The sequence below is a fragment of the Stenotrophomonas maltophilia genome, from assembly GCF_013464915.1.
Classification (GTDB): Bacteria; Pseudomonadota; Gammaproteobacteria; order Xanthomonadales; family Xanthomonadaceae; genus Stenotrophomonas; species Stenotrophomonas maltophilia_AT.
Genome location: NZ_RAVT01000021.1, coordinates 1 through 57,671 on the forward strand (window position 1 = coordinate 1; position 57,671 = coordinate 57,671).

Annotated in this window: 43 protein-coding genes and 1 riboswitch (1 of these 44 running past the window's edge); of the genes, 26 read left to right on the plus strand and 17 right to left on the minus strand. The window is 67.6% G+C overall.

What is annotated here, in order from left to right; all coding sequences use genetic code 11:
• Positions 1-507: 507 nt before the first annotated feature.
• The 3 genes from D7T59_RS06965 to hemH form a co-directional block, all read right to left on the minus strand.
• Positions 508-2,613, minus strand: coding sequence for a methyl-accepting chemotaxis protein (locus D7T59_RS06965; RefSeq protein ID WP_180851708.1), 2,106 nt, complete (start codon positions 2,611-2,613; stop codon positions 508-510).
• Positions 2,614-2,903: 290 nt separating this feature from the next.
• On the minus strand, positions 2,904-3,758 hold the full coding sequence (locus tag D7T59_RS06970) for an alpha/beta fold hydrolase (RefSeq protein WP_180851707.1): 855 nt from the start codon (positions 3,756-3,758) through the stop codon (positions 2,904-2,906).
• The gene (hemH, locus tag D7T59_RS06975; RefSeq protein WP_164137879.1) at positions 3,755-4,717 is read right to left on the minus strand and encodes a ferrochelatase; all 963 of its coding nucleotides are present in this window, start codon (positions 4,715-4,717) and stop codon (positions 3,755-3,757) included. Before hemH ends, D7T59_RS06970 begins: the two co-directional genes overlap by 4 nt.
• Before the next feature lie 165 nt (positions 4,718-4,882).
• On the opposite strand from hemH, the gene D7T59_RS06980 reads away from it, so the two are divergent.
• The 4 genes from D7T59_RS06980 to tatC all read left to right on the plus strand — a co-directional run bounded on the left by D7T59_RS06980 (position 4,883) and on the right by tatC (position 7,299).
• Positions 4,883-5,776 carry a lipid-binding SYLF domain-containing protein gene (locus D7T59_RS06980; protein WP_180851706.1) on the plus strand — a complete coding sequence of 298 codons (894 nt, stop codon included), beginning with the start codon at positions 4,883-4,885 and terminating at the stop codon, positions 5,774-5,776.
• 75 nt (positions 5,777-5,851) lie between these two features.
• Positions 5,852-6,079, plus strand: a complete 228-nt coding sequence (tatA, locus tag D7T59_RS06985; RefSeq protein WP_005420453.1) for a Sec-independent protein translocase subunit TatA — start codon at positions 5,852-5,854, stop codon at positions 6,077-6,079.
• Between the two features lie 15 nt (positions 6,080-6,094).
• On the plus strand, positions 6,095-6,553 hold the full coding sequence (gene tatB, locus D7T59_RS06990) for a Sec-independent protein translocase protein TatB (RefSeq protein WP_180851705.1): 459 nt from the start codon (positions 6,095-6,097) through the stop codon (positions 6,551-6,553).
• Entirely contained in the window at positions 6,550-7,299 is a 750-nt protein-coding gene (tatC, locus tag D7T59_RS06995; RefSeq protein ID WP_010482410.1) for a twin-arginine translocase subunit TatC, read from the plus strand. Before tatB ends, tatC begins: the two co-directional genes overlap by 4 nt.
• An 86-nt stretch (positions 7,300-7,385) precedes the next feature.
• Here the strand turns inward: tatC and D7T59_RS07000 are convergent, their stop codons facing one another.
• The 3 genes from D7T59_RS07000 to D7T59_RS07010 are packed head-to-tail and all read right to left on the minus strand — an operon-like array spanning position 7,386 to position 10,901.
• Positions 7,386-8,297 carry a BPSS1780 family membrane protein gene (locus D7T59_RS07000; RefSeq protein ID WP_164137876.1) on the minus strand — a complete coding sequence of 304 codons (912 nt, stop codon included), beginning with the start codon at positions 8,295-8,297 and terminating at the stop codon, positions 7,386-7,388.
• A 50-nt stretch (positions 8,298-8,347) separates the two neighbouring features.
• Positions 8,348-9,094: a glutamine amidotransferase gene (locus tag D7T59_RS07005; RefSeq protein ID WP_033835362.1), complete on the minus strand. Its 747-nt coding sequence runs from the start codon at positions 9,092-9,094 to the stop codon at positions 8,348-8,350.
• Positions 9,066-10,901 carry a GspE/PulE family protein gene (locus D7T59_RS07010; protein WP_164137875.1) on the minus strand — a complete coding sequence of 612 codons (1,836 nt, stop codon included), beginning with the start codon at positions 10,899-10,901 and terminating at the stop codon, positions 9,066-9,068. Before D7T59_RS07010 ends, D7T59_RS07005 begins: the two co-directional genes overlap by 29 nt.
• 83 nt (positions 10,902-10,984) lie before the next feature.
• On the opposite strand from D7T59_RS07010, the gene glyQ reads away from it, so the two are divergent.
• From glyQ to D7T59_RS07030, 4 genes are all read left to right on the plus strand, one after another.
• Positions 10,985-11,896, plus strand: a complete 912-nt coding sequence (glyQ, locus tag D7T59_RS07015; protein ID WP_049430272.1) for a glycine--tRNA ligase subunit alpha — start codon at positions 10,985-10,987, stop codon at positions 11,894-11,896.
• A 77-nt stretch (positions 11,897-11,973) separates the two neighbouring features.
• The gene (gene glyS / locus D7T59_RS07020; RefSeq protein WP_180851703.1) at positions 11,974-14,148 is read left to right on the plus strand and encodes a glycine--tRNA ligase subunit beta; all 2,175 of its coding nucleotides are present in this window, start codon (positions 11,974-11,976) and stop codon (positions 14,146-14,148) included.
• A gap of 256 nt (positions 14,149-14,404) precedes the next feature.
• Positions 14,405-16,201 carry an autotransporter assembly complex protein TamA gene (locus D7T59_RS07025; protein ID WP_180851712.1) on the plus strand — a complete coding sequence of 599 codons (1,797 nt, stop codon included), beginning with the start codon at positions 14,405-14,407 and terminating at the stop codon, positions 16,199-16,201.
• Complete coding sequence (locus tag D7T59_RS07030) at positions 16,198-20,055, plus strand: translocation/assembly module TamB domain-containing protein (protein WP_180851701.1); 3,858 nt, start codon at positions 16,198-16,200, stop codon at positions 20,053-20,055. The genes D7T59_RS07025 and D7T59_RS07030 overlap by 4 nt, the downstream gene beginning before the upstream one ends.
• Before the next feature lie 11 nt (positions 20,056-20,066).
• Here D7T59_RS07030 and D7T59_RS07035 read toward each other — a convergent pair whose 3' ends face one another.
• From D7T59_RS07035 to D7T59_RS07045, 3 genes are all read right to left on the minus strand, one after another.
• Positions 20,067-21,047, minus strand: coding sequence for a heat-shock protein (locus tag D7T59_RS07035; protein ID WP_258013015.1), 981 nt, complete (start codon positions 21,045-21,047; stop codon positions 20,067-20,069).
• A 263-nt stretch (positions 21,048-21,310) separates the two neighbouring features.
• Positions 21,311-22,780 carry a J domain-containing protein gene (locus D7T59_RS07040; protein ID WP_180851698.1) on the minus strand — a complete coding sequence of 490 codons (1,470 nt, stop codon included), beginning with the start codon at positions 22,778-22,780 and terminating at the stop codon, positions 21,311-21,313.
• A complete protein-coding gene (locus D7T59_RS07045) occupies positions 22,777-24,465 on the minus strand; it encodes a molecular chaperone HscC (protein WP_180851696.1) in 1,689 nt (562 codons plus the stop codon). The genes D7T59_RS07040 and D7T59_RS07045 overlap by 4 nt, the downstream gene beginning before the upstream one ends.
• A gap of 126 nt (positions 24,466-24,591) precedes the next feature.
• On the opposite strand from D7T59_RS07045, the gene D7T59_RS07050 reads away from it, so the two are divergent.
• From D7T59_RS07050 to D7T59_RS07065, 4 genes are all read left to right on the plus strand, one after another.
• Positions 24,592-26,739, plus strand: a complete 2,148-nt coding sequence (locus D7T59_RS07050) for a S46 family peptidase (protein WP_180851694.1) — start codon at positions 24,592-24,594, stop codon at positions 26,737-26,739.
• A 135-nt stretch (positions 26,740-26,874) separates the two neighbouring features.
• The gene (locus D7T59_RS07055) at positions 26,875-30,333 is read left to right on the plus strand and encodes a NahK/ErcS family hybrid sensor histidine kinase/response regulator (protein ID WP_180851692.1); all 3,459 of its coding nucleotides are present in this window, start codon (positions 26,875-26,877) and stop codon (positions 30,331-30,333) included.
• 361 nt (positions 30,334-30,694) lie between these two features.
• Positions 30,695-30,858, plus strand: a riboswitch (yybP-ykoY riboswitch).
• 14 nt (positions 30,859-30,872) lie between these two features.
• Positions 30,873-31,448, plus strand: coding sequence for a manganese efflux pump MntP (locus D7T59_RS07060; RefSeq protein ID WP_164137866.1), 576 nt, complete (start codon positions 30,873-30,875; stop codon positions 31,446-31,448).
• Positions 31,449-31,594: 146 nt separating this feature from the next.
• Positions 31,595-32,050 carry an REP-associated tyrosine transposase gene (locus tag D7T59_RS07065; RefSeq protein ID WP_180851690.1) on the plus strand — a complete coding sequence of 152 codons (456 nt, stop codon included), beginning with the start codon at positions 31,595-31,597 and terminating at the stop codon, positions 32,048-32,050.
• A gap of 103 nt (positions 32,051-32,153) precedes the next feature.
• Here the strand turns inward: D7T59_RS07065 and D7T59_RS07070 are convergent, their stop codons facing one another.
• Both D7T59_RS07070 and acs read right to left on the minus strand, forming a co-directional pair.
• Complete coding sequence (locus D7T59_RS07070) at positions 32,154-32,819, minus strand: response regulator transcription factor (RefSeq protein WP_006477308.1); 666 nt, start codon at positions 32,817-32,819, stop codon at positions 32,154-32,156.
• An 81-nt stretch (positions 32,820-32,900) separates the two neighbouring features.
• Entirely contained in the window at positions 32,901-34,844 is a 1,944-nt protein-coding gene (acs, locus tag D7T59_RS07075) for an acetate--CoA ligase (protein ID WP_180851688.1), read from the minus strand.
• A 245-nt stretch (positions 34,845-35,089) separates the two neighbouring features.
• Here acs and D7T59_RS07080 point away from each other — a divergent pair, with 245 nt between their 5' ends.
• The 4 genes from D7T59_RS07080 to xth all read left to right on the plus strand — a co-directional run bounded on the left by D7T59_RS07080 (position 35,090) and on the right by xth (position 40,783).
• Complete coding sequence (locus D7T59_RS07080; RefSeq protein WP_180851686.1) at positions 35,090-36,517, plus strand: DcaP family trimeric outer membrane transporter; 1,428 nt, start codon at positions 35,090-35,092, stop codon at positions 36,515-36,517.
• Between the two features lie 78 nt (positions 36,518-36,595).
• Entirely contained in the window at positions 36,596-38,257 is a 1,662-nt protein-coding gene (locus D7T59_RS07085) for an MFS transporter (RefSeq protein ID WP_180851684.1), read from the plus strand.
• A 185-nt stretch (positions 38,258-38,442) separates the two neighbouring features.
• Positions 38,443-39,852: a coniferyl aldehyde dehydrogenase gene (locus D7T59_RS07090; RefSeq protein WP_180851682.1), complete on the plus strand. Its 1,410-nt coding sequence runs from the start codon at positions 38,443-38,445 to the stop codon at positions 39,850-39,852.
• Positions 39,853-40,015: 163 nt separating this feature from the next.
• The gene (gene xth / locus D7T59_RS07095) at positions 40,016-40,783 is read left to right on the plus strand and encodes an exodeoxyribonuclease III (RefSeq protein WP_180851680.1); all 768 of its coding nucleotides are present in this window, start codon (positions 40,016-40,018) and stop codon (positions 40,781-40,783) included.
• 72 nt (positions 40,784-40,855) lie between these two features.
• Here xth and D7T59_RS07100 read toward each other — a convergent pair whose 3' ends face one another.
• Positions 40,856-41,107: a GlsB/YeaQ/YmgE family stress response membrane protein gene (locus tag D7T59_RS07100; RefSeq protein ID WP_005411656.1), complete on the minus strand. Its 252-nt coding sequence runs from the start codon at positions 41,105-41,107 to the stop codon at positions 40,856-40,858.
• 84 nt (positions 41,108-41,191) lie between these two features.
• On the opposite strand from D7T59_RS07100, the gene D7T59_RS07105 reads away from it, so the two are divergent.
• The 9 genes from D7T59_RS07105 to D7T59_RS07145 all read left to right on the plus strand — a co-directional run bounded on the left by D7T59_RS07105 (position 41,192) and on the right by D7T59_RS07145 (position 50,507).
• A complete protein-coding gene (locus tag D7T59_RS07105; RefSeq protein WP_164139456.1) occupies positions 41,192-41,791 on the plus strand; it encodes a 4'-phosphopantetheinyl transferase family protein in 600 nt (199 codons plus the stop codon).
• Positions 41,792-41,830: 39 nt separating this feature from the next.
• Positions 41,831-42,469, plus strand: a complete 639-nt coding sequence (gene rsmG / locus D7T59_RS07110) for a 16S rRNA (guanine(527)-N(7))-methyltransferase RsmG (protein WP_180851678.1) — start codon at positions 41,831-41,833, stop codon at positions 42,467-42,469.
• Positions 42,470-42,582: 113 nt separating this feature from the next.
• Positions 42,583-43,380 carry a ParA family protein gene (locus D7T59_RS07115; RefSeq protein ID WP_005411653.1) on the plus strand — a complete coding sequence of 266 codons (798 nt, stop codon included), beginning with the start codon at positions 42,583-42,585 and terminating at the stop codon, positions 43,378-43,380.
• Positions 43,380-44,303 carry a ParB/RepB/Spo0J family partition protein gene (locus D7T59_RS07120; RefSeq protein WP_008267278.1) on the plus strand — a complete coding sequence of 308 codons (924 nt, stop codon included), beginning with the start codon at positions 43,380-43,382 and terminating at the stop codon, positions 44,301-44,303. Before D7T59_RS07115 ends, D7T59_RS07120 begins: the two co-directional genes overlap by 1 nt.
• Positions 44,304-44,429: 126 nt before the next feature.
• A complete protein-coding gene (locus D7T59_RS07125; RefSeq protein ID WP_180851676.1) occupies positions 44,430-45,164 on the plus strand; it encodes a suppressor of fused domain protein in 735 nt (244 codons plus the stop codon).
• Between the two features lie 46 nt (positions 45,165-45,210).
• Positions 45,211-46,176, plus strand: coding sequence for an NAD-dependent epimerase/dehydratase family protein (locus D7T59_RS07130; RefSeq protein ID WP_180851674.1), 966 nt, complete (start codon positions 45,211-45,213; stop codon positions 46,174-46,176).
• Between the two features lie 89 nt (positions 46,177-46,265).
• Positions 46,266-46,988: a glycosyltransferase family 2 protein gene (locus D7T59_RS07135; RefSeq protein WP_049443806.1), complete on the plus strand. Its 723-nt coding sequence runs from the start codon at positions 46,266-46,268 to the stop codon at positions 46,986-46,988.
• Positions 46,988-47,335, plus strand: a complete 348-nt coding sequence (locus tag D7T59_RS07140) for a lipid-A-disaccharide synthase N-terminal domain-containing protein (RefSeq protein WP_049415940.1) — start codon at positions 46,988-46,990, stop codon at positions 47,333-47,335. Before D7T59_RS07135 ends, D7T59_RS07140 begins: the two co-directional genes overlap by 1 nt.
• Before the next feature lie 1,399 nt (positions 47,336-48,734).
• Positions 48,735-50,507 (plus strand): DUF885 family protein, encoded by a 1,773-nt coding sequence (locus D7T59_RS07145; protein ID WP_180851672.1) that lies wholly within the window; start codon positions 48,735-48,737, stop codon positions 50,505-50,507.
• Between the two features lie 100 nt (positions 50,508-50,607).
• Here D7T59_RS07145 and D7T59_RS07150 read toward each other — a convergent pair whose 3' ends face one another.
• The 5 genes from D7T59_RS07150 to D7T59_RS07170 form a co-directional block, all read right to left on the minus strand.
• Entirely contained in the window at positions 50,608-53,817 is a 3,210-nt protein-coding gene (locus D7T59_RS07150; protein ID WP_180851670.1) for an efflux RND transporter permease subunit, read from the minus strand.
• A 10-nt stretch (positions 53,818-53,827) separates the two neighbouring features.
• Positions 53,828-55,033 carry an efflux RND transporter periplasmic adaptor subunit gene (locus D7T59_RS07155; protein WP_180851668.1) on the minus strand — a complete coding sequence of 402 codons (1,206 nt, stop codon included), beginning with the start codon at positions 55,031-55,033 and terminating at the stop codon, positions 53,828-53,830.
• Entirely contained in the window at positions 55,030-56,283 is a 1,254-nt protein-coding gene (locus tag D7T59_RS07160; RefSeq protein WP_180851666.1) for a TolC family protein, read from the minus strand. The genes D7T59_RS07155 and D7T59_RS07160 overlap by 4 nt, the downstream gene beginning before the upstream one ends.
• Before the next feature lie 56 nt (positions 56,284-56,339).
• Positions 56,340-56,672: a hypothetical protein gene (locus D7T59_RS07165; protein WP_164136922.1), complete on the minus strand. Its 333-nt coding sequence runs from the start codon at positions 56,670-56,672 to the stop codon at positions 56,340-56,342.
• Positions 56,673-56,833: 161 nt separating this feature from the next.
• A complete protein-coding gene (locus D7T59_RS07170) occupies positions 56,834-57,232 on the minus strand; it encodes a RidA family protein (protein WP_164136921.1) in 399 nt (132 codons plus the stop codon).
• 108 nt (positions 57,233-57,340) lie between these two features.
• On the opposite strand from D7T59_RS07170, the gene D7T59_RS07175 reads away from it, so the two are divergent.
• Positions 57,341-57,671, plus strand: the 5' portion of a protein-coding gene (locus D7T59_RS07175) for a LysR family transcriptional regulator (RefSeq protein WP_180851664.1). Its footprint extends 563 nt past the window's final position; only the first 331 of its 894 coding nucleotides appear in the window; it begins with the start codon at positions 57,341-57,343; its stop codon lies beyond the right edge, outside the window.

Here is a 57,671-nt window from a genome sequence, read left to right on the forward strand (position 1 = left end):
AACTCGGAAGTGAAACGCAGCTGCGCCGATGGTAGTGTGGCTCAAGCCATGCGAGAGTAGGTCATCGCCAGGGTTTATACCCAAAACCCCGCTGTTTACGCAGCGGGGTTTTTTCTTTGTGCGCAGAAAATGCCGGGAAGTGCCGGCCGCTGGCCGGCAGGCGCGTTGATGGAACCGCGGCGAGCGGCGGCGCCAACCGAGGTTGGCGACTACCGATGGCAGGCAGACCAGCAGTAGATCCACGCCATGCGTGGATGCTCTCAGCGCGGAACCACGATGCCAACCAAGGTTGGCCGCTCCCCACAGCAGGCCCACGGAATGATCGTTTGCCGGCCAGTGGCCGGCACTACCAGTAATCCACGCCGTGCGTGGATGCTCTCTGCGAGGCGCTACAGCGCCAACCAGGAGGTCGGCAGCTGTATCGACGTGACCCATCACGCAGAGCACGCAAAAAAAGACGGCGCCCTGCGGGCGCCGTCTTCACGTGGATCGTATTGAAGGCCGAGATCAGGCGACCAGCGCCACGTCCTGTGACTCCTGCCGACGGAACACCGAAACTGCATCGTCCAGCGTTCCCGCCTGCGACTGCAGCTCGCGTGCTGCGGCGGTCGCTTCCTCCACCAGCGCAGCATTCTGCTGCGTGGCCTGGTCCATCTGCACCACGGTCTGGTTGATCTGCTCGATACCGATCGACTGTTCCTGCGACGCTGCTGATATCTCGCGCATCAGGTGGCTGACGCTTTCGACGCCACCGACGATGCCCTGCATGCGTTGGCCGGCATCCGCCACCAGCTGCGCACCGTCGCCCACCTGGCGGCCGGCTTCGTCGATCAGCTTCTTGATCTCCTGGGCCGCCGCCGCCGAACGCTGTGCCAGTACTCGCACTTCACTGGCCACCACGGCGAAGCCACGGCCCTGCTCGCCGGCGCGCGCCGCTTCCACCGCTGCGTTGAGCGCAAGGATGTTGGTCTGGAAGGCGATGCCGTCGATGACGCCGGTGATGTCGCCGATCCGCTTCGACGCACCTTCGATGGCCTGCATGGTGTCGACCACCCGCTGCATGGCCGTGTTGCCATCACTGGCGGCATTCTGCGTGGAGGCCGCCAGCTCGCTGGCCTCACGCGCATGGGCGGCGTTCTGGCGCACGGTGGCGGTCAGCTCCTCCATTGATGCCGCGGTTTCCTGGAGGTGCGCGGCCTGGCGTTCGCTGCGCTCGGACAGGGCGCCGTTGCCAGCAGCAATTTCGTTGGCCGCCGTACTGATCGAAGATGCGCACTGCTGGATGCGGCCCACCATGCGCGCCAACTGGCCCGCCGTGGCGTTCGCATCGCGCTGGATGGCCGCGAAGGCGCCCTGATACTCGCCGCGCATGCGCCGGTCCAGATCGCCGTTGGCCAGCGCCGAGAGCATCTGCCGCACTTCATCGACAGTGCTGCCCAGCGTATCGAGCAGCTGGTTGATGCCTCCCGTGAGGCCGTCGAGGAAGCTGGCACCTTCGGTCGCCTGCAGGCGCTGCTCGAGATCACCGGCGGCGGCCGCAGCGACGATGTCGGCCACAGCGTTCTCCAGAGTGAGTTCATGGGTCCGGTCATGCCACTCCACGGCAAAGCCCAGGCGCACGCCCTGGTCGTCGAACACAGGTGTGACCACCTGCGCGAAGTGCACCGGGCCGATCTGTACCTTGCCGTTGTGCGTGACCTGCAGCCCATTGAGGATGGCGCGGATGCGGTCCGGGTTGGCATGGAAGCGATGGATGCTGCTGCCCACCAGGCGCTCGGCGTCGAAATCGGGGAAAGCCTGTCGCAACGTTGCCTGCTGGTTGCGCAGCAGTGCCACCACCGAGCGGTTCACATAGCGGATCACATGGTCGTTGTCGGCGATCATCATCGCGGTGCGCGAGGCATCCAGCGCCTGGCGGATCTGCGCGTTCTCGGCATGCGCAGCTGCCTCGCGTCCACGCTGGGCCTGCACGTGGCGCGCAGTGTCGGCCAGGGCGTGGGCCAGTGATCCCGGTGCATAGGCGCTGGTGTCGGCATGCGCACCAAGATCGGCACCGGTGGCGATATCGCGTGCCAGCGCGGCAAGGCGACGCGGGCCATGGCCAAGCGTCTCGGTCTGCTGGCGAAGCCGCAGTGCGACCTGGCCGAGGAACAGGGTCAGGCCCGCGAACATGCCGGCCTGCAGCAGCGTCGGCCACACTGTGGCACCGCTCAGCAACGGGGCCAGCAGTGCAAGCGTGCCGACCCCACCGGCCAGCCACACCGGCAGGCGATCGCGGTGTCCCAGCAGCACGCCCAGCAGCAGGGCCACCGGCAGTGCCGGTGACAGGCCGACGATCGCGCACACCAGGGCCAGCTGCAGCGACAACAGCAACGCCAGGCCATTGCGGGCGATGCTGCGGCCAGCCTGGGATCCGCCCAGCCACGCGGCAGGCAGCACTGCAGCGGCCGCCAGCACGGCGGCCTGCACCTGTGGACCACGCAAGGCCAGCACCAGGCCAGCCAGGCCCAGTGCTGCGCTGCCGATCAGCAGGCGGCGATCAGCGCGGCGGGCGAGCTGCTGCAGGTGCGGCAGGCGAGCGGTATCGGGGGGACGGGAGAATGCAACGGACATCGGCGACTCCTGGATCAGCAGACGACAACGGCCACGCGGTGACGCACGCAGGAGTGCGTGGCCAGGGCATGGACCGGGAATTCGGGGAATGCGACGCAATCAACGTCGCGCAGACGGGGCGCCGTGACCACATCCTGTGGGTGACGGTGCAATGGAGCGGGCATGCGGACTTCCTTGCAGAACCAGACACACGCCGCAGACCCGACCGGACCTGCGTGCTGCAGGCGCAGTGGCCCACAACTGATGTATCGGCCGCAACTGCGCAGAGTGAAGTGCGCGGACGCCGCGACTCAGCCGGCGTTGTCGTTGCTGAAGAAGCGCAGGATCACCCCGGCGATCTGCGCCGGATCTTCCATGTGCAGGTGATGGTTGCCGGGAAACACCGCCAACCGCCCATCGCGCAGGTGCTGCAGGCGATCGCTGCGCATCGGCTCGGGATAGTAGGACTGCGCCGGCGTGGCATAGATCACCTGCGTCGGGCAGGCGATGGCCTGCAGCAGATTGTCGATCTGCCCTTCACTGAGGCGGATTGCGGTGGGCAGCATCAGGCGCGGATCGCTGCACCAGCGGTAGCCACCCTCGACCGGTTCCACGCCGCGCTCGACCAGCAGCCGTGCACAGCGCTCGCTGAGCTGGTTGGTCATCATCCGCGCGCGGATCGGCGCGGCAAGGTCGGGGAACACGCGCAGTTGCTTGCGCGCCAGCCCACGCGTGGCATTCACATGCTCCCGCAGGCGATTGGCGGTGTCTTCCTCGGGACCGCGCAGGCCGCCGAGCGCTTCGATCGCCACCAGCCGTTCGACACGGTCGCTGACCGAGGCGGTGAGGCTGGCGATGCCGGCGCCCATCGAATGGCCGAGCAGGCTGAAACGGTCCCAGCCCAGCGCGTCGGCGACATCGAGTACGTGGCAGATCGCAGCGGCCGTGGTGTAGCTGGCACCGGCCGGCAGATGCGCGCTGTGGCCATGACCGGGCAGGTCGATGGCCACCAGCTGCAACGACGACAGGTGCGGCGCCAGCGGCACGAAGCTGGCCGCGTTGTCGAGCCAGCCATGCAGGGCCAGCACGCGCGGGCCGTCGCCGTGGTTGCGCAGGCCGGCAACGCGCGCGCCACCGACCTCGAGTTCAAAGGGGTGCAGAGTCATGCCAGCGAGGCCACGGCCAGCCGTGCCAGTGCGCGCGCATGTTCCGGCTCGGCGTTGAGGCACGGGATGTAGCGCATCGTCGCCCCGCGTTCGGCCAGCGTTTCGGTGAAGCCCAGCGCCACTTCTTCCAGCGTCTCCAGGCAATCGGTGGCAAAGCCCGGGCAGACCACGTCGATCTGCTTCACGCCGGACTCGGCCAGCGCCCACAGGCTTGGCTCGGCGTACGGCTGCAGCCAGCGCTCGCGGCCAAACCGTGACTGGTAGCCCATCTGCCACTCGTCCCTGCCCAGGCCCAGCGCGTTGGCGATGGCCTGTGCGCTGGCTTCGCAGCGCTGCGGATACGGATCGCCCCCATCAGCCAGGCGCTGCGGGATGCCATGGAAGGAGAACATCAGTGTCTGGCCACGACCGTGCTGCTCCCAGTAGCGCCGGATCGAGCCGGCCACGGCCTCGACCCAGCCCGGATCGACCGAGTAGTCGCGCACCAGGCTGACGGTCACGCCCGGGTTGCGGCGCTGCCAGGCATCGACGCGGTCTTCGACCGAGGCGGTGGTGGTGGTGGAATACTGCGGGTACAGCGGCAGTACCACGATGCGGCGCGCACCGTCGGCCGCCAGCCGGTCGAGCTCGCTGGCCAGCGCCGGTTCGCCGTAACGCATCGCGTGGCGCACCGTCAGGGTCGGCAGCAGGGCCTGCATGGCCTGCGCCAGCTGGCGCGTATGCACCATCAGCGGTGAGCCGTCGGGTAGCCAGACCTGGGCGTACTTGGCCGCCGAACGGCCGCTGCGCAGCGGCAGGATCAACCCGCGCAGCAGCGGCTGCCACAGCAGCGCCGGGATCGAGACCACGCGGGGGTCGGACAGGAATTCAGCCAGGTAACGGCGTACGGCAGGGGCCGTCGGCGTCTCGGGCGTGCCTAGGTTGACCGCCAGCACGGCGGTATCGGGTGCGTCGAGCATGGGCGGTATTGTCGCCGATCCGGTGCCGTGCCGGGATGCAGGGTTCGGATTGCAGGCATAGCACGCATCAATGTGAGCAGGGAACGCTCATTGGGGATTCATGACAACACTACTAATTTCAGTCACTTGCTATATCTTCCTATGGACTGACTTCTGGAGCCTGCCATGCGTCGCCCGATCCAAGCCCTGCTGATCGCCGCCAGTCTGCTGTCCAGCCAGGCCATGGCCGGGCCGCAGGAAGACCAGCGTGCGCGCAATGCTGTGCGTGTGCTGGCTGAAATCCAGGGGATCCCTGAACAGGGCATCCCGGACAAGTTGCTCGACGAAGGCCGCGCGGTCATCGTCATTCCCGACACGATCAAGGCGGGTCTGGTCATTGGCGGTCGCCGCGGCCACGGCCTGATGTCGGTGCGCATGGCCAATGGCGCCTGGTCCAACCCGGTGTTCGTGAAGCTCACCGGCGGCAGCATCGGCTTCCAGGCCGGTGTGCAGTCTTCGGACGTGGTGCTGGTGTTCCGCAACGACCGCAGCCTGGACAATCTGGTCAACGGCAAGTTCACGCTGGGTGCCGACGCTGGCGTCGCCGCCGGTCCGGTGGGCCGCAACGCCGCCGCGGCCACCGACGGCCAGCTGAAGGCCGAGATCTGGTCCTGGTCGCGCGCCCGCGGCCTGTTTGCCGGCGTCGCGCTGGACGGCGCGGTGCTGCAGATCGACGATGCCGCCAACCTTGACGCTTACGGCAGCAACACCACGCCGCGGATGATCTTCGAAGGTCGCGCCGCCGGTTCGCCGTCGATGGATGTGGTCGCCTTCCGCGATCGCCTGGAAGAGGCCACCTACGCGGCGCGCAACAACCGCAGCGGCAACGGCGGCAGCGCGCCGCGCCCGGCAGCGGCCCCGGCAGCTGCTCCGGCGCCTGTTCAGGCAGCACCGGCGGCGCCGGCCGAAGCCACCACCGCACCGCTGCAGAACGTGCCGCAGAACCCGCCGCCGCAGCAGCAGGGCTTCCAGCCGGTGAACGACGGCGAGATCCGCACGGAAACGCTGGGCGGAAACTGACTTTCGTCACGCGCGCCGGCTAACAGCCGGTGCGCTATGCTCGACAGCCTGATCACTAACGTAACGAGCGTCTTTATGGGCAGTTTCAGCATCTGGCATTGGTTGGTCGTGCTGGCCATCGTCCTGCTGGTGTTCGGCACCAAGCGCCTGACCAGCGGCGCCAAGGACCTCGGTTCGGCGGTCAAGGAATTCAAGAAGGGCATGCGCGACGAAGACAAGCCGAACGCGCAGCTGGGCGATGAGTCGCGCAGCCAGGACGCCTCGCGCACCGCGCAGGACGAGCACGACCGCAACGCACGTTGATCCGGAGCGGTTGCGGTGTTCGATATCGGCTTCAGCGAACTGCTGGTGATTGCAGTGGTCGCCCTGGTGGTGCTCGGTCCCGAGCGCCTGCCCAAGGCGGCCCGCTTCGCCGGCCTGTGGGTGCGTCGTGCCCGCAATCAATGGGATTCGGTGAAACAGGAACTGGAACGCGAGCTGCAGGCCGAGGAGATCAAGCGGCAGATGCAGGACGTGCGCCAGGGCATGCAGGACACCGAGAACCAGCTGCGCGCCAGCGGCGAAGCGATCCGTCGCGAAGCCCAGCAGGCGCAGCAGCAGGGCGATGATCTGGTGCAGAACGTCCCTGCACCGGCACCTGCGGATCTACCGCCGCACATGAGTGCCGCGCCGGATGCCGTTGAACCGACACAGCACAGCGTTGCTCCCGAGCCGACCCCGGCGGCACTCCCTGAAGCCGGTGCGCCGCCGCCGCAGAGCACGGAGCGCCAGCCATGAGTGAACAGGATTTCGGCGAGAGCTCGCTGGTCGAACACCTGGTGGAACTGCGCGGCCGTCTGGTGCGCGCACTGCTGGGCCTGGGCGTGGTGTTGCTGGCGCTGCTGCCGTTCACCCAGAAGCTGTACAACGCGCTGGCCGAACCGCTGGTCTCGCAGCTGCCCAACGGGCAGACGATGATCGCCACCAATCCGGCAGGTGCCTTCTTCGCGCCGCTGAAGCTGACCTTCTTCGTCGCGTTGTTCGTGGCGGTACCGTGGCTGCTGTACCAGCTGTGGGCGTTCGTCGCGCCGGGCCTTTACGCGCGTGAGAAGCGCCTGGCGGTGCCGCTGCTGGTGTCATCGGTGCTGCTGTTCTACACCGGTTGTGCCTTCGCCTACTTCCTGGTGCTGCCGGCGGTGTTCCACTTCCTCACCACTTTCAGCCCGGACGTGATCGCGATCACCCCGGACGCGAATGCCTACCTGGACTTCGTGCTGGCAATCTTCTTCGCCTTCGGCGGCAGTTTCGAGCTGCCGGTGGCGATGGTGATCCTGGTGCTGCTGGGCTGGGTGACGCCGCAGCAGTTCAAGGAAGGCCGCGGCTACGCGATCGTCGGCATCTTCGTGGTCGCGGCGGTGCTGACCCCGCCGGACGTGGTGTCGCAGCTGATGCTGGCGATCCCGATGTGCCTGCTGTATGAGCTGGGCATCCACGCCGCACGCTGGCTGGTGCCATCGTCGGTAGTGAAGAAGCCCGCCGCCTGAAAGAAAAAAAGGGGACGGAGGGGATTAAGTCGTTTATGCCCAGTGTGTGCAGCTAACGACTTAATCCCCTCCGTCCCCTTTTTCCGTCAGGCGTGGAACACGTCGCTGGAGATCGGCGTGGTCGGAATCGGCGGCGCCGCGCGACTGCCGCGATGCACGAACATCTGCTTCCACGCGGCGTAGACCGCACCGACATACAGCGGCATCAGCACCGTGGTCAGTACCAGCTGGGCGATGAAGGCGGCGGCCAGCGGGCCACCGATCAGCATCGCGATCTGGATCACGATCACGAACAGGATGTACATGCAGAACGCGGCGATCAGGCCGAGTGCGGCGAACACGATCATCGCGCCGATGTTCTCGATGCAGCCCTGCAGGCTCAGGCGCAGCGCGTGCATGCCGCTCTGCTTGTCGAACACCACCAGCGCCGGCTGGGTGAACATCGCCAGCGACAGCGCGACCGCACTCAGGAACACCAGCAGCATCCACAGCGCGATGCGCTTGGCCGGCAGGTTGGCAACCAGCGCGGCGGCATCGTCCGGCTTGATCTGCTGGCCACTGCGGCTGATCTCTTCCATCTTGGTCATGACCTCGCTGAAGGCGGTGAAGCCCTCGCGGCCGATCATCAGGAACAGCAGCGCGCCCAGCAGCAGCACCGCCAGCACCTGGATCGCCAGCGGCACCAGCAGGTGGCTGACGCGGTGGTCGCGGATCGGCTGCAGCAGGTGCGAGGCCAGGCCCGGGCGGCCTTCATCGATCTCACCCACGGCGTACAGCATGCCGCCGAACATGATCGGCGAGATGGCCAGCGTCATCAGCTGCACGGCCATGCCGGCGGCGCCGGGAATCAGCGTCGACAACAGCGTGACCACCCAGCTCACCAGCAGCCAGGTCAGGCCGATCCGGGCCAGCTGCAGCGGCGCACGCCGGTACAGGGAGAACGTATCCAGCAACCACTGGGCGCCCGCCGAAGCCGGCAGCTTGCGAATCTCTTTCATGGACATCCGGGAAGGACAGGAGGGGGCCGGGCGGCTGCCCGTGCCGCCGATTATCCCTGTTTTGCCGCCGGCTGGGCTGAAGACAGCCGCGCCTGGCGGACGAAGCGCCGCAACAGCTGGCGGGCCAGCGGCGCGGCACTGACCGCACGCTCGATGCTGCGGGCGCAGCCGCCATGGCGGCCGATGCAGTCGGCGCGGGCACGCACGTAGCCACGCATATGGTGGGTGGCGAACTCTGGATGGAACTGCACGCCCCAGGCCTGGCGGCCCCAGCGGAAGGCGTGGCAGCCGTCCAGCGGCGAACGGGCCAGCACCTCGGCCCCGTCGGGCGCGCGCAGCACGGTCTGCAGATGGGTGGCGTGGGCGGCGAAATGCTGCGGCAGGCCCTGGAACAGCGGGTCCTGCGCGGCCTGCGGCTGCAGTTCCAGTTCGATCGTGCCGGACTCGCGGCCGGCCGGGTTGTAGGCCACCTCACCACCCAGCGCATGCGCCAGCAGCTGATGGCCGTAGCAGATGCCGAACACCGGCAGGTCGTCGTGGGCGGTCTGGCGCAGCCACGCAGCGCTGCGCTCGCTCCAGTCGGCATGGTCGGTGACGAAGGCCGCCGAGCCGGTCACCAGCACGCCGGCAAAGGCGTGCGGATCGGGCAGGGCGCCACCGTGCTCGACATCGACCACCACCGTTTCGTGTTCTTCCAGCCCGGCGGCGACGCGGATCCAGTGCGGAAAGCGCCCGTAGCGGCGCAGCGACGGTACCGGGCGGCCGGTTTCAAGGATCAGGAACGGGGCTGGGTTCATCCGGGGGCGGCAGGACTGACAGGACTTCCTCGATTGTAGTCAGCCCCTGCGCCACCTTTTCAAGCCCGGCCTGGCGCAGGGTTCGCAGCCCTTCAGTCCGCGCGGCGCGGGTGAAACCGGCCAGATCCATGTCGGCGCGGATCTGCCCGCGCAGCCGCGAACCCAATGGCAGCAACTCATACAGGCCGATACGGCCGAGGAATCCGGTGCGCCGGCACTCCAGGCAACCGACCGGCCGACAGGGCGTGGCGGCATCTGGATATGCAGCATGGCTATCAGCCAGCACCGCCCAATCGGCCGGGCCGAGGATGTGCGGCTGCTTGCAGTGCGGGCACAGCGTGCGGACGAGGCGCTGGGCGAGGATGCCGTTGAGGGTGCTGGCCAGCAGGTAATGCGGCACGCCCAGGTCGAGCAGGCGGGTGACCGCCGATGGCGCGTCGTTGGTGTGCAGGGTGGACAGCACCAGGTGGCCGGTCAACGAGGCCTGCACCGCCATCTGCGCGGTCTCCAGGTCGCGGATCTCGCCGATCATGATGATGTCCGGGTCCTGCCGCAGCAGGGTGCGCACGCCGCTGGCGAAGTCCAGGTCGATGTTGGTCTGCACCTGCATCTGGTTGAACTCGGGCGCGATCATTTCGATCGGGTCTTCCACCGTGCACACGTTCACGTCCGGCGTGGCCAGCCGCTTCAGTGTGGAATACAGGGTGGTGGTCTTGCCCGAGCCGGTCGGGCCGGTGACCAGCACGATGCCGTGCGGGCGCTCGACCAGCGCATTCCAGCCGGCGGCCTCCTGCGGGCTGAAACCGAGCTGGTCGATGCTCTTGAAGGCCGCGTCCGGATCGAAGATGCGCATCACGCACTTCTCGCCGAAGGCGGTGGGCATGGTCGACAGGCGCATTTCGACCTCGCGGCCACCCGGCGAGCGGGTCTTGATGCGGCCGTCCTGCGGGCGCCGGCGTTCGGCCAGGTCCATGCGGCCCAGCACCTTGATGCGGCTGACCACCGCGGTCATCACCGCCGGCGGCACTTCGAACACCTTGTGCAGCACGCCGTCGATGCGGAAGCGCATGCGCCCCATCTCGCGGCGCGGCTCCAGGTGGATGTCCGAGGCGCGCTGCTCGTAGGCGTACTGCAGCAGCCAGTCGACGATATGCACGATGTGCTGGTCGTCAGCGTTGACGTCGCCGGTGCGCCCCAGCTCGACCAGCTGCTCGAAGCTGGGCAGGGTGGTGCTGGCCTCGCCGCGCACATCGCCACGGGCGCCGCGCACCGAGCGGGTCACCCCGTAGAACTCCATGGTGTAGCGGTGCAGGTCCAGCGGATTGACCACCGCCAGCTCGATGCGGCGGCGGGTCAGGTGCTGCAGGTCGCGGCGCCATTCCTGCACCAGCGGCTCGCTGGTGGCCACCAGCACGCGCTCGGCATCCACCGCCAGTGGCAGGAAGCGGTGGCGGCGGGCGTAGGCATGCGACACCAGCGCGGTGACCGCGGCGACGTCCACCCGGGTCGGGTCGATGCGCAGGTAGCGGCTGCCGGTGCGCTGCGCCAGCCACTCGGTCAGGCGTTCCAGGGTCAGTTCGCCGCCGCCGGTGGCGGCCAGCTTGAGGTTGGACAGCAGTACCAGCGGATGCACTTCACTGGCGTTGCGCGCGCCCTGTGCGGAAAACCGCATGCGCTCGCGGTCCTGCTCGGCCACCAGTCCATCGGCGGCCAGGGCCGCGGCAATCTGCTCGAAATGCAGCCGTCCCCAGGGCAGCGCGACGCCGCCCGCCTCGCCGGACGTGCCTGCCGGCAGCCGATGCTCCATCTGCCTGCTCCTCCCGGGTACGGAATGCCCCGCAGGTCGGCCGTTATACTAGCGCACCCCCTTGCCGGCCAAGACTCGTACGCATGTCCGCGACCCCGACCGTTCCGATCACCTTCCAGGGCCTGATCCAGACCCTGAACCAGTTCTGGGCCCAGCAGGGCTGCGTGCTCATCCAGCCGCTCGACCTGGAGGTGGGCGCCGGTACCTTCCACCCGGCCACCTTCCTGCGTGCGATCGGTCCGGAAGGCTGGAACGCGGCCTACGTGCAGCCGTCGCGCCGCCCGACCGACGGCCGCTACGGCGAGAACCCGAACCGCCTGCAGCGCTACTACCAGTACCAGGTGGCGATGAAGCCGGCGCCGGACAACATCCAGCAGCTGTACCTGGATTCGCTGAAGGCGCTGGGCATCGACCCGCTGGTGCATGACCTGCGTTTCGTCGAGGACAACTGGGAATCGCCGACGCTGGGCGCCTGGGGCCTGGGCTGGGAAGTCTGGCTCAACGGCATGGAGGTGACCCAGTTCACCTACTTCCAGCAGGCCGGTGGCCTGGAGTGCCGTCCGGTGCTGGGTGAGATCACCTATGGTCTCGAGCGCCTGTGCATGTACCTGCAGAACTGCGACAACGTCTACGACCTGGTCTGGACCTACGGCCCGGACGGCCAGCCGGTGACTTACGGCGACGTCTACCACCAGAACGAGGTGGAGCAGAGCACCTACAACTTCGAATACGCCGACGTGGAAGAACTGTTCCACCGTTTCGATGCCTGCGAGCGCGAGGCGCAGAAGCTGGTGGAAGTGAACCTGCCGCTGCCGGCCTACGAACAGGTGATGAAGGCCAGCCACACCTTCAACCTGCTCGATGCACGTCGCGCGATCAGCGTGACCGAGCGCCAGCGCTACATCCTGCGCGTGCGCGCGCTGGCCCAGGCGGTGGCCAAGGCCTACTACGAGCAGCGCGAGAAGCTGGGCTTCCCGGGCGCGAAGAAGGCCTGACGGCCGCTCCCTCCCTCTCTCAACTTCCGGGGCGCCGGACGCGTTGCGCGCTGCGCCCCCACCACAGGATCGAACCGATGAGCCAATTGTCCCCCCTGCTGATCGAACTGGGCACCGAAGAGCTGCCGGTCAAGGCGCTGCCGGGCCTGGCCCAGGCGTTCTTCGACGGTGTCGTCGAAGGCCTGCGCAAGCGCGGCGTCGCGCTGGAACCGGGCGATGCACGCCCGCTGTCGACCCCGCGCCGACTGGCCGTGCTGCTGCCGGGCGTCGGCCTGGAACAACCGGAACAGCACAGCGAAGTGCTGGGCCCGTACCTGAACATCGCACTGGACGCCGAAGGCCAGCCGACCAAGGCGTTGCAGGGTTTCGCCGCCAAGGCCGGGATCGACTGGACCGCGCTGGAAAAGACCACCGACAACAAGGGTGAGCGCTTCGTGCACCGTGCGGTGACCCCGGGCGCGAGCACCGCCAGCCTGCTGCCGGAGATCCTGCGCGAGGCGATCGCGGCGATGCCGATTCCCAAGCCGATGCGCTGGGGCGACCACGCCTGGGGCTTCGCCCGCCCGGCGCACTGGCTGGTGCTGCTGCACGGCGCCAACGTGGTCGAAGCCGAACTGTTCGGCCTGCAGGCTGGCCGCGTGAGCCGTGGCCACCGCTTCCACCACGACCAGACCGTGTCGCTGGCGCAGCCGCAGGACTACGTTGAAGCGCTGCGCGCTGCGTTCGTGCTGGTCGACCCGAGCGAGCGCCGCGCGCGCATCGTCGCCGAGGTCGAGGCTGCCGCGGCCAAGGCCGGTGGCAGCGCCCGCATCACCGACGACAACCTGGAGCAGGTGGTGAACCTGGTCGAGTGGCCGTCGGCGGTGCTGTGCAGCTTCGAGCGCGCGTTCCTGGCGGTGCCGCAGGAAGCGCTGATCGAGACGATGGAGATCAACCAGAAGTTCTTCCCGGTGCTGGATGCCGCAGGCACGCTGACCGAGAAGTTCATCGGCATCGCCAACATCGAATCGAAGGACGTGGCCGAAGTGGCCAAGGGCTACGAGCGCGTGATCCGCCCGCGCTTCGCCGATGCCAAGTTCTTCTTCGACGAGGACCTGAAGCAGGGCCTGGCGTCGATGGGCGACGGCCTGAAGACGGTGACCTACCAGGCCAAGCTGGGCAGCGTGGCCGACAAGGTGGCGCGCGTGGCTGCACTGGCCGAAGTGATCGCGCCGCAGGTCGGCGCCGATCCGGCGCAGGCCAGGCGGGCTGCCGAGCTGGCCAAGAACGACCTGCAGTCGCGCATGGTCAACGAATTCCCGGAACTGCAGGGCATCGCCGGCCGCCACTACGCCGTGGCTGGTGGTGAACCGGCCGACGTGGCGCTGGCCATCGACGAGGCCTATCAGCCGCGCTTCGGCGGCGATGACATCGCGCTGTCGCCGCTGGGCAAGGTGCTGGCCATTGCTGAACGCGTGGACACCCTGGCCGGCGGTTTCGCCGCGGGCCTGAAGCCGACCGGCAACAAGGATCCGTTCGCCCTGCGCCGCAACGCGCTGGGCCTGGCCCGCACGATCATCGAAAGCGGCTTCGAGCTGGACCTCAAGGCCCTGCTTGCAGAAGCTCTCGAATCCGTCCATCGTCAGGGGGAGGCGCGCGCTGTTGAAAGCACGGTCCAGAAGATGAAGCGGCTGGATGCATCGGGAATCGATACGAAATCTGCCAAAGTTGAGTTTCTGAACGTTGATGTAGAAGGCGTTGGACGGGAGCTGTACGACTTCATCCTCGACCGCCTGAAGGGCTACTACGCCGACAAGGGGGTGCCGGCCACGCACTTCAACGCCGTGGCCGAGCTGAAGCCGGCCTCGCTGTACGACTTCGACCGCCGCCTGGATGCGATCGGCACCTTCGCCGCGCTGCCGGAAGCCGAAGCGCTGGCTGCGGCCAACAAGCGCATCCGCAACATCCTGCGCAAGGCCGAGGGCGACATTCCGGGCCAGATCGACCCGGCGCGGCTGCAGGAAGACGCCGAGCGCGCGCTGGCCGAAGCGGTCACCGCGGCCATCGACGACACCGGCGCCAGCCTGCAGCACAAGGACTACGTGGCTGTGCTGGCGCGCCTGGCGCGCCTGCGCCCGCAGGTCGACGCGTTCTTCGATGGCGTGATGGTCAATGCGGAAGATCCGGCGCTGCGTGGCAACCGCCTGGCGCTGCTGACGATGCTGGGCGAGCGCCTGGGCAAGGTGGCGGCGATCGAGCACCTGTCGAGCTGACGCTCGTATCGGTAGTGCCGGCCGCTGGCCGGCGTTGCCACCGCGCATCGAATCGATGTGTGGGTTGCCGGCCAGCGGCCGGCATTACCGGAACATCGTCGATGGATGTCCATCGGGGTCATTGCCGGCATCGCGCACGATGCCGGCATCCTCGCCTGCGATCGCGACGATCACCACAAAGGCGCGTATTTTGACCGCCACTTAACAACCGATCCCCAATGACGTGATGCATTTCGCATCGTCACCTCCGGTCGGTATGCTGTGCCGCATGCAGCCAAAGAAATACGCCCTGCCGCTGATGGTCCTGTCGCTGGCCGCCACCTCCGTGGCCCACGCGCGCGGCACCATCGACAAGGTGGACATCAAGGGATTGGACAAGGGCGACGACGCCGCGATCATCGAGAACATCCAGGAATCGCTGTCGCTGTACGACACGATCGGCAAGGAGCAGGGCGAGTCGCGCCTGGAATACCTGCTGTCACAGGCCGAGCGGCAGACCCGCCAGGCGCTGGAACCGTTCGGGTATTACAACCCGGTGATCAAGGTCGAGGCGCCGCGCGTGGACGAGCACGTGCGTGTGCTGATCCATGTCGACAAGGGCACGCCGGTGACCGTCCGCCGCGAGCACATCGACATCACCGGCCCGGCGATGTACGACCAGTACCTGCAGGACGACCTGGCCGCGTTCAAGCCGCGCAAGGGCCAGCGTTTCGAGCATACCCAGTACGAAGCCAGCAAGATCACCGTCACCCGCCGCCTGGCCGAACGTGGCTACTTCGACGCCGACTACACCCAGCGCCAGGTGCAGATCACCCGTGCCGACAATGCCGCCGACATCGATCTGACCTGGGACAGCGGCCGGCGCTACAACATGGGCCCGGTGCGTTTCGAGCAGGACTACTTCGTCGACAAGCTGTTCGACCCGCTGGTGTACTGGGAACAGGGCAGCTATTTCCACGAGGGCAAGCTGGACCGGCTGCGCGAGTCGCTGACCAAGCTGGACTACTTCAGCGTGATCGACATCCAGCCGCGGCCGGACCAGGCCGATGCCAACGGCGAGGTGCCGGTGGATGTGAAGCTGACCCGCGCCAAGCGCACCATCTACACCGCCGGCCTGAGCTACGGCAGCGAGAGCGGCCCGGGTGTGCGCGGTGGCATCGAGCGGCGGTTCCTGAACAACCGCGGCCACAAGATGAACACGCAGCTGGACTATGCGCAGAAGCGCAAGAGCCTGGTGACCAGCTACCGCATTCCGGCCTTCAACTGGCTCGATGGCTGGTACACCTTCGCTGCCAGCGCCTACGACGAGCAGACCGACTACATCGACCTGCGCAACTTCAAGCTGATTGCCAGCCGCAGCGGTGAGATCAACGAGCACTGGACCGCGATCGCCTCGATCAACGCACTGCGCGAGCGTTGGCGCTATGCATCCGGCACAGAATTCACCGATGCGGTCTACAACACCTCGACGCTGGTCTACCCGCAGATGGTTGCCGACTACGTCAACGTCGATGACGAGCTGTTCCCGCGCAAGGGCATCAGCGGTACTGCGACGATGCGTGCCGGTGTTGAGGGTGCTGGCTCGGACACCAGCTTCGTACAGGCCAACGCCGTGCTGCGCTGGTACATCCCGGTGGGTGAAAGCAACCGCCTGATCCTGCGTGGCGAGGGTGGCACCACCTGGACCAGCGACCTGGTGGCGATGCCACCGAGCCTGCGCTACTTCGCCGGCGGTGACCGCAGCATCCGTGGCTATGCCTACCGCGAAGTGGGGCCGCGCACGCCGGCACCGGACAAATACGCGCTGGGCGCCAAGAACCTGGTGATCGGCTCGGCCGAGTACGAGCACTACTTCAATGGCGGCCCGTGGGGGGCGGCGGTGTTCGTCGATACCGGCAGCGCCTTTGACAACACCATCGACCTGCATACCGGTGTCGGCTTCGGCGTGCGCTGGAAATCGCCGGTGGGCCCGGTGCGCGTGGATATCGCGCATGGCCTGAACAACCCGGATTCGCAGTTCCAGCTGTACCTGAACATCGGAGCGGACCTGTGAGCACGCCCGCACCGATCCCGAACACGCCGCCGCCGCGCGTGCGCTTCTACCGCCGCCGCCGCTTCTGGGCCTGGTCGGGTGCAGGCGTACTGGGCCTGGTGCTGCTGGCCCTGCTGGCGGTGTACTGGCTGCTGCAGACCGTGGCCGGTCGTGATGTGCTGCTGGCGCAGGTGGTGGCGCGGCTGCCGGTGGGCGCCAGCTTCACCTGGGACAAGGTGGACGGCCCGGTGGCCGGCCCGCTGACCCTGTACAACGTCGACTTCCGCTACGACGACATCCATTTCCATGCAGAACGCGCGCACCTGGAGCCGGACCTGCGCCCGCTGCTGGGCCGCAAGCTGCTGCTGGACAAGCTGGAGCTGACCAACGCGACGTTGAACCTGGCCAAGAGTGACGAGCCGTTCAAGCTGCCGTCGTGGCCGGATTCGCTGCCGCAGATCGAGATGCCGCTGGCGATCCAGGCAGACGCCATCGCCATCGATGGCTTCCGCATCAGCCAGGCCAACGAGCCGGTGATCGACATCAGCCGCGTGCGCGGTGGCATCGAGATCGCCAACGGCGAGTTCCAGGCGCACAAGCTGGTGGTGGACAGCGACATGGGCAACTTCACCGCCCAGGGCCGCTACATCCCGGCCAAGGACTACGACACCGACGTGACCGTCACCGCGGTGCTGCCGGCCCCGCGTGGCCGTACCGCCGCGACGCTTGGTCTGGTCGCGCGCGGTGACCTGTCGCACATGGAAGTGGCGGTAGCGGGACGTGCGCCGAAGCCGCTGCACACCATGCTGGTGTTCGATGGCCGCACCGATCCGAGCTGGAATGCCAGCATCCGCAGTGACGAACTGGATCTGGCGCTGCTGTCGCCAGCACTGGCCAGCTCGGCGATCGCGCCGCTGGCGCTGGACTTCACCGCTGCCGGCAAGGGCGGCAACGCCAACCTGCGCGGCAAGGTGAAGCAGGGCGATCAGGAACTGGAACTGGCACCGTCGGTGGTGTCGTTGCAGGACCAGGTGCTGAAGGTCTCACCGCTGCTGGTGAAGGGCCTTGGTGGCGAAGCACGGCTGGAGGGCACCGCCGACTTCAGCCAGGAAGACCAGCAGAAGCTCAACTTCTCGGTGGTCGCCCATGATCTTACCTACGTGCCGGCGGCCGATCCGAATACGGCCGGCAGCGCACCGGTGCCGGTGACCCTGAAGGAAGCGCGCTTCGGGTTGGCGGGTACGCTCAAGGCCTGGGCGGCGATCGGCCGCGCCGAGGTCGAGCGTGATGCGCAGAAGGCGCAGCTTCGCTTTGACGTGCGCGGCAACGACCAGGCCGCGTCGATCCACCAGCTGCAGGCGCAGACCCCGGGTGGGCAGCTGCAGGTGGAAGGCCAGGTGGCGTGGGCGCCGCAGCTGGACTGGGATGCCAAGGCCACGCTGAAGGACTTCGACCCCGGCTATTTCGTGCCCGGCTGGAATGGCCGCCTGTCCGGCAACCTGGCCTCCAGGGGCCGCCAGCTGCCGCCGCCGGCAAACGCACCGCCGGGTACCGCCGGCGCGCTGGAAGCCACGGTCGATCTGCCGTCGCTGAAGGGCATGCTGCGCCAGCGCAACCTCGACGCACAGGGCAAGTTCGCCCTGCAGGGCGAGCAGGGCCAGGGTGACCTGAAGCTGTCGCTGGGCAGCAGCCGGGTGACGGCGTCGGGCAAGGTCGGCGACCGCCTCGACATCGATGCGCGTTTCGAACCGCTGCAGCTGAGCGATCTGCTGCCGGGCGCCGATGGCGGCCTGCGCGGCCAGGTACAGGTGAAGGGCCCGCGCGATGCGCCGGATATCACTGCCGACCTGGTCGGCAACAACCTCAACTGGGATGGCTACGGCGCCGAGAGCGTGAGCATCAAGGGCCACCTGCCGTGGCGCGGCGACAGCGGCACGCTGGCGGTGCAGGGCCAGCAGGTCAATGCCGGCGTGCTGCTGGAACGCTTGAACGTGGATGCGCAGGGCAGTGTCTCCAATCTGCGCCTGGCGGCGCAGACCCGCAACGAGATGGGCGCGGTCGAGCTGCAGGGCAGCGTGCGCCAGCAGGGCACGCAGTGGCGCGGCGAGCTGGCGTCGCTGCGCATCGCGCCGGTGAAGGGTGATGCCTGGTCGCTTCGCGCACCGGCGGCGTTCGCGATCAACGGCAGCAGCTACACGCTGTCCGAAGCCTGCCTGGCCGCGGCCAGCAGCGGCGCACTGTGCGCACAGGCCAACTGGCCGCGCGAGGGCCTGGTGGTGCGCAGTGATGCGTTGCCGTTGGCGCTGGTGCAGCCGTGGTTGCCGCCGCAGTCCGGTCGCCGCATCTACCTGCGCGGCGATGTCAGCCTGGACGCGCAGATCCGCCCGCGCGGCAACGCCTGGGAAGGCCACGTGGAAGTGCGCTCGAAGGAAGGCGGTGTGCGCCTGGGCGAGAACCGCAACACCGTGGGCGATGCCACCCGTGGCGAGCTGGTGCGTTATGACCAGTTCTCGCTGAAGCTCGACATGACTCCGGCCAGCATCAAGGGCTACCTGGGCATGGGCTTCCAGGGCAACGGCTTCGTCGACGCGAAGATGCAGACCGGTTGGGAAGCCAGTGCGCCGCTGAACGGCGAGCTCTACCTCAACATGTCGCGGCTGTACTGGCTGGAGCTGTTCTCGCCGGACATCGTGCGCCCGACCGGCCTGATCGAAGGCCACGTCAGCCTGCGCGGCACGCGCGGCCAGCCGTCGCTGGGCGGCGACGCGCAGTTGAGCAACTTCAAGGGCGAATTCCCCGCGCTGGGCCTGACCTTCGACCAGGGCAAGGGCAGCTTCGTGGCCCAGCCCGACGGTTCGGCCAAGATCACCGCGCAGGCCAACTCGGGCCAGGGCACGCTGTACGTGGATGGTGGCCTGTCCTGGTTCGGCGATGCACAGCCGCTGCAGCTGAAGATCCACGGCGAGAACGTGCTGCTGTCCAACACCAGCGAGCTGCGCATCGTCGCCAATCCCAACCTCGACTTCACCCTGGCCAAGGCGGCGATGGAACTGCGCGGTACCGTGCACGTGCCCGAGGCCGACATCGACCTTGAGCGCCTGGACCGCGGCACCTCGGTGTCTGAAGACGTGGTGGTGCTCGACCCGGCCGATCCGGAAGAGTCGCGCACCTCGCCGCTGGACATGGACCTGACGGTCAGCCTCGGCGACAAGGTGAAGATGACCGGCTTCGGCCTGAAGGGTGCGCTGACCGGCAAGATGCAGGTCTGGGCCAAGCCTGGGCGCGAAATGACCGCCAACGGCGGGCTGGAAGTGAGTGGCCGCTACAAGGCGTACGGGCAGGACCTGACCATCACCCGCGGCAACCTCACCTGGAACTACAACGCGGTGTCCGATCCGCGCATCAACATCCGTGCCGAGCGCCGGATCGGTGATGTCACCGCCGGCATCGACGTGACCGGGCGTGCGCAGCAGCCGCGTGCGGACGTGTGGTCCGAGCCGGCGATGTCGCAGTCCGAAGCACTGGCCTACCTGGTGCTGGGCCGCAGCCTGACCGGTGCCAGCAGCGACCAGACCCAGCAGGTCAACGCGGCTTCGGCGGCGCTCTCGGCCGGCAGCGGCCTGCTGGCCTCGCAGCTGGGTGCCAAGCTGGGCCTGGACGACGCAGGCGTGAGCCAGTCGCGCGCGCTGGGTGGCTCGGTGATCGGTGTTGGCAAGTACATCTCGCCCAAGCTGTACGTCGGCTACGGTGTGTCGCTGGTCGGTGCCGGCTCGGTGATCACGTTGAAGTACCTGCTGCGTCGCGGCTTCGATGTGGAAGTGGAATCGAGCACGGTGGAAAACCGTGGTTCGATCAACTGGCGGCGGGAGAAATAACCCTCCGCCACTCAATCGCCGTCTGTGCCAGGGTCGATCCGGCTCACGACGGCGAATGAGGGCGCTGGCCTGCGCGGGCGGGGTCCATGCGTCTGCATGCCTTGTCCATCGAGCGGCGATGATGGCCCGGCGGACGCTGGCGTGGACGCCGTCCGCGATGGGGGCGTTCCAATGAAGGGCGTCAGCATGAGGACGCCAGACACGATGACCACCGAGGCAAGGACTGCCACGTGCTTCATGCTGGACGTGCTGATCGCGATGGGTCGGGCGGCATCACCCAGCAATGCCAGCGCCGCCATGACGGCCAGCACGACGAGAGCGCCCAGCAGGCAGCGGACTATTGCCACCTGCATCTTCATGAGATTGAAGCGCCCGGGTTGGGATATCGCCATCCAGAAGGCGACCTGATCCCCGTCCAGTGGCGCCAGCGTGTCACGGACGCCATGCACCCCCAGACGCTGCATCGTTTGCCGCATGGTGGCAGCACGCCCGGGCACGCTGGCCGACAGCAGCGATTGCAGCCAGTGCCATGGTCGGGTCAAGCGTTCCACGCGGGCATGGGCCTCGGTTGCGGAAACCCGGTCCTGCGGACGGTCCAGGGCTGCAGTGAGGGCCGTGTGGTTGCGCGGCTGCAGCTGCCACTGGCGATGCAGCAGGTTGCGTCGTGCGCGGATCCGGTAAGGATCGGTATCGCTCCGGATCTCGTTCCAGCCGAAGTACCGACCGAGCAGATCGAAGTTGGACTCGCACAGGGGCCCGCCCTGCTGCAGCAACTGCTGCAGCACCAGGTCACCGATGCGCGGCCTGTCGGCCAATGACCACAGCTCCGGACGATGGGCCAGCCAGTGCTCGAAGCTGGCCGGGTCGGCGTCGACCGCAGTGTGGATCAGCAGACGCGCAAACCGGGGCAGGTTCAATGACTGCTCCACCACGTCGTCCGGCATGTCGGTGTCGAGCGTGCATGGATGATGCCACTCCGGCATGTGGTCCATCGGCGAATGGCTGTCGCATGGCGCCAGTGGGCCGGCTGGGCTGTTGTCTGCAGGTGGGGCCGACAGCGCTTCTGCACCGTCTTCCTCCTGCCATTGCGCGCGGTTGCGGACCCACTGCAGGGCCTCCTGGCAAGCCTCGTGCAGCGCCTGGAATGCCATCGGATCTTCGTCCGGGCGCGCCGTGCGCAGTTTCTGCGCGTAGGCGCGCTTGATCGCACGTTCGTCGGCGCCGGTGTCGAGCCCGAGCGCGTCCAGTGCCCGGTTCACACGGTGTTTCCAGAGGGAGGTGGGAGCCGGTCAATCGACGCATGACGGCGCGTGCGATGTATGAACTCGGCTCCCCACTGCAGCAGGATCAGAACGATGCCTGCTTCGGCGATAAGCATGGCAAGCACCATGAACACGGCATGGCGGATTCCGAACCGTATCCGGGGACCGACGCGTCGCCACAGGCGCGCAGTCGCCAAGGGCAGTGCCATGAAGATCAACAGGGTACCTTCGATGCGGTGGCCAAGGCCATGGACAAGAACCAGGCTGCCGATCGCCATCAACGGCGCTGGCAGCGCCAGCAGCCATCCCCTGCGCGAAGGCGGCAGATCCAGCGTCAGCTGGCGCAGCGCCCAGCGCACAGGCACCCACAGTGCGCCGATCGCAGCCAGCAGCAGGCCCAAAGGCACCCCCAGCTGGGCGAAAATCGCAGCTTCGCCCGTCTTTCCCTGGACCAGCGAGACGCCCGCGATTCCAGCAAAGAACAACAGGCTGCAGACGCCCAGCAGCACGCCACGCAGTGCGTTCACCTGCCAGCGCCACCGGTTGGGCCGGGAGATGTCTGCAAGACTTCGCCAGAACAGGATCTGCTGCGGATCCCATGCCTCGGGCACCTGTTCCCTTCCGCCCGCCTCGATGGCATCCAGCAGTGCGTTGACTTCATTGATGTGCTCGGGCAGCTGCGCCTGCCAGAGGGATCGTCGCGGGTGCCATGGCTGCGACAGGTAACGCAGGCAACGGCTGACCGTGATCTTCCCCAGCCGCAGGCTGCCCTCTTGTTCAAGCAGTGCCGACAGCTCCGCCGCATTCCCGGTCTCGGCGGCCCAGCGTCGATGACCGCGCGACTGGATCGATGCCAGCCTGTCCGGATCCACGCCATCGTGTACATCATCCCAGCCAAAGCAGCGTGCCAGCAGACCCATGTTGGCTGCGCTGATGCCGTTGTGACTGCGTGCCAGTTCATCCAGCAGCGCGTCGCCCACCAATGGCTTGTAGCGCAGCGACCACAGCACCGGCGTGGCTTCCAGCCAGGGGCCGAAGTCGTCGACCGGCAACAGGTATGCCTGGCGCAGGATCAACTGCGCGTGGCTTGCTACATCGACCACCCCGTCCAGCTCCACCACCGGTGCCGTGCGCAGCAGCACAGGCGTGCCGCGGGGTGGCAATGGAGGCGAGTACGAACGCGTTTCGGGTGGCGCCCATGCCACGTCGGCGTCGTGCGGCCAGGGGCCGATATCGGCTGCATGCTCCGCCGGTTCGTCCTCGTCCTCGCCCTCGTCCGCGGCATAGGCCAGCGCTTCCTGGCGGACCCAGTCCAATGCCGCCTGATAGGCCTCATGCAGGTGCTGGAAGGCGACGGGATCCTCGTCGGGGCGAGTCACCCGCAGGCGCTTTGCATAGGCGCGCTTGATCGCGCGCTCGTCAGCGGTTTCGTCCAGCTCCAGAACGTGAAGTGCCCAGCTCATGCATCGCGCTCGAGGGTGTCGAGTGCCTCGTCCAGCTGATGGCGATGACGCTCGACGGCAACGGCATCCTGGCTCTCCAGCACATGGCGGAAGCCGCTCAGCCACGACTGCAACTGTTCGCGGTGATGGATGCGTTCCTCGTACAGGCGCTCGGTGCGGGCGATCACCGCGAGGTTGGGCTGGGCGTCGCGCGGATGGATCTTCAGCGCTTCCAGTGCGCGCAGGCGCTGCTGGATCTCTTCGGGTGACAGCAGCCCGGGATTCTGTTCCAGGATGAGCTCGTGGCGCTTGCCGGTGGCGTCCTCGGTGACTTCGACCTGCAGCAGCCCGTTCACGTCGTAGGTAAAGCGGGCGGTGACGCTGCGTTCTTGCATCGGGACAGAATGGGTCAGCGGCACGGTCAGCTCGCCGAGCTTGATGTTGCGATCCACCGTCGGGCTCTCGCCCTGGAACACGTCGATGCGGATGGCACTTTGCCGCTCGTGCAGCGGGTAGAAGCGATCCTCGCGGCTGACCGGCACCACGCTGTTGCGCTGGATGATCGGGTGGAAATAGCCGCTGCGCTCGCCACCGGCAGCATCCTGGCGGGACACCTGCGTGCCCAGCGTGTAGGGGCAGACATCGGTCAGCACGACCTCGCGCAGCGATTCGTCTCGCGCCTTCAGTCCGGCGGCAACGGCGGCACCCAATGCAATTGCCTGGTCCGGATGGACGTGGCGCAACGGCAGCCGGCCGAACATGCGGGTCGCCAGCTTGCTGACCATCGGCATGCGTACCGCACCGCCGACCAGGATGATGTCGTCCAGCGCCTCGGGCTTGAGCCGGGCGTCGCGGATCGCCCGTTCGATGGGCGCACGCATGCGCAGCAGCAGCGGCTCGCAGAGCTGCGCGTAGCGCGCCTCGTCCAGCTGCCACTGGCGTTCGCTGCCGGCCAGGGGCAACTGCAGGCTGGCAGCCCCGCTCTGGCTGAGTTCTCGCTTGAACAGTTCCAGCCGACGCAGCAGCTGCGCCTGCTCGGCAGCGGACAGGTCGCTGGCGGACGTGCCCTGGTCGGCATGGAAGGCCTGCACGAGTACCTGCAGGAAGTCCTCGCCGCCCAGGAAATTGTCGCCGGCGCTGGCATGCACTTCGACTACGCCGTCGAACAGTTCCAGGATGGAGACGTCGAAAGTGCCGCCGCCCAGGTCCAGCACCAGCACGCGGCCTTCGCCGTCACGCTCCTGCAGGCCGTAGGCCAGCGCGGCGGCCGTGGGCTCATTGATCAGGCGCTCGACGCGGATGCCGGCCAGCTCGCCGGCCGCCCGGGTGGCCTTGCGCTGGGCGTCGGAGAAATAGGCCGGTACGCTGATCACCGCCTCCTCCACCTTGTGGCCCAGGGCCGCTTCGGCGTCAGCCAGCAGCGAGCGCAGCACCATGGCCGAGAGCTCCTCGGGGCGGAAACTGCGTTCACCCAGCCGGGTCTCGCGATCGCTGCCCATCCAGCGCTTGAAGTGGGCCACGGTCTGCTGTGGATGGCTGACCAGGCGGTCGCGGGCCGGCTGGCCGACCAGCACGGCGCCATCGACCAGGCTCACCACCGACGGCGTCAACAGCTCGCCATGGGCATTGGGGAACAGCTGCGGCCCGGCTGCCGTGTGCATGCCGATGAGGGAATGGGTGGTGCCAAGATCGATACCGACGATCATCTGCTGACGTCCGATGTGCAGAAAACGGCAATTCTAGGAGTGCGGCGCAGGCCTGACTATCGGGCGTTGCCCGACAGCGCCCCAGCAGCTATGGTCCCGGGCTGTTCTGTCGTACCGGATTGCCTCATGTCACCACGCAAAGCCCTTCCCACCGCCCTGGCCCTGGGCCTGACCCTCGCCGCCGGTGCCCACGCCGACGAAGGCATGTGGATGCCGACCCAGCTGCCGGAACTGGCCAAGCCGCTGCAGGCGGCCGGTTTCAAGGGCAATCCGGCCGACCTGGCCAACGTCACCGCGCCGCCGCTGAGCGCGGTGGTGCGTGCCGGTGGCGGCACCGGTTCGTTCGTGTCCGCCGACGGTTTGCTGCTGACCAACCATCACGTGGCGATGGGCGTGATCCAGTACAACAGCTCGCCCGAGCACGACCTCATCAACGGTGGCTTCATCGCCAGGGACCGCGCCGACGAGCGACCGGCCAACCCGGACTTCCGCGTGCTGGTCACCGTCGGCTTCGACAAGGTGACCGACCAGGTGCTGGCACAGGCCCGTGGCAAGACCGGCCGCGCCTATTTCGATGCGGTGGATGCGGCCAGCAAGCAGATCGTGGCCGAGTGCGAGAAGGATGGCAGCGTGCGCTGCTCGGTGGCCAACATGTACTACGGCACCGACTTCTACCGCATCGCCCAGCTGGAACTGAGCGACGTGCGCCTGGTGTATGCACCGCCGCGCGCGATCGGCAACTACGGCGACGAGATCGACAACTTCATGTGGCCGCGCCACACCGGCGACTTCACCCTGCTGCGCGCCTACGTCGGCAAGGACGGCAAGCCGGCCGCCTACAGCAAGGACAACGTGCCCTACCAGGCGCCGGCACACCTGCAGATGTCGGTGGAAGGCCCGAAGGAAGGCGACTACGCGATGCTGGCCGGTTACCCGGGCATCACCTACCGCCACCGCACTGCGGCCGAATTCGCCGGCCAGATCGATGCCGTGCTGCCGCGCCGCGTGTCGGTGTTCCAGCAGATGATTGACACCATCGAGGCCGCCAGCGCCAAGGATGCGCAGGCGCGTACCCGCTACGCCTCGCAGCTGCAGTCGCTGAAGAACAACCGCAAGCGCGCTGCCGGTGAACTGGAAGGCCTGCTGCGCAGCGATGCCAAGGCCCAGCGTGCCGCCGACGAGACGGCGATGCTGGCTGCCACCGACCGCAAGTACCAGGGCGATATCAAGGCGCTGCTGGCCAACCTGTCGCAGGGCGCGGCGGTGGGCGAGCGAGACCTGCTGCTGGACCAGATGGCCGCGCAGAGCCAGCTGCTGCGCTCTGCGCTGCTGCTGGAGCGCCTGCGCATTGAATCGGCCAAGCCGGACGCGCAGCGCGAGAGCGGCTACCAGCAGCGCGACCAGGCGATGATTGAAGGCGTGATCAAGCAGGTCCAGCGCCGCTACGTACCGGAGGTCGAGAAGGCCCTGCTGACCACCCTGCTGACCCGCTACCAGCAGCTGCCGGACGCGCAGCGCGTGGCCGAGTTCGACGCGGCCTTCGGCCGTACCCCGGAGCAGCTGGCCAAGGCGCTGGACACCCTTTACGCCGGCACCCAGCTGGGTGACGAGGCGCAGCGCCTGTCGCGCTTTGCCGCCGCCCGCGAAGGCAAGGCCCTGGCCGCCGATCCGCTGATCGCCGTGGCCGGCCCGCTGGTGGCCGCGCAGCTGCGCATCGAGAACGAGAGCAAGACCCGCGAAGGCGAGCAGTTGCGCCTGCGCCCGGCGTACATGCAGGCGCTGTTCGCCTGGCGTGCCAAGCAGGGCCGTGCGGTGTACCCGGATGCCAACCGCACCCTGCGGATCAGCTACGGCAAGGTGGAGGCGCTGCACCCGCGCGACGGCGTGACCTATTCACCGGTGACCACCGTGGCCGGCATCGTCGAGAAGAACACCAACGCCTATCCGTTCGATGCGCCCAAGCCGCTGCTGGCGGCCATCGCCAAGGGTGATTTCGGCAGCACCGCCGACCCGGCGCTGAAGACCCAGACGGTCAACTTCCTGACCAACCTGGATACCACCGGCGGCAACTCCGGCTCGCCGGTGCTCAATGCCAAGGGCGAACTGATCGGCCTGAACTTCGACAGCAACTGGGAGTCTGTCAGCGCCAGCTGGTGGTTCGACCCGCGCTACAAGCGCGCCGTGCACGTGGACATGCGCTACCTGCGCTGGCTGCTGGCCAAGGTCTACCCGGCGCCCGAGCTGCTGAAGGAAATGGGCGTGCCGGCCCAGTAAGAAGCCGGCCACGACCAATGGTCGTGGCCCGCACCGCGTAGGCCCCCACCCTGGTGGGGGTGGTTGCCCCCAACGAGCCCGCACCCCCGGCCACGCCTGGCCTACACTGCGGGTTCTTCCGACGGAAACGCACGCGTGGTCTCCAGCTGGATCCTGCTGCTGGTCTCGGTTGCCTATGCCGCGCTGCTGTTCGGCGTAGCGTGGTGGGGCGACCGTCGGCCGATGTACCCCGACCGGCCGTGGCTGCGGCCGGTGGTCTACAGCCTGGCGCTGGCCGTGTACTGCTCGTCGTGGACCTTCTACGGCGCGGTGGGTACCGCCGTGCGCAACGGCATCGGCTACCTGCCGATCTACATCGGTCCGCTGCTGCTGCTGCTGTTCGGCTGGCGCATCATCGAGCGCCTGGCGCTGATCGCGCGCAGCCAGAACGTGGTGTCCATCGCCGACTTCATCTCTTCGCGCTTCGGCCGCTCGCGGCGGCTGGCGGCGCTGGTGGCGATCATCGCGCTGATCGGCATCATTCCGTACCTCGCCCTGCAGTACAAAGCGGTGGCGATGAGCCTGCAGGTGCTGACCGGCAACACCGGCCCCACCGGCTTCTTCACCGACCCGGCGCTGTACGTGGCGCTGCTGATGGCGTTGTTCGCCACCCTGTTCGGCACCCGCCAGGTCGATGCCACCGAGCACCACCACGGCATGATGCTGGCGATCGCCTTCGAATCGGTGATCAAGCTGCTGGCAATGGTGGCGGTGGGCGTGTTCGCCTACCTGTGGCTGAGCAACCGCACCGATGCGGTGGTCGAGTCGGTGCATACGCTGTTCACCGGCCTGCCGCCGGTGGGCTTCATCTCGCAGACCCTGCTCAGTTTCCTCGCCATCATCTGCCTGCCGCGCCAGTTCCACGTGGCCGTGGTCGAGTGCGGCGATGTGCGCGACGTGCGCCGCGCGCGCTGGATGTTCGGCGGCTACCTGGTGGTGATCTCGGGCATGGTGCTGCCGATTGCCACCGCAGGCGTGACCCTGTTCGGCACCGGCGGCAGCGTCGCCGACGATTCGATGGTACTGGCGCTGCCGCTGGCGGAGGGCCGCAACGCGCTGGCGCTGATCGCCTATGTCGGCGGCTTCTCGGCGGCGACCGGCATGGTCATCGTCTCGTCCATCGCGCTGGCCACCATGGTCAGCAACGACCTGGTGATGCCGGTGCTGCTGCGCCGCAGTGGCGACCACCAGGAAGCGGCCGATGTCGCCTCGCGCGTGCTGTGGATCCGCCGCCTGGCGATCCTGCTGCTGGCGCTGATGGCCTACAGCTACTACCGCACCAGCAGCAACGACAGCACGCTGGCCTCCTACGGCCTGATGGCGTTCGCGGCGGTGGCGCAGTTCGCGCCGGGCCTGATCGGCGGCCTGTATTGGCGGGGTGCCAGCCGCCGCGGTGTCGAGATGGGCATGCTGCTCGGCTTCGCGACGTGGCTGTACACCCTGCTGCTGCCGGCGATGACCATGGCCGGCTGGGTCGATGCCGCCTGGGTGCAGCACGGACCGTTCGGCATCGAGTGGCTGCGTCCGCAGCAGCTGTTCGGCATGACCGGCTGGGATCCACTGACCCACGGCACTTTCTGGTCGCTGCTGGTCAACGCGGCGACGATGATGCTGGTGTCCGCGCGCTGGCGGCCCGGCGTGGACGAGCGGCTGCGTGCCGCGCCGTTCCTCGACCCCTATGCCGAGCGCCCGTCGGTGGCCGGTGGCTGGCCCGGCCATGTGCACGTGGGCGACCTGCTGGCGCTGGCCTCGCGCGTGGTCGGTGAACGCCACGCACGGCGTTCGTTCTTCGAACAGGCGCAGTCGCTGGGCCGCGAGCTGCAATCCTCGGCGCCCGCCGACCGGCCGTGGGTACAGTTCACCGAGCGCCTGCTGGCTGCGTCGATTGGTGCGGCGTCGGCACGCCTGCTGTTGACCAGCCTGCTGCGCGGTTCGGGCATGGACCTGGGCGAAGTGGTGGCCGTGCTGGACGAAGCCGGGCAGGAGCTGCGCTTCAACCGCGAGATCCTGTCGACCACGCTGGAGAACATCAGTGCTGGCGTCAGCGTGGTCGATCCGGACATGCGCCTGACCGCCTGGAACCGCCGCTACCAGGACATGTTCGGTTACCCCGACGGCATGCTCTACGTGGGCCGCCCGGTGGCCGACCTGATCCGCTACAACGCCGAGCGCGGCGAGCTGGGCGAAGGCGATATCGAGGTGCAGATCAACCGCCGCATCGGCTACATGCGCGCCGGTTCGCCGCATGTGTTCGAACGCACCCGCAGCGATGGCAAGGTGATCGAGATGCGTGGCCAGGCACTGCCCGGTGGCGGCTACGTGACCAGCTACAACGACATTACCGACTACAAGCACGCGGAAAAGGCGTTGCTGGAAGCCAACGAGACGCTGGAGCAGCGCGTGGCCGAGCGCTCGCACGAGGCCGAGGTCGCGCAGCAGTCGAAGACCCGCTTCCTGGCGGCGATCAGCCATGACGTGCTGCAGCCATTGAACGCTGCACGATTGTTCGCATCGGCGTTGCGTGACAGCGACCACGTGAGTGATGAGCAGAAGCACCTGGCCGAACGCGTGGATGCTTCATTGCGTGCCGCTGAGGAGCTTCTCGATGGCCTGCTGGACGTGTCGCGCCTGGATGCCGGTGGCCTGCACCCGGTGATCGGCGAGTTCGACGTGAGCGCGCTGATGCGCGAGCTCGCCGCGCAGTACACCCCGGTGGCTGCCGGCCGTGGCCTGCGCCTGGACCTGTTCGCGCGCCCGGCGTGGGTGCGCAGTGACCGCCGCCTGCTGCGCCGCGTGCTGCAGAACTTCCTCGCCAACGCGCTGCGCTACACACGGCAGGGGCGCATCGTGCTGGCGGTGCGTCATCGCGGCGATGAAGTGGAACTGCAGGTGTGGGATACCGGCCCCGGTATTCCCGAACACCACATGCGGCAGATTTTCGATGAGTTCCACCGCTACCAGCAGCCGTTCGACTGGGGCGAGCAGGGATTGGGCCTGGGCCTGTCGATCTGCCAGCGTATCTCGCGACTGCTGGACCATCGCCTCAATGCCCGCAGCCGCGTCGGCAGCGGGTCGATGTTCTCGATCATCCTGCCGCGCGTGGCACCGCTGCCGGGCTACACCGAGCTGGCCACGCCGGTACAGGCCGTGGCCGTACCGGTACGCAGCGATTCGCTGGCCGGCCTGCGCGTGCTGTGCGTGGACAACGACGAGGAGATCCTCGACGGCATGCGCGCGCTGCTGGGCCGCTGGCAGGTGCAGGTGATCACCGCTGCCACCGTCGACCAGGCGCTGGAGAAGATCGCCGAGCGCCCGCAGGTGATGCTGGTGGATTACCACCTGCATGACCGCATGGATGGCCTGGACGCGCTGGTGGCGCTGCGCGAGGCGGCCGGCTACCCGCTGCCGGGCGCACTGTTGACCGCCGATGGCCGCGACGAGCTGAAGCGGATGGCGCGCGAACGCGGCTACCGCGTGCTGACCAAGCCGATCAAGCCGGCCTCGCTGCGCGCCTTCCTGGGCGCGCTGCGCGACGCCGGCAACAACGATGCCTGACGGGCAACTGTAGAGCCGAGCCCACGCTCGGCTCCCGCGCGATGCGTGATATTCGGTGGTCCGGCCGAACAGCAGCCGAGCCTCGGCTCTACAGATTCCCGGTTGCACGAATCCTCCGTAGAGCCGAGCCCACGCTCGGCTCCCGCGCGATGCGTGGTGTTCCGTGGTCCGGCCGAACAGCAGCCGAACATCGGCTCGGCTCTGCAGATTCCCGCTTGCGCGAACCCTCCGTAGAGCTGAGCCGACGCTCGGCTACCGCGCGATGCTAGGTGCTGATATAGCCATCGCTATACAAACCAGCCCTGCCTGCGCGTTTGCCTGGAAGTGCGCCACGCGCGGATCGCGATGCTAAGCTGCGCGTCCCCTTGGGGAGTAGCCGGATTCCTTCGCAGGAATCGTCCACGTCAACATACTCGGCCAGTGCGCCGTGGCGTGGACAACCATGATGGTTGGCGAGACCAGCGGCCCGCGCGCGCAACGTCAGGTTGGGCGCGAGCGCAGGCCGTGTGTCCGTCCTAGCCCGACCTCAGCCGCCGCCCATGTCCCCCATTTCGATCCTCCTGATCGGCTTTGCCATGTCCACCGATGCCTTCGCCGCAGCGATCGGCAAGGGTGCCGCGATGCGCAAGCCGGTGTTCCGCGATGCGCTGCGCGCCGGCATCATCTTCGGCGTCATCGAGGCGATCACGCCCATCATCGGCTGGTTGCTCGGCCGTGCCGCCCTGCAGTACGTGGAAGCCTTCGACCACTGGATCGCCTTCGGCCTGCTCGGCGCGCTGGGCATCCACATGATCTACAACGGCCTGCGTCCGGACAGTGCCGAGGAAGAAGAGGATCCTTCGCAGCACCACGGCTTCTGGAAGTTGGCGCTGACCGGCTTCGCCACCAGCATCGATGCGATGGCGGTGGGTATCGGCCTGGCTTTCATGGACGTGCATATCGGTGTGATGGCCGCGGTCATCGGCCTGTGCACGCTGACCATGGTCACTGCTGGCATCATGCTCGGCCGTGTGCTGGGCAGCATGGTGGGCAAGCGTGCCGAGATCATCGGCGGCGTGATCCTGGTGATCATCGGCGCGACGATCCTGTACGAACACCTGCACGGCGCGGGGTAACGCCTGTTCCTGTAGAGCCGAGCCCATGCTCGGCTGGTGTGTGAAGCAGCCGAACGTGGGCTCGGCTCTACATCAGGGTGTTGGCCGACAAGCATTGCGGTGTTGCACTGATGGAGAGGGTGTCATGCGTGCCATAGCCTTTTCGTATGGCCAGTCCTGCACTCCGTTATGGTCGTTGGTCGCATACCGGCAATGTCTATGCGCTTACCACGGTGACGCATGCGCGTCGTCTCTGGTTCAGTGACAAGGCCAATGTCGATCTGCTGATCGAAGCCCTGCACACAGTAGAGCGGACGGGGCGGACCTTCTCCTTCGCTTGGGTGATCATGCCGGATCATCTGCACTGGCTGTTCGAACTACGTACCGGGACGCTTGCCGGTTGCATGCAGATCTTGAAATCACGGAGCGGGCGTTCCATCGGCAGGCGCGTTGATGCCAATGCACCGATATGGCAGCCGGGGTACTACGATCATGCGCTGCGCAGCGGTGAGTGCCTGCGCACGCAGGCGATGTACATCGCGGCCAATCCCGTGCGTGCTGGGCTCGCCACCTGTCTCGGTGAGTATCCCCATGTCTGGAGCAGATGGCCCATTGAAGGGTGATCTGAGACCCGGGCGAAAAGCAGCCGAGCATGGGCTCGGCTCTACAAAGGCATCATGAAGGCTGTAGAGCCGAGCCGATGCTCGGCTCCGCAGTCCGTCACGATCAGTCTTCTTCCGGCGGCAGCACGATGGCGTCGTCGTCGATCGCCAGCTTGCCGGCCATCAGCACGGCCTGGGTGCGGTTGGTCACGCCCAGCTTGCGCAGGATGGCGGTGACGTGGGCCTTGATCGTCGCTTCGGAGACGTTGAGGTCGTACGCGATCTGCTTGTTCAAGCGGCCTGCGCCCAGCATCTGCAGCACGCGGAACTGCTGCGGGGTCAGCTCGCGCAGGCGCTGGCCGACTTCGCGTTCCTCGCTGCCGGTGGGCGGTACGTTATGCGCTTCCGGCGGTGCCCAGGTCTCGCCATCGAGGATGGTGCCCAGTGCATGGCCGATGGTGTCCGAGTCGGCCGACTTCGGAATGAAGCCCAGCGCGCCGTGGTCGAGCGCGCGGCGCATCACCGTGGCTTCTTCGCGCGCGGATACCACCACCACTGGCAGGTGCGGATGTAGCGAGCGCATGTGCACCAGCGCGTTGAAACCCTGCGCACCGGGCATGTTGAGGTCCATCAGGACCAGGTCGGCGTCGTTGTGCTGGTCGGCCAGTGCATACAACGCTTCCACGCTGTCGGCCTCGAACAGCTGCACGCCGGGGATGACCCGCTGCACCGCCCCACGCAGGGCTTCGCGGAACAGCGGGTGGTCATCGGCAATCAGGAGGGTGGTCATGGTCGGGGGGAACCGTGGGGGGAAACTCCATGGGGTCAGAGCCCTTTCCTGGCGGAAAGGGATCTGACCCCGGGTGATGCATCAGCGCACCTTGCGCTCGTCCACCAGCGACGCCACCACCGACGGATCGGCCAGGGTCGAGGTGTCGCCGAGCTGGTCCGGCGCGTTCTCGGCGATCTTGCGCAGGATGCGGCGCATGATCTTGCCCGAGCGGGTCTTCGGCAGGCCCGGCGCCCACTGCAGGTGGTCCGGGGTGGCGATCGGGCCGATCTCCTTGCGTACCCAGGCGACCAGTTCCTTCTGCAGTTCGTCGCTCGGCGCTTCTTCGGCCACCAGGGTGACGTAGGCGTAGATGCCCTGGCCCTTCACGTCGTGCGGGAAGCCGACCACGGCCGCTTCGGCCACCTTCGGGTGCGAGACCAGCGCGCTTTCCACTTCGGCGGTGCCGATGCGGTGGCCGGACACGTTGATCACATCATCGACGCGACCGGTGATCCAGTAGTAGCCATCTTCGTCGCGGCGGCAACCGTCACCGGTGAAGTAGCTGCCCGGGTAGGTACGGAAATAGGTATCGATGAAGCGCTGGTGGTCGCCGTACACCGTGCGCATCTGGCCCGGCCAGGAATCGCGGATGATCAGGTTGCCCTCGGTCGGGCCGTCCTGGATCTCACCATCGGCATTGACCAGCGCCGGCTGCACGCCGAAGAAGGGCAGGGTGGCCGAACCCGGCTTGAGGTCCATCGCGCCGGCCAGCGGCGAAATCAGGATGCCGCCGGTCTCGGTCTGCCACCAGGTATCGACGATCGGGCAGCGGCTGTCGCCGACCACCTCGTAGTACCAGCGCCAGGCTTCCGGGTTGATCGGTTCACCGACACTGCCGAGCAGGCGCAGCGAGGCGCGCGAGGTCTTCTTCACCGGCTCCTCGCCCTCGCGCATCAGTGCACGGATGGCGGTCGGGGCGGTGTAGAAGATGCTCACCTTGTGCTTGTCGATCACGTTCCAGAAGCGCGAGGTATCCGGGTAGTTCGGCACGCCTTCGAACATCAGCGAGGTCGCGCCGTTGGCCAGCGGCCCGTACACGATGTAGCTGTGGCCGGTGACCCAGCCGACGTCGGCGGTGCACCAGTAGATATCGTCCTCGCGCAGGTCGAACACCGCTTCATGGGTGTAGGCCGCATACAGCAGGTAACCGCCGGTGGTGTGCAGCACGCCCTTGGGCTTGCCGGTGGAACCGGAGGTGTAGAGGATGAACAGCGGATCCTCGGCGTTCATCGGTTCCGGTTCGCAGCTGGCCGGCTGGCTGTCCACCACATCGTGGAACCAGCGGTCGCGCGGCGCCTGCATGTCCACGGCGCCGCCGGTATGGCGGACCACCAGAACGGTTTCAACCGTATTCGTGCCCGGCAGCTTCAGCGCGGCATCGACGTTGGCCTTCAACGGAATCTTCCTGCCACCGCGCAGGCCTTCGTCGGCGGTGATGATCAGCTTGCTCTGGCAGTCGCTGACGCGGTCGGCGATCGAGTTCGGCGCGAAGCCACCGAACACCACCGAGTGGATCGCACCGATGCGCGCGCAGGCCAGCATGGCCACCGCGGCGTCGACGATCATCGGCAGGTAGATGGTGACCCGGTCGCCCTTCTTGACCCCGAGGTTGCGCAGCGCATTGCCGAGCCGGCAGGTGCGCTCGTACAGCTCGCGATAGGTCACGTGCTGGGCCGGTGCATCCGGGCTGTCCGGCTCGAACAGCAGCGCGGTCTTGTCGCCGCGCGTGTCCAGCTGGCGGTCCAGGCAGTTCACGCTGGCATTGAGCTCGCCATCCTCGAACCACTTGATGTGGAAGTCGGACAGGTCGTAGCTGACGTTCCTGATCTTCGTCGGCTTGCGCATCCATTGCAGGCGTTCGGCGGCCTTGCCCCAGAAACCATCCGGGTCGGTCAGCGAAGCCTGGTACTGCTGTTCGTAGGACGTCCTGTCGATGCGTGCCTTGGCGGCGAACTGCGGATCGACGGGGTAGATATCAGCCATGGCACCCTCACTTGCACGTTGACTTTGTGTGTGCGGTCGCAGCATCGCAGCGACCGATCCCCCTCAGTTTGCCCCATCCACCCCCGGTCGCGTCACCACTCTGGTTAGACCATGGTCGAAAGTGAGCGCCCAGCAGGGCCGGGTTCGACCAATGGCGAATAGCCGCTATACATAATCGCCCCGCAGTCTCGGCTCGACCGTGCCCCACGCGCGGCATCACCTTGCCACTTGGGAGAGAGGGCAACATGAGCCACCGTACGTTGAAAGCCGTGCGCACACCTTTGGCGGCCTGCCTGCTGGTCGCCCTGGTCGCACCGGGCATGGCGTTCGCAGAGACCGCCAAAGAGAAGGCGCTGGAAGCACGCGTTGCCGAACTGGAACGCCAGGTCCAGCTGCTGCTGTCTTCGCAGCAACAACAACAGACCCAGATCAGCCAGACCCAGCAGGCGGTGACCGAAGTCCGCACCGTGCAGGCCGAGCAGAAGCCGGTCGCCTCGGTGCCGGCCGGCAAGCAGCCGATCCAGGTCACCACCATCACCCCGGGCGCCGCGCCGGGCACTACGGTCAAGATCGGCGGCTTCATCAAGGCCGACTTCCTGGCCACCCAGACCAGTGACGGCCAGCTGGCCGACGACGCCACCGGCCGCTCGCTGTACCTGCCGGGCCAGACCCCGGTGGAAGGCGCCGGCGGCAGTGGCAAGCGTTCGGGCACCGACTTCAACGCCCACGCCAAGTTCTCGCGCTTCAACCTGGGCATCGACAACGTGAGCGAATCCGGCAACAAGGCCGGTGCGTTCTTCGAGATGGACTTCTTCGGCAATTCGCTGGGCAACCAGACCGCCACCAACACCTACGGTGTGACCCTGCGCCACGCCTACATGTACTGGAACAACTGGCTGGCCGGCCAGACCTGGTCCAACTTCATGGACGCGGCCGCACTGCCGGAAGCGGTCGACTTCGTCGGCCCCACCGACGGCGTGATCTTCGTGCGCCAGGCCCAGGTGCGCTACACCCAGGGCGGCTTCAGCGTCGCGCTGGAAAACCCGGAAACCACCACTCTCACCGGTACCCGCAACCCGGTCACCGGCGCCTGGACCAATACCAGCGCCAACTCCGACCGAGGCAGCCTGCCTGATCTGACCATGCGCTACGGCTGGAAGGGCGACTGGGGCACCTTCGGTGTCGGCGGCATCGTCCGCCAGCTGAAGGTCGACAACCAGGCCACCGGCGCCAAGGCCGACAAGGTGGCCGGCGGCCTGACCCTGGGCGGCAAGTGGGTGATGGGTGACAGCGATTCGCTGCACTACCAGCTGACCGGCGGCGAAGGCATCGCCCGCTACATCGGCCTGGGCATCACCGCCGACAGCGCCTACGACGTGGCCCGCGACGAGCTCAACCCGACCGGCGTGCTTGCCGGCTACGTGGGCTGGCGGCATGCGTTCTCGCCGAAGCTGCGCACCAACCTGATCTACGCGCGCAGCGACTACGACAACGACAGCATCCTCGGCCCACTGGTGACCAAGAGCGTGCAGAGCATCCGCGGCAACATCTTCTATTCGCCGCTGCCCAAGGTCGATATCGGCGCGGAGTTGATGTACGGCCGTCGCGAAGTGGAGAACGGCAACAAGGGTGACATCACCCGGTTGCAGTTCACCACCAAGTACAGCTTCTAAGAGCGTGCCGGCCAGCGGCCGGCACCTACCGAGATTGAGTGCCGACCAAGGTCGGCATCTACAGAGGGAAAACGTCCCATGTCCAGTACACCCAGCACCGCACACAAAGCGGGCACCCTGACCCAGGGCCACAAGAAAGTCATCTTCGCGTCGAGCCTCGGTACGGTCTTCGAGTGGTATGACTTCTTCCTGTACGGCTCGCTCGCGGCCATCATCGCCAAGCAGTTCTTCAGTGGCGTCAACGAAACCACGGGCATGATCTTCGCCCTGCTGGCGTTTGCCGCCGGCTTCTTCGTGCGTCCGTTCGGTGCGGCCTTCTTCGGCAGCCTCGGCGACCGCATCGGCCGCAAGTACACCTTCCTGGTCACCATCCTGATCATGGGCATCTCGACCTTCCTGGTCGGCGTGCTGCCCAACTACGCATCGATCGGTTTCGCCGCACCGGTGATCCTGATCATCCTGCGCCTGGCCCAGGGCCTGGCGATGGGCGGCGAGTACGGCGGTGCCGCCACCTACGTGGCCGAGCACGCGCCGGACGACAAGCGTGGCCTGTACACCAGTTTCATCCAGTGCACCGCCACGCTCGGCCTGTTCATGTCGCTGCTGATCATCCTGGCCTGCCGCTACTTCCTGGGCAATGAAGCCTTTGAAGCCTGGGGCTGGCGCATCCCGTTCCTGGTCTCGATCCTGCTGCTGGGCATCTCGGTGTGGATCCGCCTGCAGCTGAGCGAATCGCCGCTGTTCCAGCAGATGAAGTCCGAGGGCAAGGGTTCCAAGACGCCGTTCCGTGACAGCCTGAAGGGCGGCAACCTGAAGCTGATGCTGCTGGTCCTGCTCGGCGCTGCGGCCGGCCAGGCCGTGGTCTGGTACGGCGGCCAGTTCTACGCGCTGTTCTTCCTCAGCAGCATGCTGAAGGTCGATGCCACCACCTCCTACCTGCTGATCGCCGCCGCGCTGGCGCTGGGCGTGCCGTTCTTCATCTTCTTCGGCTGGCTGTCCGACCGTATCGGCCGCAAGAAGATCATCCTGGCCGGCTGCCTGCTGGCGGCTGTTACCTACATCCCGATCTTCAAGGGCCTGACCCACTTCGCCAACCCGGCCATCGAAGAAGCCCGCAGCAGCTCCCCGGCCCTGGTCGTGGCCGATCCGGCCACCTGCTCGTTCCAGTTCGATCCGGTGGGCCTGCGCAAGTTCACCAGCTCCTGCGACGTGGCCACCGCCGCGCTGACCAAGGCCGGCGTGCCGTATGACGTGCAGCCCGCAGCCGCCGGTTCGCTGGCGATGGTGAACGTGGGCAGTGCCAGCGTCACTTCGTATGAGGCCGCTGGCCTGACCAAGGAAGAAGGCAAGGCCAAGGCCGACGCGTTCGGTGCGGAACTGAAGACCGCGCTGACCACCGCCGGCTACCCGGCCAAGGCCGATGGCGCACGCATCAACATCGCCGGCACGGTGTTCATGCTGTGGCTGCTGGTGCTGTACGTGACCATGGTCTACGGCCCGATCGCCGCCTACCTGGTCGAACTGTTCCCGACCCGCATCCGCTACACCTCGATGTCGCTGCCGTACCACATCGGCAACGGCTGGTTCGGTGGCTTCCTGCCGGCGATCTCGTTCGCGCTGGTGGCCGGTACCGGCAACCTGTACTACGGCCTGTGGTACCCGATCATCATCGCGCTGATGTCGGTGGTGATCGGCGGCTTGTTCCTGCGCGAGACCAAGGACGTGGATATCACCAAGTAACCGGCGTGCCGACCAATGGTCGGCACCCACCGGGTTTCAGGGGCCGCGGTGCAGACCGCGGCCTTTCTGTTTGGTAGTGCCGGCCGCTGGCCGGCAAATACACGATGTCTGCCGGAGATCCATGGGGCTGCCGGCCAGCGGCCGGCACTACCATTGCGTTGCACAGCACCCCGTATAGTCGGCCCATGACCATCACCACGCCGGCCGACCTTCCCGCCATCCTGCACACCCTGCGCAGCGCCTGGCAGTCGCAGCGCCCTACGCTGGAGCAGCGCGAAGCTGACCTGCGCCGCCTGCGCGAGGCGCTGAAGCCGCGCCTGGATGAGATGGCCCAGGCCATCGCCGAGGACTTCGGCCACCGCGCCCACGTTGAATCGAAGCTGGCCGATGGCATGAGCGTGCTGTCGGCCATCGATCACCTGCGCCGCCACCTGCGCAGCTGGTCGAAGCCGCAGCGGGTGGGCGCTGGCTGGCGACTCTGGCCGGCGCGCGCGCAGCTGCGGCCGACGCCGCTGGGCGTGGTCGGGGTGATCTCGCCCTGGAACTACCCGGTCACGCTGGCACTGGTACCGCTGGCAACGGCCATTGCCGCGGGCAACCATGTGCTGCTCAAACCCTCCGAACACACCCCGCGCACCAGCGCGTTCCTGGCCGATCTGCTGGCCAGCGTGTTCCCGCCCGATCGGGTGGCGGTGGTGCAGGGTGGGGCGGACGTGGCCGCGGCGGTGTCGTCGCTGCCGCTGGACCATCTGCTGTTCACCGGCTCCACCGCGGTGGGCCGCAAGGTGATGGCGGCCGCCGCCGAGCATCTGGTGCCGGTCACGCTGGAACTGGGTGGCAAATCCCCGGCGATCGTCTGCCGCGATTTTCCGCTGGACACCGCCGCTGCGCGGCTGGCGACCGGCAAGTGGTTCAACGCCGGCCAGACCTGCATCGCGCCGGATTACGTGCTGATCGACACCGCGCGCCAGCGCGAATTCGTGCAGGCGTTGCAGCAGCAGGTACGCGAGCGCTATGGCGACTTCAGCAGCGCCGACGACTACACGCGCATCATCAATGAGGGCCAGTACGGTCGCCTGCAGGGCTACCTGGCGCAAGCGCGCGAACGCGGCGTGCCGGTCATCCCGCTGGCGCAGGTGGATGAGGCGCGCGCCGACCGCGAGCGCCTGCTGGTGCCGACCGTGGTGCTGGACCCGCCGGACGACCTGGACCTGATGCGCGAGGAGATCTTCGGGCCGATTCTGCCCGTGCGCGCCTACCCGGACCTGGACGGCGCGCTGGCCGATGTGCTGTCGCGCGACCGGCCGCTGGCGCTGTATCCCTTCAGCCATGACCGGGCCACGGTGGAGCGCATCCTCGGCCAGGTGGTGGCGGGTGGGGTGACGGTGAATGACACGCTGCTGCACTTCGCGGCCGATGGCCTGCCGTTCGGCGGGGTGGGGGCCAGCGGCATGGGCGCGTACCACGGCCGGGCCGGGTTCGATGCGATGAGCAAGCGGCTGCCGGTGCTGTGGCAGTCGCGCTGGGCGGCCAGTGACCGCCTGCGGCCGCCGTACTCGAAGATTGCGGGGTTGTTGAAGCTGTTGCTGCGGTAGTGCCGGCCGCCGGCCGGCAACTGCAGGGTCTTGCCGACGGTTCATGGGGTTGCCGGCCAGCGGCCGSCACTACCGGTAGGTGCCAAGCTTGGTTGGCACGCGTGAACCCCATGCGCCAACCAAGGTTGGCGTCTACCAAACCCGGGCCGGGTAGAATGGCCTCATGAAGATCGCCTCGTGGAACGTCAATTCGCTCAATGTCCGCCTGCCGCACCTGGAGCAGTGGCTCAAGGAGTTCGGCCCGGACATCGTCGGTATCCAGGAAACCAAGCTGGAGGACCACAAGTTCCCCGATTCGGCGCTGATCGCCGCGGGCTACCGCAGCGTGTTCGCCGGCCAGAAGACCTACAACGGCGTGGCGCTGCTGTCGCGTGAACCGGCGCAGGACGTGCAGATCGGCATTCCCGGCTTCGAGGACGAGCAGAAGCGCGTCATCGCCGGTACCTTCGGCGACCTGCGGGTGATCAACCTGTACGTGGTCAACGGCCAGGACATCGGCACCGACAAGTACGACTACAAGCTGCGCTGGCTGGAAGCGGTGCATGCGTGGATCGCCGAAGAACTGCAGCGGCACCCGAAGCTGATCGTGATGGGTGACTTCAACATCGCCCCGGACGCGCGCGATGTGCATGACCCGGAGGTGTGGAACGAGAACCACATCCTGACCTCCACCGCCGAGCGCGGCGCGCTCAACAAGCTGCTGCAGCTGGGCCTGCACGATGGCTTCCGCCTGCACAATGACGAGGCGGGCACCTTCAGCTGGTGGGATTACCGTGCCGCCGGCTTCCGCCGCAACCTGGGCCTGCGCATCGACCTGACCCTGGTCTCCGACGCGCTGAAGGGCAGTGCCGTGGCCTCGGGCATCGACCGCGAGCCGCGCACCTGGGAACGCCCGAGCGACCATGCGCCGGCGTGGGTTCAGTTGGGTTGAACGAACGGGGCCCGACGATTGCCGGGCCCGTTCTGGAAGGTCTGCCGGCCAGCGGCCGGCACTACCCTCAGATCACCGTATGCTCTTGCGGGTGAACAGGTTGACGATCGCCAGCAGGATCACCGCACCGATCAGCGAGAACAGGAAGGTGCGGATGGTGATCGCTTCGTTGATGCCGCCGCCGAACAGCCAGCCGGAAATCAGCGCGCCGACGATGCCGACCACGATGTTGAGAATGATGCCCTGCTGGGCATCGCGCTTCATGATGATGCTGGCCAGCCAGCCCACGATGCCGCCGACGATCAGCCAGATGATGATGCCCATGATCGAACCTCCGGTGGAAAACTGTGACCAGTTGACGCGCAGGGCCGTGAACCCGTCGTGCAATTACGTGATGGGCGCGTGCGGATGAGCCTGCCAGCCACCCTTGAGGGCCCGTGGCGCTTCGGCCCGGTGACGGTCTGGCGGCGCCCGCATGTGCCCGGCCATCGCGGCGAACCGCAGGCACGGCAGGTGCTGGCGCAGGCGCTGGGCGCCGACCCGGAGACGCTGCCGCTGGTCCGCGACGACAAGGGCCGGCCGGAACTGAGCGGCGCGCTGGCCCACTACGGCACCGGCTGGAGCCACAGCGGCGAGGTGCTGCTGGTGGCGCTGGGCGAAGGCGTGCGGCTGGGCGTGGACCTGGAGCTGCTGCGGCCGCGGGCCCGCCTGCTGGAGATCGTGCAGCGCTTCTTCCACCCCGAGGAAGTGGCCTGGCTGGAAAGCCTGGACGAGGCCGGGCGCGAGCACTGGTTCTTCCGCGTGTGGTGCGCCAAGGAGGCGCTGCTCAAGGCGCACGGCCAGGGGATTTCCTTCGGCCTGCACCGCCTGCAGCTGGCGCCCGGGGCCGATGGCGCCCTGCACCTGCGCTGGTGCGACCCGGAACTGGGCGAGGCCGCGCGCTGGCACCTGCACGAATGGCAGGCCACCGGCCAGTTCCGCGCCGCATTGGCCTGGTATCCACACTGAAGCGGGGAATCAGCGCGCAAAACCGGCGATAATGCCGGCATGAGCGAACACCCACTTCCCGCCAGCGTGTCTGCCACGCTGGAACAGGGCCTGGCCAGCATGGGCCTGGACGCCGCGCTGGCGCCGCCGCTGCTGCGCTACCTGGCCCTGCTGCACCGCTGGAACGGCACCTACAACCTCACCGCCATCCGCGATCCGCAGGAGATGGTCACCCGCCACCTGCTCGACTCGCTGGCGATGCAGCCGTTCGTGGCCGATGGCAGCCTGGCCGACCTCGGCACCGGCCCCGGGTTGCCCGGCATCCCGCTGGCGATCGCCTGCCCGGGCCTGCAGGTCACCCTGGTCGAGAGCAACGGCAAGAAGGCGCGCTTCATGCGCGAGGCCGTGCGCCAGCTCGGCCTGGGCAACGCCCGCGTGGCCGAATCGCGCGCCGAGGCGCTGGACGAGGCCGGTCGCTACGACCAGCTCACCGCGCGCGCGATGGACACCCTGGCCGGCATCGTCCGTGTGGGTGGCCATCTGCTGCGCCCCGGTGGCGTACTGCTGGCCATGAAGGGCGTCCATCCCCATGAGGAGATCGCGGAGCTGCCGGCTGGCTGGCAGGTGCGCGAAGTGACCCCGCTGAGCGTGCCCGGCCTGGCCGGCGAACGCCACCTGGTCACTGTTACAGGCCCCTGATTGCCATCGCCAGCCCCTTGTGGAACAAGAGGTTGGCGATTCACGATTTCCGCCCGGGGCCGGTTGTACGCATAATGACCGGTCCCAACCATCCGTCGACGAGGCACACCTGCATGGCCCGCATCATCGCCATCGCCAACCAGAAGGGTGGCGTCGGCAAGACCACGACCGCCGTCAACCTGGCCGCTTCCCTGGCCAACGCCCCCAAGCGCGTGCTGCTGGTCGACCTGGACTCGCAGGGCAACGCGACGATGGGCAGCGGCGTGGACAAGCGCGAGCTGGCCGCCTCCACCTGTGATCTGCTGCTGGGCGAGAACAGCGCCGCCGACGTGCGCGTGCAGACCGCCGAAGGCTACGACCTGCTGCCGGGCAACATCGACCTGACCGCCGCCGAAATCCAGCTGATGGGCCAGAGCGAGCGCGAGCAGCGCCTGAAGCGCGCGCTGGCGCCGATCCGCGACGAGTACGACTACATCCTGATCGACTGCCCGCCGGCGCTGTCGCTGCTGACGCTCAACGCGCTGGCCGCCGCCGATTCGGTGATCGTGCCGATGCAGTGCGAGTACTACGCGCTGGAAGGCCTGAGCGCGCTGGTGGAAACCATCGAAGCGCTGCGCACCAGCCTGAACCCGGCGCTGGAGATCGAAGGCGTGCTGCGCACCATGTTCGACGTGCGCAACAATCTGGCCAACGCGGTCTCGGCCGAACTGACCGAGCACTTCGGCGACCGCGTGTTCCGCACCATCGTGCCGCGCAACGTGCGCCTGGCCGAAGCGCCCAGCCATGGCCAGAGCATCGTCGGCTACGACCGCGCCTCGCGCGGTGGCGTGGCCTACCTGGGCCTGGCCGGCGAGATCATCCGCCGCAACAACGAACGCAACAAGGCCGCCAAGGCCGTGGAGACCGTCTGATGACCAGCAGCAAGCCGGCAGCCAAGAAGCGAGGCCTCGGCCGTGGCCTGGACGCGCTGCTGGGCCCGAAGGGGGCGGTCAGCCAGGTGCAGGCCACCACCGCGGTGATCGAGCCGCTGCCGGGTGAAGTGCTGCGCAAGCTGGCCGTGGGCCAGCTGCAGCCGGGCAAGTACCAGCCGCGCCGCGAGATGGACGAGGGCAAGCTGTCCGAGCTGGCCGACTCGATCAAGTCGCAGGGCGTGATCCAGCCGATCCTGGTGCGCCAGCTGCCGGCGGGCAACTACGAAATCGTCGCCGGTGAGCGCCGCTGGCGCGCCTCGCAGCTGGCCGGCCTCGACGAAGTGCCGGTGGTGGTGCGCGAGCTGGAAGACCGCACCGTCATCGCGATGGCGCTGATCGAGAACATCCAGCGCGAAGACCTCAACCCGCTGGAAGAAGCCGAGGCGCTGCAGCGCCTGATCAGCGAATTCACCCTGACCCATGCCGAGGCCGCCGAGGCCGTCGGCCGCTCGCGCGCGGCGGTATCCAACCTGCTGCGCCTGCTGGAGCTGCCGGTGGCGATCCGCCTGCTGCTGGAAACCCGCCGCCTGGAAATGGGCCACGCCCGCGCGCTGCTTACCCTGGCCCCCGAGCTGGCCGGCAAGCTGGCGCAGGAAGCGGCCGACGAAGGCTGGTCGGTGCGCGAAGTCGAGCGCCGTGCGCAGGCCTTCGCCGCCGGCAAGGTGCCCAGCAACCGCCCGGTGGCCACGCCGAAGGTGCAGCAGGCCGACATCGCCTCGCTGGAAACCGAGCTGTCCGAAGCACTGGGGGCCAAGGTGGCGATCAACCATGGCCGCGGCGGCAAGGGCAAGCTGATCATCCACTACACCGACCTGGATACCCTGGACGGCGTGCTGGAAAAGCTGCGTACGCGCCAGGGCTGAGCCTGGCGCAGCGACAGGGAATGCGGCCTGTTCCTGCCGCGTCCTGCAGATGACAGGGAACGCACCGCCGCGCACACCGGGGGATGCACTGCTCTCCGGCCCGTGGCTTCATCCAGGGAGCAGGACATGAGCAACGAATACGACGACGTCAGCCCGGACGGCACGCAGATACTGAGGCACCGGCGCGAAAAGGACTTCGTGCTCGCCATCGGCGAAGAACAGCATATCGAGGCGATCAGCGACCACATCGCGCGCCATCTCGGGCCGATCGCCACGGTCCTGCACGAACTCATCTCCGACCTGGTGCACATCGACGTGCACGTGGTGCCGGCCAATGACCGTTGCCCCTACCTGCGCCTGGTCACCTCCGGCATGAGCGACCTGCCGATGACCGTGCCCGCCGAGGCGGACGCGGACGTGCTGCGCTACATGGAGCTGATGGTGACCCTGCCGGCCGACTGGCCGATGTCCCAGGACGCCTTCGAGGACGAGCGCAACTACTGGCCGGTGCGCCTGCTGAAGGGCATGGCGCGGCTGCCGCACGAGTACGACACCTGGCTGGGCTTCGGCCACACCATTCCCAACGGCCATCCCAGCGAGCCCTATGCGCCGGGCGTGGGTTTCGACGGCGCCATCGTGCTGCCGCCGGTCACCACGCCGGATGACTTCGCCACGCTGGAACTGGACGACGGCAAGCGCATCAGCTTCATGAGCCTGGTCCCGCTGTACCCCGAAGAGATGGACCTGAAGCTGAAGAAGGGCGCCGACGTCCTGCTCGACCGCTTCGATGCGAAACAGATCAACGATGTGATCGAACCGGGCCGGGTGAACGTCGCGAAGAAGCGTTTCGGTTTGTTCTGAGACCGGTAACATCAGGGGCCTGAATTTCTGCTTCCGGGCCCCTGCCATGACCATCCTGCTTACCGGCGCTGCCGGTTTCATCGGTGCCTACACCGCCCGCGCCCTGCTGGAGCAGGGTCAGGCCGTGGTCGGCCTGGACAACTTCAACGATTACTACGACCCGCAGATCAAGCGCGACCGCGTGGCCGCGCTGTGCCCGGCGCTGGACCTGCGCACGCTGGACCTGACCGACCGCGATGGCCTGGCGGCGTTGTTCGACGAGGTGCAGCCGACGGCGGTGATCCACCTGGCTGCACAGGCCGGCGTGCGCTATTCGCTGGAAAACCCGCAGGCCTACGTCGACAGCAATCTGGTCGGCTTCGTCAACATGCTCGAGCTGTGCCGTCACCGTGGCGTGCAGCACCTGGTCTATGCCTCCAGCAGCTCGGTGTATGGCGACTCGGCCACGCCGCCGTTCTCCGAGGACCAGCGCGTGGACCAGCCGCGCTCGCTGTACGCGGCCACCAAGGCCGCCAACGAGCTGATGGCCTACACCTACGCGCAGCTGTATGGCCTGCATGCCACCGGCCTGCGCTTCTTCACCGTGTATGGGCCGTGGGGCCGGCCGGACATGGCGCCGCTGCTGTTCTCGCGTGCGGTGCTGGCCGGGCGGCCGATCGACGTGTTCAACGAAGGCCGCATGCAGCGCGATTTCACACATGTCTCCGACATCGTGGCCGGTATCCTCGGCGCGCTCGCGCACCCGGGCGATGGTCCGGTGCCGCACCGGGTGTTCAACCTCGGCAACCATACGCCGGTCGAGCTGGAGCGCTTCATCAGCGTGATCGAGCAGGCCGCCGGCCGCCCCGCGCAGAAGGTCTACAAGCCCATGCAGCCCGGCGACATGGTGCGCACGATGGCCGATACCCGGCGCGCATATGACGCATTCGGCTTCGACGCGGTAACTCCGATCGAAGAAGGGTTGCCCCCCGTCGTGCAGTGGTGCCGCGAGTATTTTGGTGATCGCGCCTGAGGACGGACCCTCACATGGCCGGGTTCATCTTCGGATAACCTCGGTTTCGGAGAATGCGCGGTCTTTGTCCCCCCTTGGCCGAGTGCCTTATGAGCCAACCCGAGCTTTCCGTTGTCGTCCCGGTGTTCAACGAGCGCGACAATGTCGCCCCGCTGGTCGCCGAAATCACCGCTGCACTGCGCGGCCGGCTGCCGTTCGAGATCGTCTACATCGACGACCACTCGCGCGATGACACCCTGGCCGTGCTGCAGGGCCTGAAGGCGACCACGCCGGAACTGCGGGTGCTGCACCATGTGAACCAGAGCGGGCAGAGCACCGCCGTGCGCACCGGCGTCAAGCACGCAAGGGCGCCCTGGATCGCCACCCTCGATGGTGACGGCCAGAACGATCCGGCCGATATTCCCAAGCTGCTGGCCGCGCGCGATGCCGCCGAGGCGCAGGTGAAGCTGTTCGCCGGCTGGCGCGTCAACCGCCAGGACAGCGGCAGCAAGCGCTGGGCCAGCCGCTGGGCCAACGCCATCCGCGCGCGCATGCTGCGCGACGACACCCCCGACACCGGCTGCGGCATCAAGCTGTTCGAGCGCAGTGCGTTCCTCGATCTGCCGTACTTCGACCACATGCACCGCTACCTGCCGGCGCTGATGCAGCGTGCTGGCTGGAAGACCACCAGCGTGCCGGTCAACCACCGCCACCGCACCGCCGGCGTTTCCAAGTACAACAACCTGGGCCGTGCGCTGGTCGGCATTCGTGACCTGCGCGGCGTGGCATGGCTGATCACCCGCAGCAAGCGCACCGCGGTGGAGGAGCGTTGATGGATCTGGAGCTGCACTGGCTGGACCAGCCGCTGACCTGGCTGTACTGGACCGGCCTGCATGTGACCGGCTGGAAGTTGATCGGCTATACCGGCGCGCTGATGTTCGGCGGCCGCTGGCTGGTCCAGTTCATCGCCTCCAAGCGTGCGGGCAAGCCGGTCATCCCGCGCCTGTTCTGGTACATGAGCGTGATCGGCAGCCTGATGACGCTGAGCTATTTCCTGTTCTCGGCCAAGCAGGACTCGGTGGGCGTGCTGCAGAACCTGTTCCCGGCGTTCACCGCGTTGTACAGCCTGCACCTGGACATCAAGCACCGCGGCTGGAAGCGGGACAGGGCCAGCCACTGAGGGCTGCGCCGGGACGCGGTCTGCTGTGGGTAGAGTCGACTGTCAGTCGACTTTCGCGCGCAGCGCGGGCTTTGCCACGTCTGGCGGAAGAGCAAGCCGACTAACAGTCGGCTCTACCCAGTCGGCTCTACCACGCGCCTTCGGCGCTGGGGCCCCGGCCTGTGGCCGGTTCCCGGTCCTGCCTGCTGTGGGTAGAGTCGACTGTCAGTCGACTTTCGCGCGCAGCGCGGGCTTTGCCACGTCTGGCGGAAGAGCAAGCCGACTAACAGTCGGCTCTACCCAGTCGGCTCTACCACGCGCCTTCGGCGCTGGGGCCCCGGCCTGTGGCCGGTTCCCGGTCCTGCCTGCTGTGGGTAGAGTCGACTGTCAGTCGACTTTCGCGCGCAGCGCGGGCTTTGCCACGTCTGGCGGAAGAGCAAGCCGACTAACAGTCGGCTCTACCCAGTCGGCTCTACCACGCGCCTTCGGCGCTGGGGCCCCGGCCTGTGGCCGGTTCCCGGTCCTGCCTGCTGTGGGTAGAGTCGACTGTCAGTCGACTTTCGCGCGCAGCGCGGGCTTTGCCACGTCTGGCGGAAGAGCAAGCCGACTAACAGTCGGCTCTACCCAGTCGGCTCTACCACGCGCCTTCGGCGCTGGGGCCCCGGCCTGTGGCCGGTTCCCGGTCCTGCCTGCTGTGGGTAGAGTCGACTGTCAGTCGACTTTCGCGCGCAGCGCGGGCTTTGCCACGTCTGGCGGAAGAGCAAGCCGACTAACAGTCGGCTCTACCCAGTCGGCTCTACCACGCGCCTTCGGCGCTGGGGCCCCGGCCTGCGGCCGGTTCCCGGTCCTGCCTGCTGTGGGTAGAGTCGACTGTCAGTCGACTTTCGCGCGGAGCGCGGGCTCTACCATAGCTGGCCGGAGAGCAGCCGACTGACAGTCGGCTCTACCCAGTCGGCTCTACCACGCGCCTTCGGCGCTGGGGCCCCGGCCTGCGGCCGGTTCCCGGTCCTGCCTGCTGTGGGTAGAGTCGACTGTCAGTCGACTTTCGCGCGGAGCGCGGGCTCTACCATAGCTGGCCGGAGAGCAGCCGACTGACAGTCGGCTCTACCCAGTCGGCTCTACCACGCGCCTTCGGCGCTGGGGCCCCGGCCTGCGGCCGGTTCCCGGTCCTGCCTGCTGTGGGTAGAGTCGACTGTCAGTCGACTTTCGCGCGGAGCGCGGGCTCTACCATAGCTGGCCGGAGAGCAGCCGACTGACAGTCGGCTCTACCCAGTCGGCTCTACCACGCGCCTTCGGCGCTGGGGCCCCGGCCTGCGGCCGGTTCCCGGTCCTGCCTGCTGCGCAGGCAGGACCTTCGTCCCATGCCACGGGCGGTGGGCGGTGCCATGATCGGGGTCTGCCTTCCCGGGAACCTGTGCTCGTGAAAACCCGTCTTGCCGTTGCCCTGCTGATCGCCGTGTCCGCCCCTGCCGTGGCCCTTGCCGCGCCGCCCGCCGCCGCCGCGCCGGCCAGCGTCGCCACCGAATCGCCCGCCGATGCCGCCTTCCGCGCGCTGTACGAGAAGGAATGGAAGTGGCGCCAGCAAGGCGGTGGCGAGGCCAGCGAGGACGAAGACGCCCCGGCCAACGCCACCCGCATGCCCGACGTCGGCCCGGCAGCGCAGCAGGCGCGCCTGAAGGTCTGGGACGAGACCCTGGCCGCACTGAAGAAGATCGACCCGAAGACGCTCTCGCCCGACAACCAGGTCAACTACGCGATCTACCACGACCAGGTGTTCAACCTGGCCGAAGAAGTGCGCCTGCGTGGCTACGAGATGCCGTTCAACGCCGACTCCTCGTTCTGGTCCAACCTGTCCTTCATGGCCCGGCGCGAGATGAAGACCGTGCAGGACTACCAGAACTACATCGCGCGCCTGAACGATGTGCCGCGCTACTTCGGCCAGCAGACCGGGAACATGCGTGCCGGCCTGAAGCGTGGCTTCAGCGTGCCGCGTGCGGTGCTTGATGGCCGCGAGGTGTCCATCGCCACTGTCGCCGAGCTGATGGATCCCACCGAGTCGCCGCTGTACGCGCCGTTCAAGAAGCTGCCCAACAGCATTCCGGCCGCCGAACAGACCAGGCTGCAGGCGCAGGCGCGTGAAGCGATCAGCGGCAAGGTGGTGCCGGCGTTCCAGCAGCTGCGCACCTTCTTCGTGAACGAGTACGTGCCGCAGGCGCGTACCACCCTGGCCGCCGAAGCGATGCCGGACGGCAAGGCGTACTACAAGCAGCAGATCCACGAATACACCACGCTGGACCTGTCGCCGGACGAGATCCACCGCATCGGCCTGGAGGAAGTCGCACGCATCCAGGGCGAGATGAACGACATCATCAAGCAGGTGAAGTTCAAGGGCAGCTTCGCCGAGTTCCTGACCTTCCTGCGCACCGATCCGCAGTTCTATGCCAAGACGCCGGAAGAGCTGCTGTCGCGTGCTGCGTGGATCTCCAAGCGCGCCGATGGCCAGCTGGGCAAGTACATGACGCTGCCGCGTGCGCGCTTCACCATCGTGCCGGTGCCGCCGGACATCGCGCCGTTCTGGACCGCCGGCCGTGGTGGCATGGGCACCTACTGGCTCAACACCTACAACCTGCCGTCGCGCCCGCTGTACAACCTGCCGGCACTGACGCTGCATGAATCCGACCCGGGCCACGCGTTGCAGGGCGCCATTGCCGCCGAGCAGAAGAACCTGCCCGAGTTCCGCCGCAACGCCTACATCTCCGCCTACGGCGAAGGCTGGGCGCTGTACTGCGAGAAGCTGGGCGTGGAGATGGGCATCTACGAAACCCCGTACGAGGATTTCGGCCGCCTGACCTACGAAATGTGGCGTGCGGCGCGCCTGGTGATCGACACCGGCGTGCACAGCAAGGGCTGGACCCGCGAGCAGGCGCTGGCCTACCTGCGCGACCATACCGCGCTGAGCGAGCATGAAGTGACAACCGAAGTGGACCGCTACATCTCCTGGCCGGGCCAGGCGCTGAGCTACAAGCTGGGCGAGATCGCCATCGTGCGCCTGCGTGCGCAGGCTGAGAAGGAACTGGGCGACAAGTTCGACATCAAGGGCTTCCACGACACCCTGCTGAAGCAGGGCTCGGTGCCGCTGCCGGTGCTGGAACAGCAGATCCAGGCGTACATCGCCGAACGCAAGAAGGCCTGACCGCTGTGTGATCGGGTCAGAGCCCCGCCGGTGGCGGGGATCCGACCCGGGTGTGGGGTCGGATCCCTTTCCCTCGGAAAGGGCTCCGACCCCTTTCACCTCACCCCACCGCCCGCGGCTTGGCCACCCGTGCCGCGAAGGTCGGCAGCACCAGCAGGGTCAGCACGGTGGCGGTGATCAGGCCACCGATCACCACCGTCGCCAGCGGCTTCTGCACTTCCGCACCGGAACCGCTGGCAATCGCCATTGGAATGAAGCCGACGATCGCCACCAGCGCCGTGGTCAGCACCGCACGGATACGGCTCGATGCGCCGTTGATCGCCGCCTGCAGCGGCAGGTCGCCGGCATCCAGGCGCTCGCGGATCGCCTGCATCAGCACCAGACCGTTCAAGGTGGCCACGCCGGAGACGGCGATGAAACCGACCGCCGCCGACACCGAGAACGGCATGCCACGCAGCAGCAGCGCGAGGATGCCGCCAACCAGCGCCAACGGCACGCAGCTGAACACCAGAATGGCTTCCTTGCCGCTGCGCAGTGCCATGAACAGCAGGCTGCCGATCAACAGGAACACCACCGGTACCACCGTCGCCAGCCGCTTCTCCGCGCGCTGCAGGTTCTCGAACTGGCCACCCCAGGTCAGGTACGCACCCGGCGGCAGTGCCACGTCGGCCACCGCTGCCTGCGCTTCGCCGACGAAGCCGCCCAGGTCGCGCCCACGCACGTTGGCCTGCACCACCACGCGGCGGCTGCCGTTGTTGCGGCTGATCTGGTTCGGCCCTTCGCTGACCGTGATGCGCGCGACCGACGACAGCGGAATCACCAGCCCCGACGGCGTAGCGATCGGCAACGAGGCCAGCTGGTCCGGATCGTTGCGCGAGGCATCGTCCAGGCGTACCACCACGTTGAAGCGTCGATCACCTTCGAAGATCTTGCCCGCCGCAGTACCGCCGATGCCGGTGGACAGCGCATCACTCACATCCGCGGCGGTCAGCCCGTACTGCGCCGCCGCCACGTGGTCGATCGCCACGTTCAGCGTGGGCAGGCCGGAGATCTGCTCCACGCGCACGTCGGCCGCGCCATCCACCGCACGCAGCTTCAGCGCCACCTGGTCGGCCACCTTCTGCAGCTGGCTGAAGTCATCGCCGAAGATCATCACCGCCAGGTCGGTACGCACGCCGGAGATCAACTCGTTGAAGCGCAGCTCGATCGGCTGGCTGAACTCGAAGCTGTTGCCCAGCTGCTGCCCGGCCAGCTTTTCGAAACGCGCCACCAGTTCGTCCTTGGCCAGCTTCGGGTCGGGCCAGTCCTTGCGCGGCTTCAGCACGATCACGCTGTCGGAGATGTTGGTCGGCATCGGGTCGATCGCCGCCTCGGCAGTACCGGTACGCGAGAACACGGTCTCCACTTCCGGCTGCTTGGCAATCGCCTTTTCCAGTGCCAGCTGCATCGCCAGTGACTGCTCCAGCGAGGTCGAGGGCACGCGCAATGCCTGCATCGCCACGTTGCCTTCGTCCAGCGTCGGCATGAACTCGCGGCCCAGCAGCGAGAACGAGCCGATGCCCACCACCACCATCATCACCGCACCGGCCAGCACCGTGCGCGGATGCGCCACGGCCCTGCGCACCACCGGTTCGATGCGCGCACGCAGCACGCGGATCAGCTTCGTCTCGTGCTCGCCATTGTCGGCATGTGCATCGCCGTCCTTCACCTTGGGCTCGCGCACCAGCAGCGCGGCCATCGCCGGCACGAAGGTGAAGGAGAAGATGAAGGCACCGACCAGGGCCAGCATGAAGGTGGCCGCCATCGGGTGGAAGGTCTTGCCCTCCACGCCTTCCAGGGTGAGGATCGGCGCGAACACCAGCAGGATGATCAGCTGGCCGAAGGCGGCAGGGCGCGCCATCTTCATGGCCGAATCGGCGGCCACGCGCAGGCGTTCCATCGCGGTCAGCGCACGGCCCAGTTCGGCGCGGCGCTGGCCCAGCATCAGCAGCGTCGACTCGACCACGATCACCGCACCGTCCACCAGGATGCCGAAGTCCAGCGCACCCAGGCTCATCAGGTTGCCGCTGATGCCGAAGCGGTTCATGCCGATTACTGCGAACAGGAACGACAGCGGAATCACCAGCGCGGTGATGGTGGCCGCACGCAGGTTGCCCAGCAGCAGGAACAGCACCACCACCACCAGCAGCGCGCCCTCGGTGAGGTTCTTGGCCACGGTCTTGATGGTGGAATTGACCAGCACGCTGCGGTCCAGCACCGGTGCCGCCACGATGTCGGCCGGCAGCGACTTGTTCACCTGTTCAAGGCGCGCCGCGGCAGCCTGCGCCACGGTGCGGCTGTTGCCACCGGCAATCATCAGCGCGGTGCCGAGCACGGCTTCGTGACCGTTGCGGCTGGCCGCACCCAGGCGCGGCGCACGGCTCAGTTCCACCGTGGCCACATCGGCCACGCGCACCACCACGCCATTGCGGGTGGCCACCGGCGCCTGCGCCAGATCGTCGGTAGTCAGCGCCAGGCCATCGGCACGCACCACCAGGCCCTCGCCGGCACGCTGCACGAAACCAGCGCCGGCCTGCACGTTGGAACGCTGCAGGGCGGTGACCAGATCGGCCAGGCCGAGGCCATGCGCGGCCAGTCGCGCGCTGTCCGGATGCACGCCGTATTCCTTGACGTAGCCGCCGACCGTATCGACGCCGGCCAGCCCCGGGCTGGAGCGCATCTGCGGCGCGATGATCCAGTCCTGCACGGTGCGCAGGTAGGTCGCACGTTCTTCCGGCGTGCGCAGCAGGTTGCCTTCCGGCGTGCGGTAGACCTCGCCGGCCTGCCAGCCGGCTTCACCGGGCTTGGCCAGCCTGGCCGGATCGAACGTGGTGAAGTCCACCGTCCACATCAGCACCTCGCCGAGGCCGGTGGTGACCGGCGACAGCATCGGCGATGCGCCATCAGGCAGGTCATCGGCCGCTTCGCGCATTCGCTCGGCCACCTGCTGGCGCGCGAAGTAGATGTCGGTGGCGTCGGTGAAGATCGCGGTGACCTGCGAGAAGCCATTGCGCGACAGCGAACGGGTGGTGGTCAGGCCGGGAATGCCGGCCAGCGCGGTTTCCAGCGGGTAGGTCACCTGCCGCTCGATCTGCTCCGGGGTCAGTGCCGGTGCCACCGTGTTGATCTGCACCTGGCGGTTGGTGATGTCCGGTACCGCGTCGATCGGCAGCTTGCCCAGCTGGAACAGGCCCACGGCGGCGATCAACGCGGCCATGAACACCACCAGCCAGCGGTGGCGCACCGCTGTTTCAATGATCAGCTTGAACATGGTCGCCTCCTCAGTGGCCGTGCTCGGCTTCGCCCTTGGCCAGTTCGGCCTTGAGCAGGAAGGCGTTGGCACCAACGATGCGCTCGTTGCCGGTCAGGCCCCCGAGGATCTCGATGCGGTCGCCGGCGCGACGCCCGGCCAGCACCGGCTGTGCCTTGAAGCCGCCTTCGACGGCGACGAACACCGCGCTGCCGCCATCGACGTTCTGCACTGCATCGGCGGGCACGCTGAGCGAACCGTCCTGGCCTTCGGTGACCACCACCGCCGACACCGGCGAACCGGCCGGCGGCAGCGAAGCGTCCACCGGCGTGGCACGGATCACCGCCACGCCGCCCTGCTGGCGCACGTCAGCCGCCGAGCCGGTGACGGTGGCGGTGAAGCTGCCGCCCGGTACGCTCACTTCCAGCTTCATGCCCGGGGTGACCTGTGCGGCCAGCGCCGGCGGTGCGGTGAACACCAGCTCGTTCATCGCCGGATCGGCGACGTCGGCCACCGCGCTGCCAGCGGCGACCACGCCGCCCGGGGTGACCTGCACGTTGCCGACAATGCCGGCCACCGGGCTGGTGATGCGCACACGGCCACTGGCATCGGGCGCACCGTTGGCGGCCGCCTGCGCTTGAGCGGCCGCGGCCTGCGCCTGTGCGGCCAGCGAGCGGGCGCGCGAGGCCTCCAGTTCCTGGCGGGCGACCACGCCCTGGTCGACCAGCGCCTTGTCGCGGCCATAGGCCAGGCGCGCGGCCTCGGCCTCGGCGGATGCGGCCAGCGCATTGGCACGGAACACCGCCGCCTCGCCGCTGACCACGATGGCCAGTGCCTGGTTCTGCTTCACAGCGGTGCCCGGTGCGACCAGCACGCGCTCGACGCGGCCGGTCACGGTGGAGGCCACTGAAGCGCGCGCGCCCACCGACGGTTCGACCCGGCCGGCAAGGCGGGTTGAGCCGCCACCGCCACGACCGACGGCAACCACTTCGATACCGGAGGCCTTGATCTGCTCCGGGGTCAGCTGCACCACGCCTTCATCGGCGTCAGCCGGCGCCTTCGCGGTTTCTGCCTTGGCTTCCTTGCTGTCGGCGGCATGACCATGGCCATCGTCGGTGCCGGCCTTGGCCGCAGCGGGGTCTTCATTGGCAGGCGTCTGCGCGTTGCCGGCGCAGCCGGCCAGGAACACGGTCAGCAGGAGGCCGCCGATCAGGGGGAAGGAACGGGACAGGGTCATGGGGCCTCCACAAAGGGTGCGCGCCCTTCCAGGCGGGCAAGATCGATTTCCGCGCCGACGCGCGACAGGCGCGCATCCACGGCGGTGCCGCGGGCGGCGATGAGGGCGCTGCGCGTGCTGCGCAGTTCCAGCTGCGAGATGCGTCCGGCGTCGAAGCCGACGCGTGCGAGGCGATACGCCTCTTCGGCGGCGACCACGCTTTCATCGGCGGCACGGGTGCGGCTGCCGGCGGCCTTCAACCCGGCCACGGCGGACAGGCGCTCGGCCTCGCTGTCGCGGCGCTGCTGGTCCAGGCGCGCTTCGGCCGCACGCTGGTCGGCATTGGCGGCGCGGATGCCGCCACGGTTGCGGTCGAACAGCGGGATGCTGAGGCTGACCCCGAGGTTGTAGGCACGCTCGCCGCCTTCGCGGAAGCGGGTCTGCGCGGCGGTGACGCTGAGGTCGGGCAGGGCGCGCTTTCGCTCCACCTCCACCAGCTTGCCCGCCGCATCGGCTTCGGCTTCGGCGATGCGCACCGCCAATGCGGTATCGGTGGCACCACGCGGCAATGGCGGGGCGCGGTCGAGCAGGCTGTTGTCGATCGACTGCACCGGCGCGTCCAGCAGTGCCGTGCCGGCCAGGCGTGCCAGCGCGGCATCGCGGAAGGCCTGTGCCTCATCCAGCGCGGCGCTGGCATTGGCCACTTCGCTCTGCGCCTGCACCGCGCGCAGCTGCGGTTCGCGGCCCTGCTTGACCATCGCGTTGACGGCGTTGGCGTCATCGCGGGTCAGTGACAGTGCTTCTTCGGCCAGGGTGTAGCGGCGCAGTGCACTTTCCGCCTGTGCATAGACCACCGCCAGCTGGCTGGCCACGTCGCTGCGGCTTTGGGCGCCACGCAGGTTGGCGGCCTGGGCCTCGGCACGGGCGGCGCGGACGCGCGCGCCACGCTGGCCCCAGACCTCCAGCGGCTGGGACAGGGTGAGCACGGTGTCGGCCTTGCCCATGCCGCGGTAGGTGCCGGAGCCCCAGGCATTCTCGGCCGAGTAGGAAAGGGAGGGATTGGGCAGCGCACGGGCCTGGTCGGCGCGCGCATCGGCGGCCTCGGCCAGTGCCGTGCCCACGCGCGTGCCGGGCAGCTGGTCCAGGCGTTCAAGCAGGGTGTCGTAGGAGGGGGCGGCTTGCGCCATCACCGATGCCGCCGGGGCCAGGCCCAGCAACACGGCGACGATCAGCCCGGCCGCACGCGGCGACCGAGGTGTCAGGATCGACATAGGGGGATTCCGGTTGTGAGTGAAACGGGAGCCCGCAATCGCGGGACGCGCTCAACTCACGCCCGGGGTGGACGCGTCAATTCATCCTGGGCGACCGCATAGGTCGCCGCATCGCCCGCACTCATCCAGCGCGCCGGCAGTGGCGCCCCGAAGGCGGCGATCGTGTGCGCCGGCAGGCTCAGGTTGGAGTGGTGGCAGTGGTTGTGGCCACAGGCACCGGCATGCTTGCCGTCGGTATCGCCATCGGCATCCGGTGCGGACTCCACGTGCACCGTGCTGGCATGCGGTTCCACCGTGCACGCCAGTGCATCGGCCACCGGCACGACCACGAATGCCGCCATCAGCAGCATCAGCAGGGTCGAACGGAGGTGGCGGGTGATCCAGCGCATGGAGGGGAGGCTAGCAAGCGGTTTTCGCCGGATACAATATCAATGGCCGCTTCGGGAATACGTCGGAATCTCCCGTTCAGGTGGGCCGGACGTGGGGTCGGATCCCGTTCCTCTGGAACGGGCCCTGACCCCGGCACATTGCTGCCGGCCAGCGGCCGGCACTACCGGTCTGCAGGCAGCTTCGCGATCACCTTGATCTCGAACTGGAACCCATACAGCCAGGTCACGCCGATGCCGGTCAGGGTCGGGTGGGGTGCCTCGCCCCAGTACTCCGGCACGATCGCCCAGGCCTTCTCGAAGTTCTTCTCCGGATCGACCAGGAACACGGTTACGTCGATGACGTCATCGAACGTGCAGCCTGCGGCGGCCAACACCGTATTGAGATTCTCGAAGGCGCGGCGCACCTGCGCCTCGAAGTCCGGCTCCGGCGAACCGTCCTCGCGGCTGCCGACCTGGCCGGAAACGAACAGGAAGCCGTCGGACCGGATCGCCGGCGAGTAGCGGTTGCGCTCGTAGAGGGCCTGGCGCCCGGCGGGGAAAACGACATCACGCTGTGACATGGGGAAGATTCCGTGGGAGAGAACGCCATCCTCCCCGCCAGCGCTGTCTGGATAAACCGCGATGATCGGCCTAGATTGATTGCCAATCCCAAACAATCATGGTCGGCCATGGACCGTTTCGAGGCGATGCGTGCGTTTGCGCGGGTGGTGGAAACCGGCAGCTTCACCCGCGCCGCGCACACCTTGCAGGTCAGCCGCACCACGGTCACCCAGCTGGTGCAGCAGCTGGAGGCGCACCTGCGGCTGCGCCTGCTCAACCGCACCACGCGCCGGGTCAGCGTCACCGCCGATGGCGCGGCCTACTACCCGCGCATTGCCCGCCTGCTGGCCGAGCTGGAAGAGGTGGAAGGCGGGCTGGGCGACGCGGCCACCCAGCCGCGTGGCCGCCTGCGCGTGGATGTGCCCGGGCCCTACGCGCGGCTGCGGCTGGTGCCGGCGC

Coding starts and splice junctions, on each gene's coding strand:
- D7T59_RS06965 (WP_180851708.1), bottom strand. CDS start 2,613: ATGTCCGTTGCATTCTCCCGTCCCCCCGATACCGCTCGCCTGCCGCAC.
- D7T59_RS06970 (WP_180851707.1), bottom strand. CDS start 3,758: ATGACTCTGCACCCCTTTGAACTCGAGGTCGGTGGCGCGCGCGTTGCC.
- hemH (WP_164137879.1), bottom strand. CDS start 4,717: ATGCTCGACGCACCCGATACCGCCGTGCTGGCGGTCAACCTAGGCACG.
- D7T59_RS06980 (WP_180851706.1), top strand. CDS start 4,883: ATGCGTCGCCCGATCCAAGCCCTGCTGATCGCCGCCAGTCTGCTGTCC.
- tatA (WP_005420453.1), top strand. CDS start 5,852: ATGGGCAGTTTCAGCATCTGGCATTGGTTGGTCGTGCTGGCCATCGTC.
- tatC (WP_010482410.1), top strand. CDS start 6,550: ATGAGTGAACAGGATTTCGGCGAGAGCTCGCTGGTCGAACACCTGGTG.
- D7T59_RS07000 (WP_164137876.1), bottom strand. CDS start 8,297: ATGAAAGAGATTCGCAAGCTGCCGGCTTCGGCGGGCGCCCAGTGGTTG.
- D7T59_RS07005 (WP_033835362.1), bottom strand. CDS start 9,094: ATGAACCCAGCCCCGTTCCTGATCCTTGAAACCGGCCGCCCGGTACCG.
- D7T59_RS07010 (WP_164137875.1), bottom strand. CDS start 10,901: ATGGAGCATCGGCTGCCGGCAGGCACGTCCGGCGAGGCGGGCGGCGTC.
- glyQ (WP_049430272.1), top strand. CDS start 10,985: ATGTCCGCGACCCCGACCGTTCCGATCACCTTCCAGGGCCTGATCCAG.
- glyS (WP_180851703.1), top strand. CDS start 11,974: ATGAGCCAATTGTCCCCCCTGCTGATCGAACTGGGCACCGAAGAGCTG.
- D7T59_RS07025 (WP_180851712.1), top strand. CDS start 14,405: ATGCTGTGCCGCATGCAGCCAAAGAAATACGCCCTGCCGCTGATGGTC.
- D7T59_RS07035 (WP_258013015.1), bottom strand. CDS start 21,047: ATGGACCACATGCCGGAGTGGCATCATCCATGCACGCTCGACACCGAC.
- D7T59_RS07040 (WP_180851698.1), bottom strand. CDS start 22,780: ATGAGCTGGGCACTTCACGTTCTGGAGCTGGACGAAACCGCTGACGAG.
- D7T59_RS07045 (WP_180851696.1), bottom strand. CDS start 24,465: ATGATCGTCGGTATCGATCTTGGCACCACCCATTCCCTCATCGGCATG.
- D7T59_RS07050 (WP_180851694.1), top strand. CDS start 24,592: ATGTCACCACGCAAAGCCCTTCCCACCGCCCTGGCCCTGGGCCTGACC.
- D7T59_RS07060 (WP_164137866.1), top strand. CDS start 30,873: ATGTCCCCCATTTCGATCCTCCTGATCGGCTTTGCCATGTCCACCGAT.
- D7T59_RS07065 (WP_180851690.1), top strand. CDS start 31,595: ATGGCCAGTCCTGCACTCCGTTATGGTCGTTGGTCGCATACCGGCAAT.
- D7T59_RS07070 (WP_006477308.1), bottom strand. CDS start 32,819: ATGACCACCCTCCTGATTGCCGATGACCACCCGCTGTTCCGCGAAGCC.
- acs (WP_180851688.1), bottom strand. CDS start 34,844: ATGGCTGATATCTACCCCGTCGATCCGCAGTTCGCCGCCAAGGCACGC.
- D7T59_RS07080 (WP_180851686.1), top strand. CDS start 35,090: ATGAGCCACCGTACGTTGAAAGCCGTGCGCACACCTTTGGCGGCCTGC.
- D7T59_RS07085 (WP_180851684.1), top strand. CDS start 36,596: ATGTCCAGTACACCCAGCACCGCACACAAAGCGGGCACCCTGACCCAG.
- D7T59_RS07090 (WP_180851682.1), top strand. CDS start 38,443: ATGACCATCACCACGCCGGCCGACCTTCCCGCCATCCTGCACACCCTG.
- xth (WP_180851680.1), top strand. CDS start 40,016: ATGAAGATCGCCTCGTGGAACGTCAATTCGCTCAATGTCCGCCTGCCG.
- D7T59_RS07100 (WP_005411656.1), bottom strand. CDS start 41,107: ATGGGCATCATCATCTGGCTGATCGTCGGCGGCATCGTGGGCTGGCTG.
- D7T59_RS07105 (WP_164139456.1), top strand. CDS start 41,192: ATGAGCCTGCCAGCCACCCTTGAGGGCCCGTGGCGCTTCGGCCCGGTG.
- rsmG (WP_180851678.1), top strand. CDS start 41,831: ATGAGCGAACACCCACTTCCCGCCAGCGTGTCTGCCACGCTGGAACAG.
- D7T59_RS07115 (WP_005411653.1), top strand. CDS start 42,583: ATGGCCCGCATCATCGCCATCGCCAACCAGAAGGGTGGCGTCGGCAAG.
- D7T59_RS07120 (WP_008267278.1), top strand. CDS start 43,380: ATGACCAGCAGCAAGCCGGCAGCCAAGAAGCGAGGCCTCGGCCGTGGC.
- D7T59_RS07125 (WP_180851676.1), top strand. CDS start 44,430: ATGAGCAACGAATACGACGACGTCAGCCCGGACGGCACGCAGATACTG.
- D7T59_RS07130 (WP_180851674.1), top strand. CDS start 45,211: ATGACCATCCTGCTTACCGGCGCTGCCGGTTTCATCGGTGCCTACACC.
- D7T59_RS07135 (WP_049443806.1), top strand. CDS start 46,266: ATGAGCCAACCCGAGCTTTCCGTTGTCGTCCCGGTGTTCAACGAGCGC.
- D7T59_RS07140 (WP_049415940.1), top strand. CDS start 46,988: ATGGATCTGGAGCTGCACTGGCTGGACCAGCCGCTGACCTGGCTGTAC.
- D7T59_RS07150 (WP_180851670.1), bottom strand. CDS start 53,817: ATGTTCAAGCTGATCATTGAAACAGCGGTGCGCCACCGCTGGCTGGTG.
- D7T59_RS07155 (WP_180851668.1), bottom strand. CDS start 55,033: ATGACCCTGTCCCGTTCCTTCCCCCTGATCGGCGGCCTCCTGCTGACC.
- D7T59_RS07160 (WP_180851666.1), bottom strand. CDS start 56,283: ATGTCGATCCTGACACCTCGGTCGCCGCGTGCGGCCGGGCTGATCGTC.
- D7T59_RS07165 (WP_164136922.1), bottom strand. CDS start 56,672: ATGCGCTGGATCACCCGCCACCTCCGTTCGACCCTGCTGATGCTGCTG.
- D7T59_RS07170 (WP_164136921.1), bottom strand. CDS start 57,232: ATGTCACAGCGTGATGTCGTTTTCCCCGCCGGGCGCCAGGCCCTCTAC.